At 74.1% G+C, this 54,927-nt stretch carries 54 protein-coding genes, 2 pseudogenes and 1 riboswitch (1 of these 57 only partly in view); of the genes and pseudogenes, 33 read left to right on the top strand and 23 right to left on the bottom strand.

The genetic code is table 11. The features are described from left to right. From ACIF8T_RS33920 to ACIF8T_RS33880, 9 genes are all read left to right on the top strand, one after another. Positions 1–592: the end of a sugar phosphate nucleotidyltransferase gene (locus tag ACIF8T_RS33920; RefSeq protein WP_400040469.1), read on the top strand. 1,904 nt of this gene lie to the left of the window's left edge; the window shows 592 of its 2,496 coding nt (coding positions 1,905–2,496); the start codon falls outside the window, past its left edge; the stop codon is at positions 590–592. 99 nt (positions 593–691) lie between these two features. Continuing rightward, positions 692–1,606 carry a DUF881 domain-containing protein gene (locus tag ACIF8T_RS33915; protein ID WP_400040468.1) on the top strand — a complete coding sequence of 305 codons (915 nt, stop codon included), beginning with the start codon at positions 692–694 and terminating at the stop codon, positions 1,604–1,606. Next, on the top strand, positions 1,603–1,935 hold the full coding sequence (locus ACIF8T_RS33910) for a small basic family protein (protein ID WP_003977440.1): 333 nt from the start codon (positions 1,603–1,605) through the stop codon (positions 1,933–1,935). Before ACIF8T_RS33915 ends, ACIF8T_RS33910 begins: the two co-directional genes overlap by 4 nt. A 5-nt stretch (positions 1,936–1,940) precedes the next feature. Next, positions 1,941–2,795, top strand: coding sequence for a DUF881 domain-containing protein (locus ACIF8T_RS33905; protein WP_400040466.1), 855 nt, complete (start codon positions 1,941–1,943; stop codon positions 2,793–2,795). 61 nt (positions 2,796–2,856) lie between these two features. Next, positions 2,857–3,816, top strand: coding sequence for an FHA domain-containing protein (locus ACIF8T_RS33900; protein ID WP_400040464.1), 960 nt, complete (start codon positions 2,857–2,859; stop codon positions 3,814–3,816). A gap of 41 nt (positions 3,817–3,857) precedes the next feature. Beyond that, the gene (locus tag ACIF8T_RS33895) at positions 3,858–4,595 is read left to right on the top strand and encodes a MerR family transcriptional regulator (RefSeq protein ID WP_400040462.1); all 738 of its coding nucleotides are present in this window, start codon (positions 3,858–3,860) and stop codon (positions 4,593–4,595) included. A gap of 84 nt (positions 4,596–4,679) precedes the next feature. Continuing rightward, a complete protein-coding gene (locus tag ACIF8T_RS33890; protein ID WP_003988851.1) occupies positions 4,680–5,153 on the top strand; it encodes a bifunctional nuclease family protein in 474 nt (157 codons plus the stop codon). Between the two features lie 296 nt (positions 5,154–5,449). Further along, positions 5,450–6,133, top strand: a complete 684-nt coding sequence (locus tag ACIF8T_RS33885; protein ID WP_400040460.1) for a MerR family transcriptional regulator — start codon at positions 5,450–5,452, stop codon at positions 6,131–6,133. Between the two features lie 131 nt (positions 6,134–6,264). After that, positions 6,265–7,659 (top strand): DNA polymerase IV, encoded by a 1,395-nt coding sequence (locus ACIF8T_RS33880; RefSeq protein WP_400040458.1) that lies wholly within the window; start codon positions 6,265–6,267, stop codon positions 7,657–7,659. A gap of 39 nt (positions 7,660–7,698) precedes the next feature. Here the strand turns inward: ACIF8T_RS33880 and ACIF8T_RS33875 are convergent, their stop codons facing one another. After that, on the bottom strand, positions 7,699–8,073 hold the full coding sequence (locus ACIF8T_RS33875) for a PRC-barrel domain-containing protein (protein WP_400040456.1): 375 nt from the start codon (positions 8,071–8,073) through the stop codon (positions 7,699–7,701). Positions 8,074–8,195: 122 nt separating this feature from the next. After that, a riboswitch (glycine riboswitch) is annotated at positions 8,196–8,291 on the top strand. A gap of 175 nt (positions 8,292–8,466) precedes the next feature. On the opposite strand from ACIF8T_RS33875, the gene gcvP reads away from it, so the two are divergent. Further along, complete coding sequence (gene gcvP, locus ACIF8T_RS33870) at positions 8,467–11,352, top strand: aminomethyl-transferring glycine dehydrogenase (protein WP_400040455.1); 2,886 nt, start codon at positions 8,467–8,469, stop codon at positions 11,350–11,352. Between the two features lie 69 nt (positions 11,353–11,421). Here the strand turns inward: gcvP and ACIF8T_RS33865 are convergent, their stop codons facing one another. From ACIF8T_RS33865 to ACIF8T_RS33830, 8 genes and pseudogenes are all read right to left on the bottom strand, one after another. Then, a complete protein-coding gene (locus ACIF8T_RS33865) occupies positions 11,422–12,507 on the bottom strand; it encodes an ABC transporter ATP-binding protein (protein ID WP_400040454.1) in 1,086 nt (361 codons plus the stop codon). Continuing rightward, positions 12,504–13,340, bottom strand: coding sequence for an ABC transporter permease (locus ACIF8T_RS33860; RefSeq protein WP_400040452.1), 837 nt, complete (start codon positions 13,338–13,340; stop codon positions 12,504–12,506). Before ACIF8T_RS33860 ends, ACIF8T_RS33865 begins: the two co-directional genes overlap by 4 nt. Beyond that, positions 13,337–14,164, bottom strand: coding sequence for a molybdate ABC transporter substrate-binding protein (modA, locus tag ACIF8T_RS33855; RefSeq protein WP_400040450.1), 828 nt, complete (start codon positions 14,162–14,164; stop codon positions 13,337–13,339). Before modA ends, ACIF8T_RS33860 begins: the two co-directional genes overlap by 4 nt. 231 nt (positions 14,165–14,395) lie before the next feature. Continuing rightward, entirely contained in the window at positions 14,396–14,791 is a 396-nt protein-coding gene (locus tag ACIF8T_RS33850; protein ID WP_400040449.1) for a molybdopterin-binding protein, read from the bottom strand. 5 nt (positions 14,792–14,796) lie between these two features. Continuing rightward, positions 14,797–15,390 (bottom strand): substrate-binding domain-containing protein, encoded by a 594-nt coding sequence (locus ACIF8T_RS33845; protein WP_400040481.1) that lies wholly within the window; start codon positions 15,388–15,390, stop codon positions 14,797–14,799. A gap of 11 nt (positions 15,391–15,401) precedes the next feature. Continuing rightward, positions 15,402–15,713, bottom strand: a pseudogene (locus ACIF8T_RS33840) (LacI family transcriptional regulator); the annotation flags it as partial. 554 nt (positions 15,714–16,267) lie between these two features. Further along, the gene (locus ACIF8T_RS33835) at positions 16,268–16,474 is read right to left on the bottom strand and encodes a DUF5999 family protein (RefSeq protein ID WP_400040447.1); all 207 of its coding nucleotides are present in this window, start codon (positions 16,472–16,474) and stop codon (positions 16,268–16,270) included. Between the two features lie 445 nt (positions 16,475–16,919). Then, a complete protein-coding gene (locus tag ACIF8T_RS33830; protein ID WP_400040445.1) occupies positions 16,920–17,507 on the bottom strand; it encodes a hypothetical protein in 588 nt (195 codons plus the stop codon). Between the two features lie 553 nt (positions 17,508–18,060). On the opposite strand from ACIF8T_RS33830, the gene ACIF8T_RS33825 reads away from it, so the two are divergent. Then, entirely contained in the window at positions 18,061–19,578 is a 1,518-nt protein-coding gene (locus tag ACIF8T_RS33825) for a glutamate-cysteine ligase family protein (protein ID WP_400040443.1), read from the top strand. An 84-nt stretch (positions 19,579–19,662) separates the two neighbouring features. Then, positions 19,663–20,463 (top strand): CPBP family intramembrane glutamic endopeptidase, encoded by an 801-nt coding sequence (locus tag ACIF8T_RS33820; RefSeq protein WP_400040441.1) that lies wholly within the window; start codon positions 19,663–19,665, stop codon positions 20,461–20,463. A 44-nt stretch (positions 20,464–20,507) separates the two neighbouring features. Here the strand turns inward: ACIF8T_RS33820 and ACIF8T_RS33815 are convergent, their stop codons facing one another. Next, entirely contained in the window at positions 20,508–21,317 is an 810-nt protein-coding gene (locus tag ACIF8T_RS33815) for a PhzF family phenazine biosynthesis protein (RefSeq protein ID WP_400040439.1), read from the bottom strand. Positions 21,318–21,429: 112 nt separating this feature from the next. Between ACIF8T_RS33815 and ACIF8T_RS33810 the strand changes: the two genes are divergently transcribed. Beyond that, positions 21,430–22,035, top strand: a complete 606-nt coding sequence (locus ACIF8T_RS33810; RefSeq protein WP_400040437.1) for a DinB family protein — start codon at positions 21,430–21,432, stop codon at positions 22,033–22,035. 83 nt (positions 22,036–22,118) lie between these two features. On the opposite strand, the gene argG is transcribed toward ACIF8T_RS33810, so the two are convergent. Continuing rightward, on the bottom strand, positions 22,119–23,564 hold the full coding sequence (gene argG / locus ACIF8T_RS33805) for an argininosuccinate synthase (RefSeq protein WP_400040435.1): 1,446 nt from the start codon (positions 23,562–23,564) through the stop codon (positions 22,119–22,121). Positions 23,565–23,713: 149 nt separating this feature from the next. Between argG and ACIF8T_RS33800 the strand changes: the two genes are divergently transcribed. The 4 genes from ACIF8T_RS33800 (at position 23,714) to ACIF8T_RS33785 (ending at position 27,789) form a co-directional block, all read left to right on the top strand. Continuing rightward, positions 23,714–24,349: a PadR family transcriptional regulator gene (locus tag ACIF8T_RS33800; RefSeq protein ID WP_400040433.1), complete on the top strand. Its 636-nt coding sequence runs from the start codon at positions 23,714–23,716 to the stop codon at positions 24,347–24,349. 588 nt (positions 24,350–24,937) lie between these two features. Next, complete coding sequence (locus ACIF8T_RS33795; RefSeq protein WP_400040431.1) at positions 24,938–25,543, top strand: Clp protease N-terminal domain-containing protein; 606 nt, start codon at positions 24,938–24,940, stop codon at positions 25,541–25,543. 90 nt (positions 25,544–25,633) lie between these two features. After that, on the top strand, positions 25,634–26,638 hold the full coding sequence (locus ACIF8T_RS33790) for an EamA family transporter (RefSeq protein ID WP_400040479.1): 1,005 nt from the start codon (positions 25,634–25,636) through the stop codon (positions 26,636–26,638). A gap of 191 nt (positions 26,639–26,829) precedes the next feature. Further along, complete coding sequence (locus tag ACIF8T_RS33785; protein WP_400040477.1) at positions 26,830–27,789, top strand: DMT family transporter; 960 nt, start codon at positions 26,830–26,832, stop codon at positions 27,787–27,789. Positions 27,790–27,969: 180 nt separating this feature from the next. Here ACIF8T_RS33785 and ACIF8T_RS33780 read toward each other — a convergent pair whose 3' ends face one another. Further along, positions 27,970–28,662: a pyridoxamine 5'-phosphate oxidase family protein gene (locus ACIF8T_RS33780; RefSeq protein WP_400040475.1), complete on the bottom strand. Its 693-nt coding sequence runs from the start codon at positions 28,660–28,662 to the stop codon at positions 27,970–27,972. A 35-nt stretch (positions 28,663–28,697) separates the two neighbouring features. Here ACIF8T_RS33780 and ACIF8T_RS33775 point away from each other — a divergent pair, with 35 nt between their 5' ends. Together ACIF8T_RS33775 and ACIF8T_RS33770 are read left to right on the top strand one after the other, a co-directional pair. Further along, positions 28,698–30,029, top strand: coding sequence for an aminotransferase class I/II-fold pyridoxal phosphate-dependent enzyme (locus tag ACIF8T_RS33775; protein WP_400040429.1), 1,332 nt, complete (start codon positions 28,698–28,700; stop codon positions 30,027–30,029). 138 nt (positions 30,030–30,167) lie between these two features. Next, positions 30,168–30,508, top strand: a pseudogene (locus ACIF8T_RS33770) (glyoxalase superfamily protein). A 27-nt stretch (positions 30,509–30,535) separates the two neighbouring features. Here ACIF8T_RS33770 and ACIF8T_RS33765 read toward each other — a convergent pair. After that, the gene (locus ACIF8T_RS33765; protein WP_400040427.1) at positions 30,536–31,486 is read right to left on the bottom strand and encodes a DMT family transporter; all 951 of its coding nucleotides are present in this window, start codon (positions 31,484–31,486) and stop codon (positions 30,536–30,538) included. Positions 31,487–31,560: 74 nt separating this feature from the next. Between ACIF8T_RS33765 and ACIF8T_RS33760 the strand changes: the two genes are divergently transcribed. Continuing rightward, a complete protein-coding gene (locus ACIF8T_RS33760) occupies positions 31,561–32,463 on the top strand; it encodes a LysR family transcriptional regulator (RefSeq protein WP_400040426.1) in 903 nt (300 codons plus the stop codon). 40 nt (positions 32,464–32,503) lie between these two features. Here ACIF8T_RS33760 and ACIF8T_RS33755 read toward each other — a convergent pair whose 3' ends face one another. Next, positions 32,504–32,971, bottom strand: a complete 468-nt coding sequence (locus ACIF8T_RS33755; RefSeq protein WP_400040424.1) for a pyridoxamine 5'-phosphate oxidase family protein — start codon at positions 32,969–32,971, stop codon at positions 32,504–32,506. A 217-nt stretch (positions 32,972–33,188) separates the two neighbouring features. Continuing rightward, positions 33,189–33,677, bottom strand: a complete 489-nt coding sequence (locus ACIF8T_RS33750; RefSeq protein ID WP_400040422.1) for a Rieske (2Fe-2S) protein — start codon at positions 33,675–33,677, stop codon at positions 33,189–33,191. 205 nt (positions 33,678–33,882) lie between these two features. Between ACIF8T_RS33750 and ACIF8T_RS33745 the strand changes: the two genes are divergently transcribed. Together ACIF8T_RS33745 and ACIF8T_RS33740 are read left to right on the top strand one after the other, a co-directional pair. Continuing rightward, positions 33,883–34,638 carry a HipA family kinase gene (locus ACIF8T_RS33745; protein ID WP_400040420.1) on the top strand — a complete coding sequence of 252 codons (756 nt, stop codon included), beginning with the start codon at positions 33,883–33,885 and terminating at the stop codon, positions 34,636–34,638. After that, positions 34,635–35,051: a DUF3037 domain-containing protein gene (locus tag ACIF8T_RS33740; protein ID WP_400040418.1), complete on the top strand. Its 417-nt coding sequence runs from the start codon at positions 34,635–34,637 to the stop codon at positions 35,049–35,051. Before ACIF8T_RS33745 ends, ACIF8T_RS33740 begins: the two co-directional genes overlap by 4 nt. Before the next feature lie 33 nt (positions 35,052–35,084). On the opposite strand, the gene ACIF8T_RS33735 is transcribed toward ACIF8T_RS33740, so the two are convergent. After that, the gene (locus ACIF8T_RS33735; RefSeq protein WP_400040416.1) at positions 35,085–35,690 is read right to left on the bottom strand and encodes an excalibur calcium-binding protein; all 606 of its coding nucleotides are present in this window, start codon (positions 35,688–35,690) and stop codon (positions 35,085–35,087) included. A gap of 999 nt (positions 35,691–36,689) precedes the next feature. Between ACIF8T_RS33735 and fabG the strand changes: the two genes are divergently transcribed. From fabG to ACIF8T_RS33710, 5 genes are all read left to right on the top strand, one after another. Further along, positions 36,690–37,451, top strand: a complete 762-nt coding sequence (gene fabG / locus ACIF8T_RS33730) for a 3-oxoacyl-ACP reductase FabG (RefSeq protein ID WP_400040415.1) — start codon at positions 36,690–36,692, stop codon at positions 37,449–37,451. A gap of 12 nt (positions 37,452–37,463) precedes the next feature. Beyond that, positions 37,464–38,222, top strand: coding sequence for an SDR family oxidoreductase (locus ACIF8T_RS33725; protein WP_400040413.1), 759 nt, complete (start codon positions 37,464–37,466; stop codon positions 38,220–38,222). A 276-nt stretch (positions 38,223–38,498) separates the two neighbouring features. Then, on the top strand, positions 38,499–40,085 hold the full coding sequence (locus ACIF8T_RS33720) for an ABC transporter substrate-binding protein (RefSeq protein ID WP_400040411.1): 1,587 nt from the start codon (positions 38,499–38,501) through the stop codon (positions 40,083–40,085). 91 nt (positions 40,086–40,176) lie between these two features. Further along, complete coding sequence (gene ung, locus ACIF8T_RS33715) at positions 40,177–40,860, top strand: uracil-DNA glycosylase (protein ID WP_400040410.1); 684 nt, start codon at positions 40,177–40,179, stop codon at positions 40,858–40,860. 110 nt (positions 40,861–40,970) lie between these two features. Next, on the top strand, positions 40,971–41,489 hold the full coding sequence (locus ACIF8T_RS33710; RefSeq protein WP_400040409.1) for a hypothetical protein: 519 nt from the start codon (positions 40,971–40,973) through the stop codon (positions 41,487–41,489). Positions 41,490–42,229: 740 nt separating this feature from the next. Here the strand turns inward: ACIF8T_RS33710 and ACIF8T_RS33705 are convergent. Both ACIF8T_RS33705 and ACIF8T_RS33700 read right to left on the bottom strand, forming a co-directional pair. Next, positions 42,230–42,742, bottom strand: coding sequence for a DinB family protein (locus ACIF8T_RS33705; protein ID WP_400040407.1), 513 nt, complete (start codon positions 42,740–42,742; stop codon positions 42,230–42,232). Positions 42,743–42,784: 42 nt separating this feature from the next. Further along, positions 42,785–43,426 (bottom strand): TetR/AcrR family transcriptional regulator, encoded by a 642-nt coding sequence (locus ACIF8T_RS33700; protein WP_400040405.1) that lies wholly within the window; start codon positions 43,424–43,426, stop codon positions 42,785–42,787. Between the two features lie 81 nt (positions 43,427–43,507). Between ACIF8T_RS33700 and ACIF8T_RS33695 the strand changes: the two genes are divergently transcribed. After that, complete coding sequence (locus ACIF8T_RS33695) at positions 43,508–44,746, top strand: FAD-dependent monooxygenase (RefSeq protein ID WP_400040403.1); 1,239 nt, start codon at positions 43,508–43,510, stop codon at positions 44,744–44,746. 13 nt (positions 44,747–44,759) lie between these two features. Beyond that, complete coding sequence (locus ACIF8T_RS33690) at positions 44,760–45,665, top strand: Gfo/Idh/MocA family protein (RefSeq protein ID WP_400040401.1); 906 nt, start codon at positions 44,760–44,762, stop codon at positions 45,663–45,665. Here ACIF8T_RS33690 and lnt read toward each other — a convergent pair. Next, positions 45,589–47,163, bottom strand: coding sequence for an apolipoprotein N-acyltransferase (lnt, locus tag ACIF8T_RS33685; RefSeq protein WP_400040399.1), 1,575 nt, complete (start codon positions 47,161–47,163; stop codon positions 45,589–45,591). The genes ACIF8T_RS33690 and lnt overlap by 77 nt on opposite strands. Positions 47,164–47,400: 237 nt before the next feature. On the opposite strand from lnt, the gene ACIF8T_RS33680 reads away from it, so the two are divergent. Continuing rightward, positions 47,401–48,516 (top strand): AI-2E family transporter, encoded by a 1,116-nt coding sequence (locus tag ACIF8T_RS33680; RefSeq protein WP_400040397.1) that lies wholly within the window; start codon positions 47,401–47,403, stop codon positions 48,514–48,516. 43 nt (positions 48,517–48,559) lie between these two features. Continuing rightward, positions 48,560–49,300: an SDR family NAD(P)-dependent oxidoreductase gene (locus tag ACIF8T_RS33675; RefSeq protein ID WP_400040395.1), complete on the top strand. Its 741-nt coding sequence runs from the start codon at positions 48,560–48,562 to the stop codon at positions 49,298–49,300. A 75-nt stretch (positions 49,301–49,375) separates the two neighbouring features. Here the strand turns inward: ACIF8T_RS33675 and ACIF8T_RS33670 are convergent, their stop codons facing one another. From ACIF8T_RS33670 to ACIF8T_RS33660, 3 genes are all read right to left on the bottom strand, one after another. Next, on the bottom strand, positions 49,376–49,555 hold the full coding sequence (locus tag ACIF8T_RS33670; protein WP_400040393.1) for a hypothetical protein: 180 nt from the start codon (positions 49,553–49,555) through the stop codon (positions 49,376–49,378). A 111-nt stretch (positions 49,556–49,666) separates the two neighbouring features. Beyond that, positions 49,667–50,542, bottom strand: a complete 876-nt coding sequence (locus ACIF8T_RS33665; protein WP_400040391.1) for an undecaprenyl-diphosphate phosphatase — start codon at positions 50,540–50,542, stop codon at positions 49,667–49,669. A gap of 160 nt (positions 50,543–50,702) precedes the next feature. After that, a complete protein-coding gene (locus ACIF8T_RS33660) occupies positions 50,703–51,173 on the bottom strand; it encodes a winged helix-turn-helix transcriptional regulator (protein ID WP_400040389.1) in 471 nt (156 codons plus the stop codon). Between the two features lie 137 nt (positions 51,174–51,310). Here ACIF8T_RS33660 and ACIF8T_RS33655 point away from each other — a divergent pair, with 137 nt between their 5' ends. Next, on the top strand, positions 51,311–52,483 hold the full coding sequence (locus tag ACIF8T_RS33655; RefSeq protein WP_400040387.1) for a thiolase family protein: 1,173 nt from the start codon (positions 51,311–51,313) through the stop codon (positions 52,481–52,483). 51 nt (positions 52,484–52,534) lie between these two features. Here ACIF8T_RS33655 and ACIF8T_RS33650 read toward each other — a convergent pair whose 3' ends face one another. After that, positions 52,535–53,317: a TVP38/TMEM64 family protein gene (locus ACIF8T_RS33650; protein WP_400040385.1), complete on the bottom strand. Its 783-nt coding sequence runs from the start codon at positions 53,315–53,317 to the stop codon at positions 52,535–52,537. A gap of 316 nt (positions 53,318–53,633) precedes the next feature. On the opposite strand from ACIF8T_RS33650, the gene tuf reads away from it, so the two are divergent. Continuing rightward, positions 53,634–54,806 carry an elongation factor Tu gene (gene tuf / locus ACIF8T_RS33645; RefSeq protein WP_400040384.1) on the top strand — a complete coding sequence of 391 codons (1,173 nt, stop codon included), beginning with the start codon at positions 53,634–53,636 and terminating at the stop codon, positions 54,804–54,806. Positions 54,807–54,927: the final 121 nt, after the last annotated feature.

The following is a 54,927-nucleotide window of genomic DNA, read 5'->3' as shown; positions in this document are numbered from 1 at the left end:
CGAGGACGACCGGGCGCTGCTCGTCATGCTCGACCTCGTCGCCGCCGAGCGGCGCAGCGGCCGGGTCGCGCTCCCGGTGACCACCACGAGGATCGCCGAACAGGTGGCGGCGTACCACGGGACGCAGGTCGAGTGGACGACCACCTCCCCCGACGACCTGACCCGGGTCGGCGGCGAGGAAGGGACGATCTTCGGAGGCGACGGCAAGGGCGGCTTCATCGTCCCCGAGTTCAGCAGCGTCTACGACGGCACCGCGGCCTTCGTGCGGCTCATCGGGCTCGTGGCGCGGACGCAGCTCACGCTCAGCCAGATCGACGCGCGGATCCCGCGGGCGCACGTCCTCAAGCGGGACCTGGCGACTCCGTGGGCCGTCAAGGGGCTCGTCATGCGGCGGGTCGTCGAGGAGGCCGGGGAGCGCTCCGTGGACACCACGGACGGCGTGCGCGTCGTGGAGGCCGACGGGCGCTGGGTGATGGTGCTGCCCGACCCGGCCGAGGCGGTCACCCACCTGTGGGCGGAAGGGCCCGACGACGCCTCCGCCCAGGCGCTGCTCGACGAGTGGTCCGCGGTCGTGGACAGCGCGGGTCGGTAAAAAGCACAGCACGCGTGCGTGCCGGACAAGTGTCCCCCAAGGGGGCCTGTCCGGCACGCCGGTGGGGCCGTTCGTGGGGGACGGCGGCGACGTGCGACGATGTGCGGCATGCCGCAGCAACCCCCCGTTCGGAGCACACCCAGGCGGCCGACGCGTCCGGACGCGTCCATGTCGTTGATCACCAACGTCATGGACCACAGCCTCGACGACGGGTACGCCGAGGCCGCCGCGCGGAAGAAGGCCACGGGTGAGGGCGGGCTGCCGAGGACCCTCAGGGCGAAGCTGGGCCTGGCCGCCGGCCTGGTGCTCGCGGCCCTCGTGGTGACCGTCGGGGCGGCACAGGCGCGGATCGCGGCCCCCGTGGTCGCCAAGGAGCGCGAGGAGCTCATCGACCGCATCGACCGGGAGACCGAGACGGCGGACGAGCTGGAGGACACCGTCGACGAGCTGCGCGCGGACGTCGGCGCGCGGCAGCGCGAGGCCCTGGAGCAGAGCGGGGACGGCGGCAGGCTGGAGCTGATGGGCGTCCTGGCGGGCGCCTCCGCCGTGCACGGTCCCGGTGTGAAGCTCGTCGTGGACGACGCGAAGGACGCCGGCACCGGCGCCGACGGCGACCCGCGCGGGAGTTCCGGGTTCTCCGACACCGGCCGGGTGCGCGACCGGGACCTGCAGCGCGTGGTCAACGGGCTGTGGGAGTCGGGCGCCGAGGCGATCTCCATCAACGGGCAGCGGCTGACGGCCCTGTCCGCGATCAGGGCCGCGGGGGACGCGATACTGGTCGACAACAGACCGCTGGTGCCGCCCTACACGGTGCTCGCGGTGGGGGACGGCGAGCGGCTGAGCACCCGGTTCCAGAACAGCGCCGACGGGCTGTACCTGCACGCCCTGCAGGAGAACTACGGCATCCGCACCGGCATCTCCGTGGAGGACGACCTCCGGCTGCCGGCCGCTCCGAGCGTGACCGTGCGTACCGCACAGCCGAAGACCGAGCAAACCGAGAAGGGCACATCGTGATCGCCGTACTGGGCCTCGTCGTGGGAGTCGTGGCCGGCCTGTTGGTCCGGCCCGAGGTTCCGGCGGCCGTCGAGCCGTATCTGCCGATCGCCGTGGTGGCGGCGCTCGACGCCGTCTTCGGCGGTCTGCGGGCCATGCTCGACGGCATCTTCGACGACAAGGTCTTTGTGGTGTCGTTCCTGTCGAACGTGGTCGTGGCCGCGCTGATCGTGTTCCTCGGCGACAAGCTGGGCGTCGGCGCCCAGTTGTCCACCGGTGTCGTGGTCGTCCTCGGCATCCGCATCTTCTCCAACGCCGCGGCGATCCGCCGGCACGTGTTCCGGGCGTGAGCGCGATGAGCGAGCACGACGAGAGGCACGAGGAGCAGCCCGCGTCCGGGAACCGGCTGCGCAAGGAACTGCCCGACGAGGTGCCCGCGGCGGACGTGCCGATGCCGCGGGGTCCGGAGCCGGACGCCGCGCCCGCGCTGACCGGCCGGCAGCGGCTGGTGAAGGGGCTGTGGCCGCCGCGCGTGACCCGGGCCCAACTCATCGTCTCGCTGCTGCTGTTCGGGCTCGGGTTCGGCCTCGCCGTCCAGGTGGCGTCGAACAGCGAGGGCGACAGCGCCCTGCGCGGCGCGCGCCAGGAGGATCTGGTCCGCATCCTCGATGAACTGGACGACCGTACCCAGCGTCTTGAGGACGAGAAGCGAGGACTGGAGAAGCAGCGTGTCGAGCTGGAGAACAGTTCGGACCAGGCCGAGGAGGCCCGTCGGCAGACGGTCGAGAAGGAGCGCCAACTCGGCATCCTGGCGGGGACCGTGGCCGCGCAGGGACCCGGCATCACGATGACCATCGAGGACACGAAGGGGACGGTCGAGGCCGACATGCTGCTCGACGCGATCCAGGAGCTGCGCGCGGCGGGTGCGGAGGCGATCCAGGTGGACGGCGTCCGGGTCGTCGCGGGCACGTACCTGGCGGACTCCGGCAAAGGGGTGAGCGTCGACGGGAACAAGATCAACGCGCCTTATCGTTTCAAGGTCATCGGCAAACCGCAGGACCTCGAGCCGGCGCTCAACATCCCCGGAGGCGTGGTGCAGACTCTCGAAAAAGAACAGGCCACCGTGACCGTCGAGCGATCGAGCAAGATCGTCGTGGACGCCTTGCGAGCGGCGAAGCGGCCTGACTACGCTCGGTCGTCCTCCCGGTGAACCGATGGTGCATGGGGGACGTCCGGCCAGGGCATGACGTTGCGGGGGGTCGGCGCACCGAATGGGTGGTGCGTGGTGGAAACTGTCTGGTGGAGACGGACGTTGTCAGGATGTCCGGGTCGGCCAGTGTGTTCAGTCAGGGTTCGTCCTGCCCCACGGGCGGGTCTGTTTCGGTCAAGGGGAATCGCCCGTGAAGTTGTTTGCGAAGTTGTTCGGCAAGAGTGCGCGCGAGGGCAACGACAACGCGACCGCTCGTCATCGCGCACAGCCTGAGGCGGAGGGCCAGCGGCCGCTGTTCCGGGACCAGGTGGCTGGTCCGGGCGGCGACCTCTCCGGGGCGCAGGGCGCGCCGTCGGTTGACCCTGCGCAGTCCGGCGGCATAGGTTTCGGCCAACCGTCAACCTCAGGTACGGGTGGAGGGTTCGTCGCCGGCCCGTACGCGTCCCACGGCCCGGCGGGGCAGCCGCCGCAGGAGGATCCGTCCATGTCGGCCCTGGTGTGTACGAGGTGCGGCAACCGCAACGCGGAGAACAGCCGCTTCTGCTCCAACTGCGGCGCGCCGCTGCGGGCCGGGATCCCCGCGGAGCGGTCGTCGGAGACGACCTCCACGATCTCCATCTCGGGCCTGGAGGCCTACGAAGCCGAGGCCACCGGCCAGACGCCGATGCCGACGCTCTCCCCCGAGGCGCAGGCCGCCGTCGACGCGCTGCCGCAGGGCTCCGCCCTCCTGGTCGTGCGCCGCGGGCCGAACGCGGGCAGCCGCTTCCTGCTGGACAGCGACCTGACCACGGCCGGGCGTCACCCGCAGAGCGACATCTTCCTGGACGACGTCACGGTCTCCCGTCGGCACGTGGAGTTCCGCCGGAGCCCGGACGGCGCGTTCACGGTGGCCGACGTCGGCAGCCTGAACGGCACGTACGTCAACCGGGAGCGGATCGACCAGGTCGCCCTGAACAACGGCGACGAGGTGCAGATCGGCAAGTACCGGCTGGTCTTCTACGCGAGCCAGCAAGGCTACTGACCCTCCCGTACTCCGTCCGGGGGGACACCCAGGGAAGGTCCATGCTGCGAACACCGAGCGGCGGTGCCGTGCCCGGCACCGCCGCCAGGGACAGTGGGCTGATGAGCATCGGCACGGTGCTGAACGTGCTGCGCGACGAGTTCCCCGACATCACCATCTCCAAGATCCGTTTCCTGGAGTCGGAGGGGCTCGTCGAGCCGCAGCGCACCCCCTCGGGGTACCGCAAGTTCAGCGCGCAGGACGTCGAGCGCCTCGGCCACGTCCTGAGGATGCAGCGGGACCACTATCTGCCGCTCAGGGTGATCCGTGAGCACCTGGCGGCCATGGAGCGCGGTGAGGCCCTCCCGCTCCCGGCGCTGGGCCGCCAGCGGGACGGCGAGGCCGTGCCCGAGCTCTCCGAGGCGCCCACGGCGGCCCGGATCGGGCGGGCCGAGCTGCTGGCCGCCGCCGGCATCGAGGAGCAGGAACTGCAGGAGTGGGAGTCGTACGGGCTCATCGCTCCCGTGGGGGACGGGGTCTACGACGCGGAGGCGGCGACCGTGGCCTCGCTCATCGCCGAGCTGGGGCGGTTCGGGATCGGGCCGCGGCACCTGCGGGTGATGAAGGCCGCCGCGGACCGCGAGGCCGGTCTGGTGGACCAGGTGGTGGCTCCGCTCAAGCGGCACCGCAATCCGCAGACCCGGGCGCACGCCGAGGCCCGTACCAAGGAGCTGGCGGCGCTCACGGTCAAACTGCACGCGGCTCTGGTGCAGACCGCCCTCGGGGTGCGGCTGCCCTGACGGGAAGCGGAATCCGGTCCCGGATCGGCCGCCCGTTCCCGGCCCGACTACCCAAACATCCCGAGCACGGCCTAGGGTTGCTGTGTGAACGAGCTCGATGTCGTAGGTGTCCGGGTGGAAATGCCCTCCAACCAACCGATCGTGCTGCTGCGTGAAGTGGGAGGCGACCGTTACCTCCCCATCTGGATCGGACCGGGGGAGGCGACGGCGATCGCCTTCGCCCAGCAGGGCATGGCGCCCGCGCGGCCGCTGACCCACGACCTGTTCAAGGACGTGCTGGAGGCCGTCGGCCAGGAGCTCACGGAAGTGCGCATCACGGACCTGCGTGAGGGCGTCTTCTACGCGGAGCTGGTGTTCGCCAGCGGGGTCGAGGTGAGTGCCCGCCCGTCCGACGCGATAGCGCTGGCGCTGCGCACCGGGACGCCGATCTACGGCAGCGACACGGTGCTGGACGACGCCGGTATCGCGATCCCGGACGAGCAGGAGGACGAGGTGGAGAAGTTCCGCGAGTTCCTCGACCAGATCTCGCCGGAGGACTTCGGCAGCAGCAGCCAGTGAGGTCCGTGGCGACGAGCACGACCGGTCGGTGAGGTGTCCGGGCGGCCCGGCGGACAAAGTGGTCCGCCTCGGGTCGCCCGCGTGCTGTGGGGGCCGGAAAATGCCCGCATGTGCCACCGTCCCGTGAGAGCGTCCTACGGCCCGTGCCGAGCGCATTCGGCTAGCCTTTCCCCGCGGTGGGGCACGAGAAACCACTCTTAGGGTGATTATCACTCGGCGTGCCGAGTGTGGCGATCGTTGACGCACCCCTGGTGACTGCCTACCGTCGAGAAGGCAGGTCAAGGACGGAGGTCGGCGTGAGAAGCAGCGGCGACGGTACGGCTGGGGGTGCCCCCGGACGCAGTCTCGGGGCAAGCGGTCCGTACCCTCCCTCAAGCTCTCAGCTCCGCGTGAGCAGGGGGTACCCCCAGCACGGCAGCGCGGCCGGTCCCGCTCCGCAGCGACCGACGGCCGTGCCGAGCAGCGGAGGGACGACGTCCATGGCGTCCGAGCAGATCGGCTATCGCGGTCCCACGGCCTGCGCCGCCGCCGGCATCACCTACCGGCAGCTGGACTACTGGGCCCGCACCGGGCTCGTCGAGCCGAGCGTGCGGCCCGCCCACGGGTCGGGGACGCAGCGTCTGTACAGCTTCCGGGACGTCGTCGTCCTGAAGATCGTGAAGCGCTTCCTCGACACCGGTGTGTCGCTGCAGAACATCCGGAGCGCGGTGCAGCACCTCAGGGAACGCGGTTTCCGCGACCTGGAGCGGATGACGCTGATGAGCGACGGCGCCACGGTGTACGAGTGCACCTCGCCGGACGAGGTCCACGCCCTGCTCCAGGGTGGGCAGGGCATCTTCGGGATCGCCGTCGGGGTGGTGTGGCGGGACGTGGAGAACGCGCTTTCGCAGCTGCACGGGGAGCGGATCGACACCGGGGAGACCCTGGTCGGGCACAATCCGGCGGACGAGCTGGCGCGGCGGCGGAACCGGGCCGTCTGAACGGGGTCCGGCCGCGGGAGCCGGATGAACGGCTGTCCGCCGCCGTCGGCCGGGAGCCGGTCGCCGCGGGGCCGCGGCGGTGCCGTGACCGCGGCGCCGTGTTGTCAGTGGTGTAGGGCAGCATCGGAGCTGTGAGAACCGCGCCCACGATCCTGCACCTCGACATGGACGCCTTCTTCGCCTCGGTGGAGCAGGCGTCCAAGCCGAGCCTGCGCGGGAAGGCCGTCATCGTGGGCGGACTCGGGCCCCGCGGCGTGGTCGCCACGTGCTCGTACGAGGCGCGGGTCTTCGGGGTGCACTCGGCGATGCCCATGGCGCAGGCGCGGCGGCTCGCGCCGCACGCCGCGTACCTGGTGCCCCGCTTCCCGTTCTACCGGTCGATCAGCGAGCAGGTGATGGGGCTGCTGCGGGCCTTGTCGCCGCTGGTGGAGCCGCTGAGCCTGGACGAGGCGTTCGTCGACCTGGAGGCCGGCGGAGCGGCCTGGGACGAGGGGTCGGCGCGCCTGGCGGGGGCGAAGCTGCGGGCGGACATCCGGGCCGTCACGGGGCTCACCGGGTCGGTGGGGCTCGCGGCCTCCAAGATGCTGGCGAAGATCGCCTCGGAGCAGGCCAAGCCCGACGGACTGGTGGTGATCGAGCCGGGGACCGAGCGCGCCCTGCTCGGGCCGATGCCGGTGCGGACGCTGCCGGGGGTGGGACCGGCGACCGGCGACCATCTGCGGCGCGCCGGGATCCACACGGTCGAGGAGCTCGCCGAGGCGGGCGAGGACGAGCTCGTCCGGCTGCTGGGCAAGGCCCAGGGACACGCGCTGTACGCCATGGCGCTGGCCTGGGACGAGCGGCCCGTGGTGGCCGAGCGGGAGGCCAAGTCGGTGTCCGTGGAGGACACGTACGACGTGGACATCCACGACCGGACGCGTGTCGGGGTGGAGGTGCGGCGGCTGGCCGACCGGTGCGTGCGCCGGCTGCGGGGGGCCGGGCTGTCGGGGCGGACCATCGTGCTGAAGGTGCGGCGGTACGACTTCTCCACGCTGACCCGGTCCGAGACCCTGCGCGGGCCCACGGACGATCCGGCGGTCGTCCGGGAGGCGGCGGCCCGGCTGCTGGACGCGGTGGACACCACCGGCGGCGTGCGGCTGCTCGGGGTGGGGGTCAGCGGACTCGCCGACTACACGCAGGAGGACCTGTTCGCCCAGGCGGCGGGGGAGCGGGCGGACGCGCCCGCCGAGGAGTACGAGGACGCGCCCGTCGAGGAGGAGCGGCCGCCCGCCGAGCGGCGGTGGCCCGCGGGGCACGACGTGCGGCACGCGGAGTACGGGCACGGCTGGGTGCAGGGCAGCGGTCTGGGCCGGGTCACCGTGCGGTTCGAGACGCCGCTGTCCGCGCGGGGGCGGGTGAAGACGTTCCGGGTCGACGATCCGCTGCTGGAGCCGGCCGATCCGCTGCCGTTGGTGCCGCAGGGACCGCAGGAGGGGGGCGGTCCGGACGCGGGGCCGGGGGAGCCGCGGGCCGCGGGGCGCGAGTGAGGGAGGCGCGCGTGGGCCGGGCCGGCGGGCGGGGGCGGCTCAGGCCGGTTCGTCGGTGCCCGCGAGCCGGCCGAAGTCGCGGTCCGGGAGCGGGGGAGGGGCGGCCACGTCGAGGCCGTAGTGGTGGTAGAGCTGGAGTTCCTGCTCGGGCGAGAGGTGGCGGCCGACGCCGAAGTCGGGGGCGTCCTTGATGAGGGACCGGTCGAAGGGGACGTGGAGGGCGCCGTCGACCAACTCGCTGGGCTCCAGCGGCACGAAGGCGTCCCGGCTGAACAGACCGGTCCGTATGGCCGCCCATTCCGGCAGGCCGGTGGCGTCGTCGAGGTAGACCTCGTCGATCGTGCCGATCTTGGTTCCGTTGCGGTCGAACGCCTTGCGGCCGATCAGGTTCCGCGGATCGATGTCGGTTCGCACGGGTCCTCCACTGGGTAGCACCTCACCGTAAGCGCCGTATGCACTACAAAACTGCACAATCCGGGTAGCGGCCACTCGAAGGTCCGGGTGTTGACCTCGCTGGTAGGCTGGCAGGCGGCTGCTGACCCCGTGCGGGAGAGTCCTCCAGACGTCATCGGAGGCGCCGAAGGAGCAAATCCTCCCCGGAATCTCTCAGGCCCCTGTACCGCACGGACGAGGTCACTCTGGAAAGCAGAGCGGGTGTCGACGGTGTCCGCTCTCACCGACGGTGAAAGCCGGGCGCTCTCGGGCGTTCCGGTGAAGCTCTCAGGTCGAGATGACAGAGGGGGAGGCCGTCCGGGCACCCGTGCCGTGGTGCCCTCGAAGGTCGCGTCAGACCAGGAGGCCTCCGCCATGACCGCCCACCGCACTCCGCTCTCCGAGCTCGAACAGGGCATACCGTTCGAGCAGCGCCACATCGGGCCCGACCCGGAGGCGCAGGCCAAGATGCTCGCGCAGGTCGGCTACGGCTCGCTCGACGAGCTCACCGCCGCCGCGGTGCCGGACGTCATCAAGAACGCCGGCGCCCTCGACCTGCCGGGGGCGCGCAGCGAGGCCGAGGTGCTGGCCGAGCTGCGGTCGCTGGCCGACCGCAACCAGGTCCTCGGCTCCATGATCGGACTCGGGTACTACGGCACCTTCACGCCGCCCGTCATCCTGCGCAACGTCATGGAGAACCCGGCCTGGTACACGGCCTACACGCCGTACCAGCCGGAGATCTCGCAGGGGCGGCTGGAGGCGCTGCTCAACTTCCAGACCGTGGTCGCCGACCTCACCGGCCTGCCGACCTCCGGCGCCTCCCTGCTCGACGAGGGCACCGCGGCCGCCGAGGCGATGGCGCTGTCGCGGCGCATGGGCAAGAACAAGAAGGGCCTGTTCCTGGTCGACGCGGACGCCCTGCCGCAGACCGTCGCGGTGATCCGGACCCGTGCCGAGCCGACCGGCGTCGAGGTCGTCGTCGCCGACCTCAGCGAGGGCATTCCGGCCGAGGTCGCCGAGCGGGAAATCAACGGCGTCCTCATCCAGTACCCGGGTGCCTCCGGCGCCGTACGGGACATCAAGCCCGTCATCGACCAGGCGCACGAGCTGGGCGCGCTCGTCACCGTCGCCGCCGACCTGCTCGCGCTGACGCTGCTGAAGTCGCCGGGCGAGCTCGGCGCGGACATCGCCGTCGGCACGACGCAGCGGTTCGGCGTGCCGATGGGCTTCGGCGGTCCGCACGCCGGCTACATGGCGGTCCAGGAGAAGATGGCGCGCAGCCTGCCCGGGCGGCTCGTGGGCGTCTCCGTCGACGCCGACGGCAACAAGGCCTACCGGCTCGCCCTGCAGACCCGCGAGCAGCACATCCGCCGCGAGAAGGCCACCAGCAACATCTGCACCGCGCAGGTGCTGCTCGCCGTCATGGCCGGCATGTACGCCGTCTACCACGGGCCCGAGGGGCTGCGGGGCATCGCGCGGCGCACCCACCGGTACGCCACGCTCCTCGCCGCCGGGCTCGCGGACGCCGGCGTCGAGGTCGTGCACGGCTCCTACTTCGACACCCTGACCGTGCGCGTCGAGGGCCGCGCCGCCGAGGTCGTCGCCGCCGCACGGCAGAACGGCGTCAACCTGTACCCGGTCGACGCCGACCACGTGTCGATCGCCTGCGACGAGACCACCACCCGGGCGCAGCTGCGCGCCGTGTGGGCGGCGTTCGGCGCCGAGGCCGACGTCGACGCGCTCGACGCCGGCACCGGGGACGCGCTGCCGGACGCGCTGCTGCGCACCGACGACTTCCTGACGCACCCCGTCTTCCACCAGCACCGCTCCGAGACCGCGATGCTGCGCTACCTGCGCCGGCTCGCCGACCGCGACTACGCGCTGGACCGCGGCATGATCCCGCTGGGCTCCTGCACCATGAAGCTCAACGCGACCACCGAGATGGAGCCGGTCACCTGGCCCGAGTTCGGCCAGCTGCACCCCTTCGCGCCCGCCGAGCAGGCGCAGGGCTACCTCTCGCTCATCCACGAGCTGGAGGAACGCCTCGCCGAGGTCACCGGCTACGACAAGGTCTCGCTCCAGCCGAACGCCGGTTCGCAGGGCGAGCTGGCCGGTCTGCTGGCCGTCCGCGGGTACCACCGGGCCAACGGCGACGAGCAGCGCACCGTGTGCCTGATCCCGTCCTCCGCGCACGGCACGAACGCCGCGAGCGCCGTGATGGCCGGCATGAAGGTCGTCGTCGTCAAGACCTCCGAGGACGGCGAGATCGACGTCGAGGACCTGCGGGCGAAGATCGAGCAGTACCGCGACGAGCTGGCGGTGCTGATGATCACGTACCCGTCGACGCACGGCGTGTTCGAGGAGCACGTCGCCGACATCTGCGCGCAGGTGCACGACGCCGGCGGCCAGGTGTACGTGGACGGCGCCAACCTCAACGCGCTCGTCGGGCTGGCCAAGCCGGGGCACTTCGGCGGGGACGTCTCCCACCTGAACCTGCACAAGACCTTCTGCATCCCGCACGGCGGCGGCGGACCGGGCGTCGGCCCGGTGGCGGTGCGCGAGCACCTGGCGCCGTACCTGCCGAACCACCCGCTCCAGCCCGAGGCCGGACCGGAGACGGGCGTCGGCCCGATCTCGGCCGCGCCCTGGGGCTCCGCGGGCATCCTGCCGATCTCGTGGGCGTACGTCCGGCTCATGGGCGGCGAGGGCCTCAAGCGCGCCACGCAGGTGGCGGTGCTCAGCGCCAACTACGTCGCCAAGCGGCTGGAGCCGCACTACCCAGTCCTCTACACCGGTCCGGGCGGGCTCGTCGCCCACGAGTGCATCATCGACCTGCGGCCGCTGACCAAGGCGACCGGCGTCACCGTGGACGACGTCGCCAAGCGGCTCATCGACTACGGCTTCCACGCGCCGACCATGTCGTTCCCGGTGGCCGGCACGCTGATGATCGAGCCCACCGAGTCCGAGGACCTGACCGAACTCGACCGGTTCTGCGAGGCGATGATCGCCATCCGTGCCGAGATCGAGAAGGTCGGCACGGGCGAGTGGTCCGCGGACGACAACCCGCTGCGCAACGCCCCGCACACCGCGGCCGCGCTCGGCGGGGCGTGGGAGCACGCCTACAGCCGCGAGGAGGCCGTCTTCCCGGGCGGTGTCTCCGCCGCCGACAAGTACTGGCCGCCGGTGCGCCGCATCGACCAGGCCTTCGGCGACCGCAACCTGGTGTGCTCGTGCCCGCCGCTGGACGCGTACGAGGACTGATGCGCGTACGGGTCTGACACGGACGTCCGGTGAGGGCTCCGCCCGGTGGGCGGGGCCCTCACCGGCGTCTCAGGCCGGGTAGGCGTGGGTCTGCGCGGCCTTGACCGTGGCCCAGACGGGCGCGCCCGGGTGCAGGTCGAGTTCGGCCGCGGCCACCGTGGTGAGGTCGGCGGCCAGGCGCAGTTCGCCGGTGAGGTCCGCGCGGACCTGGTCGCCGTGGGGCTCCAGGCCGGCGACCTCGCAGCGCCAGAGGTTGCGGGCGCTGGAGCCGGTGGGGCGTTCCCGGAACAGGGTCACGGCGCCCGGCGGGAACGCCACGAAGACCGGGCCGGAGAGGTCCTCGGTGGTGGTGATCGCCGGACCCGTGTCCAGCCGGACCGTGTGCCCGTCGGCCCGGCCCCGGTACAGGTTGAGGCCGACCAGCCGGGCGATGTAGTCCGTACGGGGGCGGCGGGCGATGCCGGCGGGCGTGCCCTCCTGGACGACGCCGCCGTCCTCGACGACGACCAGCCGGTCGGCGAGCACCATGGCGTCCAGCGGGTCGTGCGTGACCAGGACGGCGACGGCCTCGAACCCGGCGAGGTGGCGGCGGAGCCGGGCGCGTACCTCCAGGCGGGTGCGGGCGTCCAGGGCCGCGAGCGGTTCGTCGAGGAGGAGCAGCCGGGGGCGGATGGCCAGGGCGCGGGCGAGGGCCACGCGCTGTGCCTGACCGCCGGACAGGCGGCGGGGCTTGGCGGCGGCGTGCTCGGCCAGGCCCATGCGCTCCAGCCACGCGGCGGCCAGGGCCCGGGCCTCGGCCTTGGAGGCGCCCCGGCAGCGCGGGCCGAACGCCACGTTGTCCAGGGCGGACAGGTGCGGGAAGAGCAGGTAGTCCTGGAAGACGACGCCGACCGGGCGGGCCTCGGGCGGCGTGCGGGTCAGCTCGGCGCCGTCCAGCCGCAGGTGGCCGTCCGTGAGCGGGACCAGGCCGGCGAGGGCGCGCAGGGCGGTGGTCTTGCCCGCGCCGTTCGGGCCGAGCAGCGCGACGACGTCACCGGGGGCGGCGGTCAGCGTCACGTCCAGGCGGAAGGGGCCGCGGTCGACGACGAGACGGGCGTCGAGACCGGTGGCGGGGGCGGGACCGAGAGCGGCCGTGCCGGTGTCGTGGCCGGTCATGAGGCCGTCATCCAGCGGTCGCGCAGGGCGGCGAGGACGGCGATGGAGACGGCCAGCAGGACCAGGCTCAGGGCGATCGCCGCCGCGGGGTCGTTCTGGAGGGCCAGGTACACCGCGAGCGGCATGGTCTGCGTACGGCCGGGGAAGTTGCCCGCGAAGGTGATGGTCGCGCCGAACTCGCCGAGGGCGCGGGCCCAGGCCAGCACGGAGCCGGCCGCGATGCCCGGTGCGATCAGCGGCAGGGTGACCCGGCGGAACGCGGTGAAGCGGGAGGCGCCGAGGGTGGCGGCGGCCTCCTCGTAGCGGGGGTCGGCGGCCCGCAGGGTGCCCTCCACGCTGATGACGAGGAACGGCATCGCCACGAACGTCTCGGCCAGGACGACGCCCCACGTGGTGAACGGCAGGGTGATGCCGAACCAGGAGTCCAGCCACTGCCCGATCACCCCGTTGCGGCCGAGGGCCAGCAGCAGGGCCACACCGCCCACCACGGGGGGCAGGACCAGGGGCAGCGTGACCAGGGCGCGGACCAGGCCCCGGCCGGGGAAGTCCGTACGGGCCAGCAGCCAGGCCAGCGGGACGCCGACGAGCAGGCTCAGGGCGGTGGCCGCCGTCGCGCACACGAGCGACAGGCGCAGCGCCTGCCACACGTCCGTGCTGGTCAACTGCTCGGGGAGGCTGCTCCACGGCGTCCTCACGAGCAGGGCGACCAGGGGCAGCAGGAGGAACGCCAGGCCGGCCAGCGCGGGCAGGAGCAGGGGGAGCGGGGCGGCGCGCCCGGCCGGGCGGACGCGTCCGCGCCGCGACCCGTCCGCCGGGGTGTCGGTCCGGCTCACGGCTGCAGGAACCCGGCCCGGCTCAGGACCCGCCGGCCTTCGGAGGACCGCACCAGGTCGACGAACGCCCGGGCGGCCGCGGGGTTGGGCGCGTCCTTCAGCAGGGCGATCGGGTAGTCGTTGAGGGCGTCGGCCGACTCGGGGAACTCCACGCCCTGCACCTTGTCACCCGCCGCCTCGACGTCGGTGCGGTACACGACGGCGGCGTCGGCCTCCTTCAACTCGACCTTGGTCAGGGCGCTCTTGACGTCCTGCTCGTAGGAGACCGGGGTCAGCCGCACCCCGCCCGCGTCCAGGGCCTTCTGGGCGGCGGCGCCGCACGGCACCTCCTTGTCGCACAGCACGACCTTCAGTCCGGCCCCGGCCAGGTCCTTCAGGGAGGAGATCCGGTCGGGGTTGCCCGGCAGGGTGGCGATCTGGAGCCGGTTGCGGGCGAAGGTCGTGGGGGCGCCCGCGGCGGCGTCCCGGTCGGTCACGAGCTTCATCGTGGTCGCGCTCGCGGCGGCGAAGACGTCGGCCGGTGCCCCGCCGGTGATGCCGGCGGCGAGGCTGTCGCTGCCGCCGAAGCTGAACGCCACCTCCGTGCCCGGGTGCTCCTTCTCGAAGCGCTCGCCCAGGGCGGTGAAGCTCTCCTCCAGCGAGGCGGCGGCGAAGACGGTGACCGTGCCGGACAGCTCCGCGGACGAGCCGGACGGGCGGGAGGCCGCGCCCGCGTCCGGCCCGGACGAGGAGCAGGCGTTCAGGGCCAGCAGCGCGGCGGCCGCGACGGCGGAGACCCGAAGGGTCCGGCGGGTCCGACGGGTCCCGTGCGCTGAACGGATCATCTCTGGGGCACTCCCTGCGTCGCCCGGCGGAGGAGCCCGCCGGAACCATCCGATACGCCGATCATAGTGGCGCAGGTGCGAGGCGGAAGTCTGTTGTGGGTTCTCATGAGCGAGGGGACGGTGTGGTGGAGTTGGGCATGTGCGTTTCTGCGGACGTGCCGCTCCGGAGCAGCTCGGGCCGGAGACGCCTGCGCCGGAGATGCCTGTGCCGGAGATGCCTGCGCCGGCCCCTCAGGAACGGTCGATGTGCACGTTCGTCGACTTCACCCGGGCCGTGGCCTCCATGCCGACCTCCAGCCCGAGTTCCTCGACCGCCTCGCGGGTCAGCAGGGACACCAGCCGGTGCGGGCCCGCCTGGATCTCCACCTGGGCGGCGACGTCGCCGAGCTTGACGGCGGTGACGATGCCGGGGAAGGCGTTGCGGGCCGAGGTGTACGGGGGGTCGGCCTCGGCGGCGTCGCTCCGGGCGAGTTCCACGGAGAAGGCGGCCAGGTCCCGTCCGTCGACGAGCCGCCGTCCGCTCGCGTCGCGGTGAGTGGTGAGCCGGCCCGCGTCGGCCCAGCGGCGGGCGGTGTCCGGGCTGACGCCGAGCAGCCGCGCTGCCTGGCCGATCGTGTAGGACTGCATGCCGGTCACGATAGGGCGGTGCGGCGGGCGCGCGGGTGACGGGTCGGCCGGCCGGCTGCCCGCGGGGGCGCTCGGCTCCGGGAGGCGGCGGGTTGCGGGGAGGCCGGCGGCTCCGGAGAGGTCGTAGGGCGCGGGGTGCGGGACGTGGCGAGGGCCCGGCGGGGCGGCGGTGCCGTGCTCGCCCGCACCACCAGTTCCGTGCCCGGCTCCACCTGGGGCAGGCCTGGCCGCCCGCCCCGGGCCGGGCGCAGCACCGTACGGACGGCGAGCCTGCCCGTGTCGGCGAGGGGCCGGCGGACGGTGGTCAGGGGCGGGGCCGACCAGCGGACTTCCGGGAGGTCGTCGAAACCGACCACGCTCACGTCCTCCGGCACCCACGGTCCGCGCCGGCGCAGCGCCTCGATCGAGCCGAGGGCCGTCCGGCCGCCGGCCGCGAACACGGCGGCGGGCGGCTCGGACAAGTCCAGCGGGGCGATGCAGCCGGTGAAGCCGGACTCGGGGCGGAAGTCGCCGGGGACGACGAGGGACCCGTCGAGCGCGAGGCCAGCGCCCTCCGGCGCCGCCCGGTGGCCGTCGAGGCGGGCCCGGGCGCACGGCAGGCGCGGCGGTCCGCGATCGGGCCGATCCTGCGGTGCCCCAGGGCGAGCAGGTGCTCGGTGGCGGCGAGGCCGCCCGGCCGGTCGGCGGCGTCGATCGTGGGCACCTGCGGGGCCGGGGAGCCCGTCGGGTCCACGGCCACCAGGGGCACCCCGAGGAGCCGCGGCTCCTCGTGCGGCCGGGGCTCCGGTGCCGAGGCGACGAGGACGACGCCGTCAGAGGGGCGGGCCCGCGGGGTGCGCAGCCACTCCCGGGCGTCGCCGGTACGGCCGTGTAGGGCGGACACCACGGTGCCGACGCCGGACGCGTGGGCGGCCTCCTCCACCCCGCGGACGATCTCCGCCGCCCAGGGGCTGTCGAGGTCGTCGAAGACCAGGTCGAGCAGGGCGGCGCGGGTGCCGGGGGCCGGGGAGCGCCTGCGGTAGCCGTGCCGGACCAGCAGGTCCTCGACCCGGGCCCGGGTGGCGGGCGCACGTCGGAGCGGCCGTTGACGACCCGGGAGACGGCCGGTACCGAGACACCGGCCCGCCGGGCGATCTCGGGGATCGTGACCTTGCCCCGCCCCCCGGACGCCCCCTCGGCGCCGGTCGCGCGTGCTGCCGCTTCCCCCGCCTCCGTCGACGGGCACCGCGGAACGTCCGGGAGTCTTCCGGAGGGCGAGCGGTCCGGGAAGGCACGGGAGCGCGTACGGGACTCGTACGGGCCGTCACGGCGCGTGAGCGGCCCCGGGTACGCGTCGGGGCCGGTGCGCAGGGTGTCCTGCGGGCCGGCCCCTCGGGTCCCCGGACGGGCGCTCGGCCCGCCCGGTGCCGCTCGGGCGGCGGTCGCGCCCCAGCGGTCGTTCCGCTCGGACGGCGGTGCCGCCGGGCGGCGGTGTCGTCAAGCGGCGGTCATCACCTTGTCGGCGCCCAGCGGACGGTGCGGCGCGATGATCCGGCCGTCCGGCAGGAGCTCACCGGTGTCCTCGAAGAGGACCACCCCGTTGCACAGCAGGCTCCAACCCTGCTCCGGGTGGTGCGCCACGAGTCGGGCGGATTCCCGGTCGGCGGAGTCGGCTGAGGGGCACGGTGGCTGGTGCTGGCACATGGGAGGGATCTTTCGCTGTGTCGTGTGTGAGATGGCTGGCGTGTCTGTTCCGCGGCTCGAAACGTCGTTCATGGCCGCCCCCCGTCGGGTAAGTCGGTCGGACCCAGTGTTGCCCCACGGGCGCCAATCCGCAGGGATTTGGCAGCACCGCTTCTCACAGGTTGATGACGCGTCACCCGCGCGGACGGTTCAGCCCAACTGCACTGTCCCTTCGGGTGGTTCGGGGTGGCCGAATGGGGCTAGTCCGGTCGGGACGGCGGGTCCGCCGCACGGTTCTCGGCCGCGCGTTCGCGCTCCGTTCGGCTCGTGCGAGCGCGCAATTGCTCGTACGAGCGAAAAAATTCCCGGAACGACGTGGTACCCCGCCGCAGTAAATCCCTGCGGCGGGGTACGCGAGTCTTTCCGGAGCGGCGGGCGCGTCGCGCGAGCGACACGCCGGCACGTGTCAGGCCGGCGAACCGAGCAGTGGGGTGGGAGGTGTCACCCGGTGGGTCAGCACGGGGAGCAGGTCCGCGACGCGGTGCGGCCGGTGGGCCGCGATGCCGGGCGGGGCGGGGGCCAGCGGGACGAGGACGTCGTCGGCGGCGGGATGGCCGGCCGCGGCGTCCGCCGCGCAGTCGCCGTGCAGCCAGAGCGTCAGCATGTAGAGGCCGGGCATCGACAGCAGGCGGGGCTGGTACGGCTGGGTCACCGACTCGGCCTGGCGCAGCGCCCGCTCGGTGGAGGCGACGTAGGGGCCCTCGAAGAAGTGCGAGAAGGCCCAGCCGTCCGGCGTGAGCATGGTCTCGGCGGCGGCCACCGCGCGGTCGCCGGAGCGGATGAGGAAGCGCCAGCCGGTCAGCCGGGTGGCGGAGACGCCCTCGGGGGTGATCCGGTCCAGGACGTGGACGGGCAGCGGCAGCTCGGGCGTGACGGGACCCTGGGCGCGGAGCAGGGCGGGAGTTCGGGCCTCGCGGACCGCGGTGGGGGAGGAGAGCGCGGTCAGGACGGAACGGAGTGCGGGCGCGGGAGCCGGAGGTACATGCAGCGGCATGGTGGGTCGCCTCTCATTCGAAGGCACTGGGGCGCGAGGGCGTGGCGGACGGCGCTGTCTGCTCGCGAAAGGTCAGAGAGGCAGGGGCCGGGTCTGAGAACGAGAGGTGAGGGTGAGGTCTGCCGCGCGACACCTCGACGGCAGGGTGATCCGTGACCGTGGGCGCCAACCTTCTGCCTTGTTCGCGAAGTTTATACGACGCCTGTTGACGCTGTGTTTCGACTAGCCGTTTCCGGCGAGTAGAACAAGGGTACATTCAGTCGACGATATGCGGGAATCATCCCGATTCTCAGCGGGGCACAGGGCGGTGACCTCGTGAAATACCTGCCGAGCGGTCGGCCAATTGCCATCGGCGTTTTTCACGAGTTCGCACAGCCCGAATCTGTGCCGTGCCGCATGCCCGGTGAATGTGCCACTGGTCACTATCGATCAGCCTAGCGTGCGGCGGCCCGGTCCGGAGGCGTTATCGATCGCTTCGGCTGGGCATCATCCACCGTGACCGTGACACCGCCGGCCGGATTGCCGGCCCGCCCATCCGAGGAAGGAAACAGCGATGGGGGAGAAGGTCGTGGCAGGTCCGTTCGACCTGTCCGATCGCCAGCGCTACCGTGACAAGCTCCGTCAGTGTCTGACGGGTCTGGAGCGACTCCTGGCGGAACAGCGGTTCGACCGCCCCAAGAACCTCATGGGGCTGGAGATCGAGCTGAATCTCACGGGCTCCGACGGCATGCCGAAAATGTTGAACGCGCAAGTCCTCGAACGCATCGCCAGCCGGGACTTCCAAACGGAACTCGCCATGTTCAACCTGGAAGTCAACATTGCCCCACACCGGCTCGGCGGCCGGGTATTCGACCAGCTGTCCGAGGAGTTGCGCACTTCGCTGGCCTATGCCGACCGCAAGGCGGGCGAGGTCGACGCGGGAATCGTGATGATCGGCATTCTGCCGACGCTGGACCGGGACGACGTCGTCTCGTCCAACCTCTCCGACGTCGATCGCTACACCCTGCTCAACGACCAGATCGTGGCCGCCCGCGGCGAGGACTTCAAACTCGACATCGACGGGGTGGAGCGACTGACCTGTACGTCGAAGTCGATCGCGCCGGAGGCCGCCTGCACCTCCGTGCAGCTGCACCTGCAGGTGACCCCGAGCCGCTTCGCCGACGTGTGGAACGCGGCGCAGGCGGTCGCGGCCGCCCAGATCGCGATCGGCGCCAACTCCCCGTTCCTGTTCGGACGCGAGCTGTGGCGCGAGTCGCGGCCCCCGCTGTTCCAGCAGTCCACGGACACGCGCCCGCCCGAACTCCAGGCGCAGGGCGTACGGCCGCGCACCTGGTTCGGCGAGCGGTGGGTGACCTCGGCGTACGACCTGTTCGAGGAGAACCTGCGCTACTACCCGGCACTGCTGCCGATCTGCGACGACGAGGACCCGCTGGAGGTGCTGGACCGGGGCGGCGTTCCCAAGCTCGCGGAGCTCGTCCTGCACAACGGCACGGTCTACCGCTGGAACCGCCCGGTCTACGACGTCGCCGACGGCGTCCCGCACCTGCGCGTCGAGAACCGCGTCCTGCCGGCCGGGCCGACCGTCACCGACGTGATCGCCAACGCGGCGTTCTACTACGGCGTGGTCCGCGCTCTGGCCGAGGACGCCCGGCCGGTGTGGACCCGGCTGCCCTTCGAGGCCGCCGCCGCCAACTTCGACGAGGCCTGCAAGCACGGCATCGACGCCCGCTTCACCTGGCCGCGCCGGGGCCGGCTCGGCGGCACGACCGAGGTCGACGCGGTCAGCCTGGTGCGCGACGAGCTGCTGCCGCTCGCCGAGGCGGGACTGGACGCCTGGGGCATCGAGCCCGCCGACCGGGACCTGTACCTCGGCGTGATCGAGGAGCGGTGCCGGCGCCGGATGAACGGCGCGACCTGGCAGGCGGCCACCTTCCACCAGGCACAGGAGAAGGGCCTGTCGCGGGAGGCCGCGCTGGCCGCCACGACCCGGCGCTACTGCGAGCTGATGCACAAGGGCGACCCGGTGCACACCTGGCCGGTCGGACTGCCGGACCCGGTCACGCTGGGCTGAGGCGCCGCCGGGGCGGCCCGCCGCTGCCCGCATACTGATCCGACAGGTCGGCGCGTCCGACAGGCCGGTGAAGTGGAGGCAGGGGTGCAGGCGGAGGCGGGTCCGGTGGCCGGATCGTTCCCCGAGCAGCGGCTGACGCGGCGGATGCTCCGCGACGAGACGCTGCTCGTGCTCGGTGTGTCGCTCGGCGCGAGCGGCGTGTCCGCGCTGATCAGCTTCGTCGGGTCGGTCACCGAGCCAGGTGGCCTCAAGGACCAGGCCGCCACCCTCAACGCGTCCGCGGCGCCGGGCCGCCCCTGGCTCGACCTGGCCTGGCAGCTCTTCGGCATCGCCACGGCGCTGGTGCCGGTCGCGCTGGTCGCGCACTTCCTGCTGCGCGAGCGCGCGAGCCTGCGCACGCTGGGCTTCGACCGCACCCGGCCCTGGCCGGACCTGGGACGCGGGGCCGCGGTCGCCGCGGTCATCGGCAGCACCGGCATCGCCTTCTACCTGGCCGCCCGCGGCCTCGGCTTCAACCTCACCGTGGTGCCCGAGGCGCTGCCCGACGTGTGGTGGAAGTACCCGGTGCTGGTGATATCGGCGATCCAGAACGCGGTCGTGGAGGAGGTCATCGTCGTCGGCTACCTGCTGCGCCGGCTCGGCCAGCTGGGGTGGACGCCGGGGGCCGCGCTGGCGGCCGGCTCCGTGCTGCGCGGCTCGTACCACCTCTACCAGGGCATCGGCGGCTTCGTCGGCAACCTGGTGATGGGTGTGGTGTTCGTCCTCCTGTACCGCCGCTGGGGCCGCGTCGGCCCCCTGGTCGTGGCGCACTCGCTGCTCGACATCGGGGCGTTCGTCGGATACGCGCTGCTGGCGGGCAGGGTCGGCTGGCTGCCGACGGCGTGAGGCCGGGGGCGTACGCGGTGTCCGCACGCCCCCGGGCCGTGGTGTCAGGTGAGCAGCTCGCCGTCGATGACCGTCATGGCGCGTCCGGTCAGCAGGGTCCGGTCGCCGCGCAGGCGGGTGCGGACGCGGCCGGAGCGGCGCGAGGCCTGCAGACCGGTGAGGTCGGGGCTGCCGAGGCGCTCGGACCAGTAGGGGGCGAGGGCGGTGTGGGCGCTGCCGGTGACCGGGTCCTCGTCGATGCCGAGGTTCGGGAAGAAGCAGCGGGAGACGTAGTCGTAGCCCTGGCCGGGGTCCTCGGCGCGGGCGGTGGCGATGACGCCGCGCGTGGAGTGGACGGCGAGGGCGGGCAGGTCGGGGGAGAGGCCGCGCAGGGTCTTCTCGTCGGCGACCTCCAGCAGCAGGTCGCCGACGTTCGGGCCGGTGTCGAAGGCGGCGCGCGGTGCGGTGCCGAGCGCCTCGGTGACGCCGTCGGGGAGGTCGACGCGGGTGAGCGGGGCCGTCGGGAAGTCCAGGGTGATCGAACCGTCCTCCGCGGGGGTCGCGATGAGCACGCCGCTGCGGGTGGCGAACCGCACCGGGCCGTCGTGAGCTCCGGTGGTCCGCAGGACGTGGGCGGTGGCCAGGGTGGCGTGGCCGCACATCGCGACCTCCGCCACCGGGGTGAACCAGCGCAGCGCCCAGTCCGCCTCACCGCCCTCGGGGAGGGGGTGGGCGAAGGCCGTCTCGGCGTGGTTGACCTCCAGGGCGACGTTCTGGAGCCAGGCGTCGTCCGGGAAGGCGTCCAGGAGCAGGACTCCGGCCGGGTTGCCGCTGAAGGGACGGTCGGTGAAGGCGTCGACGATTCGAATCCGCATAGCCCGACGCTAGAGGTTCGGCGCCGCGGTTGACCAAGGCCAATCCATGGTGATTGGCCTTCTTTTCGGTCCAGTGGCTCCGGCGGACCGCAGGAGCGGCACACTGGCGTCCATGATCTCTTCCGATCCCGCATCCGCTCCCAAAGCCGACCTGCTCCGCTACCTGCAGTCCGCCCGCGACGCCCTGCTGTGGAAGCTCGACGGGCTCTCGGAGTACGACGTGCGCCGCCCGCACACGCCGACCGGCACCAACCTGCTGGGTCTGGTGAAGCACGCCGCGACGGTGGAGCTCGGCTACCTCGGGGACACCTTCGGCCGGCCGTCCGGCGAACCGCTGCCCTGGGTGGCGGAGAGGGCCGAGCCCAACGCGGACATGTGGGCCACCGCCGACCAGTCGCGCGAGTTCGTCGTGGAGCTCTACCGCAGGGCCTGGGCGCACGCGGACGCGACCCTCGACGCGCTGCCGCTGGACACGGTCGGCACGGTGCCGTGGTGGCCCGAGGGCAGGAACGAGGTGACGCTGCACCACGCCGTGGTCCGGGTGATCGCCGACACGCAGCGCCACGCCGGGCACGCGGACATCATCCGGGAGCTCGTGGACGGCGCCGTGGGCATGAGCGCGGACAACACCAGCGTCCCGCCGGGCGACCAGGAGTGGTGGGCGGCGTACCGGAGCCGTCTGGAGCGGGTGGCACGGGAGGCGGGCGGGGAGGCCTAGCCGCCCGCCACGGCGGACGGAAGGGGCCGGCCCGGCGCCGTGGGCGCCGGGCCGGCCCCCGTGCGGTGCGGGCGCCGGGCCGGTCAGTCCGTGCCGGACTCCATCGCGGCGCGGTCCAGCAGCTCGTCGTCACCGGAGACCTCGCCGCGGGAGGCGATGGCCTCGGCGCCGCCCTCCTGCAGCGTGCCGATCAGTCCGGTCGAGGCCGCCTGGGCGGCACCGATGGCGGGGTTGGCGGTGCCGATCAGGCCCAGCCCGGCGTACTGCTCCAGCTTGGCGCGCGAGTCCGCGATGTCGAGGTTGCGCATGGTGAGCTGGCCGATCCGGTCCACCGGGCCGAACGCCGAGTCCTCGGTGCGCTCCATGGACAGCTTGTCCGGGTGGTAGCTGAACGCCGGGCCCGTGGTGTCGAGGATCGAGTAGTCCTCGCCGCGCCGCAGCCGCAGGGTGACCTCGCCGGTGACGGCCGCGCCGACCCAGCGCTGCAGGGACTCGCGGACCATCAGCGCCTGCGGGTCCAGCCAGCGGCCCTCGTACATCAGCCGGCCCAGGCGCCGTCCCTCGTTGTGGTACTGGGCGAGGGTGTCCTCGTTGTGGATCGCGTTGACCAGGCGCTCGTAGGCCGCGTGCAGCAGGGCCATGCCGGGCGCCTCGTAGATGCCGCGGCTCTTGGCCTCGATGATGCGGTTCTCGATCTGGTCGGACATGCCCAGGCCGTGCCGGCCGCCGATGGCGTTCGCCTCCATCACCAGGTCGACCGGTGAGGCGAACTCCTTGCCGTTGATCGTCACCGGGCGGCCCTGGTCGAAGCCGATCGTCACGTCCTCGGTGGCGATCTCGACCTCGGGGTCCCAGAACCGCACGCCCATGATGGGCTCCACGGTCTCGACACCGGTGTCCAGGTGCTCCAGGGTCTTGGCCTCGTGGGTGGCGCCCCAGATGTTGGCGTCGGTGGAGTACGCCTTCTCCGTGCTGTCGCGGTAGGGCAGGCCGTGGGCGAGGAGCCACTCGGACATCTCCTTGCGGCCGCCCAGCTCGGTGACGAAGTCCGCGTCCAGCCAGGGCTTGTAGATCCGCAGGTGCGGGTTGGCGAGCAGGCCGTAGCGGTAGAACCGCTCGATGTCGTTGCCCTTGAAGGTCGAGCCGTCGCCCCAGATCTGGACGTCGTCCTCGAGCATCGCCCGGACCAGGAGCGTGCCCGTGACGGCGCGGCCGAGCGGGGTGGTGTTGAAGTAGGCGCGCCCGCCCGAGCGGATGTGGAAGGCACCGCAGGCGAGCGCGGCCAGGCCCTCCTCGACCAGCGCCGCACGGCAGTCGACCAGGCGCGCGATCTCCGCGCCGTAGGTCTTCGCGCGGCCGGGGACCGAGGCGATGTCGGGTTCGTCGTACTGGCCGATGTCGGCGGTGTAGGTGCACGGGACGGCGCCCTTGTCGCGCATCCACGCGACCGCGACCGAGGTGTCGAGGCCGCCCGAGAAGGCGATGCCGACGCGTTCGCCGACGGGGAGGGAGGTGAGGACCTTGGACATAGGAAGAGTATGCAGGATCTCGCATGATCATGCAAAGCCGGGGGTGAGGGAAGGGGTGGTTTCTCCGGCGGGGCTTGTCGGCGAAACGTTTCCGATATATCGTTGAGGCATCGCGACAGATCAACGATTGACGGAATGGAGTGGTTGCGATGCGTACCCATGGATTCGAGCGTGGACATCGGCAGGACGGCCCGCGGCGCGGTCGCGGCGGTTTCGACGGACGGCGGGCGGCCTTCGGGCCCTTCGGGCCGGGCGGCCCCGGCTTCGGACCGGGCGGTCCGGGCTTCGGGCCGGGTTTCGGCCCCGGGCCCTGGGGCGGCCGAGGGCGCGGCGGACCGAGGGGAAGGGCACGGCGCGGTGACGTCCGGGCCTCGATCCTGGCCCTGCTCAAGGACCGGCCGATGCACGGCTACGAGATGATCCAGGAGATCGCCGAGCGCAGCGGCGGGGCGTGGAAGCCCAGCCCCGGCTCGGTGTACCCCACGCTCCAGCTGCTGGAGGACGAGGGGCTGATCGCCAGTGAGTCGGAGGGCGGCAAGAAGCTGTTCTCGCTCACCGAGGCGGGCCGGGCCGCGGCGGGCGAAGGCCCGGAGGCGCCCTGGGAGGAGGCCTCGCGCGGGGTCGACTGGGAGGCCCTCGGCGAGATCCGCCAGGCCGGCTTCGGCCTGATGGAGGCCTTCGGGCAGGTCTGGAAGACCGGCAGCAAGGAGCAGCGGGAGAAGGCGCTCGGCGTCGTCAACGAGGCCCGCAAGAAGCTGTACCTGATCCTCGCCGACGAGGACTGACGGCCCCCGGCGGCCGTGCGACGGGCGCCCCGCGGAATCCTCCGCGGGGTGCCCGGGCGTGTGGGACGCCGGGGGTGGCGGGGTGGCGGGTGTCGCCGGTCGGGGTGTGCGCTTGGTGCCCGTACGGCTTGCTGTGGCGTGCGGCCGGTGATCCGCACGGTCTGCCGGGCGTGCGGCCGCCGTCGACCGTCGCGGCACCCGCCCGCTTGGGCCTGCGGGGGCCTCCGGCGCGGGGGCGCGAGGCGGCGTGCGGGGTGCCCGGGCGTGTGCGGCGCCAGGGGTGCTGGGGGTGGTGGGTGCCGCCGACCGGGGTGTGCGCTCGGTGCCCGCACGGCTTGCTGGGCGCATGCCCGCCCGTGCCGCCCGCCGCCGACCGTCGCGGCACCCGCTGCCCGGCCGGCGAAGCCCTCCGGTGCGGGGCGCAAAGCGGTGTGCGGGGCGCAAGGCGGCGCGCGCGGCCCGGGGGAGAACGGCGCAATCTCCTCCGCAGGGAGGAGGGCCGACCCGGCCGGGTCCACTTCTCGCGGGACGCGAAGATGGTTCCCGCCGGGGATGACCTCCGCGCGCCGGGCTGATGGGGTGGGGGACGTGCAATCCCCCATTCCCCGGCAGTCGACCCACGACCAGGGCGTCCACCGTGCGGACCGCGAGGCCGGGCTCGACGCCGGGCTCGCGGCGATGGTCGCCGGTGCCCGGCGCCGGGCGGTCCGGGACGGCGACCGGCAGGTCGACACGGCCCACCTGCTGCACTCGCTGCTGGAGTCCGACCCCGAGGTGCGCGCCGCCTTCCCTGATCCGGCCCAGCTCGCCCGCCTGCTCGCCTACCTGGTGCAGCGCAGCATCGGCTACGGCCTGCGCTGGCAGAGCGGCGCCGAGGAGTCCGGGGCCGGGGCCGCGGTGCCCGGCGTGGCGGGCCTCTCGCCGCTGGCGGCATCCGCCATGGAGGACGCCCGCGCGCGGGCCGGACGCCGCGGCGGAGGGCCGGCCCGCGGCGTCGATCTGCTCGCGGCGATCGTCGCGGACCCGCAGGCACGGGCCGTCGAAGTGCTGCGGTGCGCCGGCGCCGACGCCCGTGAAGTGCTGGCGCGGCTGGCGGACCGGCCGGAGGAACGCGTGACGGGCGGCGATCCGTCCCGCCGGCGAGGAGATCCGGCCTCCGGCGGCCGGGGCGGCCCGGAAGCCGGCATCCGCTGAAAGCGGCGGGGCGCCGCGCGCCGGTTCCGCCGTTCACTGGGTGAGACAGGTGCCATGAGGGATGACGCTCCTGTCGTCCCCTGTCATCATGTGCCGGTGCACATGACTGACAGCAGCGGGAGCGGCCGCGGGCGAGGCGTCGGGCTCGGCCTCGCGCTCGTGTCCGCGGTGGCCTTCGGCGGATCCGGTGTCGCGGCGAAGCCGCTGATCGAGGCGGGTCTGGACCCGCTCCACGTGGTGTGGCTGCGCGTGGCGGGCGCGGCCCTGGTGATGCTGCCGCTCGCCGTGCGCCGTCGCGCGCTGCTGCGCCGCCGCCCCGGGCTGCTCGTGGGCTTCGGCCTGCTGGCGGTCGCCGGGGTGCAGGCCTGCTACTTCGCCGCGATCTCCCGGATCCCGGTCGGCGTCGCCCTGCTCGTGGAGTACCTGGCGCCCGCCCTGGTCCTCGGCTGGGTGCGGTTCGTGCAGCGGCGGCCGGTGACGCGGGCCGCCGCGCTCGGCGTCGTCCTCGCGGCCGGCGGACTCGCGTGCGTCGTCGAGGTCTGGGCCGGGCTCGGCTTCGACGCCCTGGGGCTGCTCCTCGCGCTCGGCGCCGCCTGCTGCCAGGTCGGCTACTTCGTGCTGTCCGACCAGGGCGGCGACGCCGGGGACGAGGCACCCGACCCGCTGGGCGTCATCGCGTACGGCCTGCTCGTCGGCGCCGTCGTGCTGACCGCCGTCGCCCGGCCCTGGTCCATGGAGTGGTCCGTGCTCGCGGACACCGCCGACCTGAACGGCACGCCGGTCGCCGCCGCGCTGCTGCTGGGCTGGATCGTCCTGGTGGCCACGGTCGTCGCCTACGTCACCGGGGTGCTGTCGGTGCGGCGGCTCTCGCCGCAGGTCGCGGGCGTCGTGGCCTGTCTGGAGGCGGTCATCGCGACCGTGCTGGCCTGGGTGCTGCTCGGCGAGCACCTCTCGGCGCCGCAGATCGCGGGCGGTGTGATCGTCCTGGCGGGAGCCTTCATCGCGCAGTCGTCGGCGCCGGCGAAGGGCTCCGGCGAGCCGGTGGCCGGCGGCGCCCCGGAAAGGGAGTTGTCCACGCCCGGCGCGGCGACCTAAGGTGCCGGTCATGCCTTCGCACGCACGCGTTCTTCCGCCTCCGGCCGCCTGAGGCGGGCCCCGGACACCCGCGCCCGGCACGCGCCGGGCCGGGCGGTGCTGCCCGCAGACGAGGTCCACGGACCCCGCCGCGTCGGGGTCCTCCCGAACTTCCGCGCCTCTCGCGCGTCCGCGGAGAAGAAAACGTGTCGATGTCGAACGCCGTCTCCGGCCTGCCCGTCGGGCGGGGCCTCCTCTACCTGATCGTCGCCGGTGCCGCCTGGGGCACCGCCGGCGCGGCCGCCTCCCTGGTCTACCGGGCCAGCGACATGGGGCCCGTCGCCCTGTCGTTCTGGCGCTGCGCGGCCGGCTGCGCGCTGCTCCTCGGCGTCCGGCTGTGCCGGTCGCGTCCCGCCCGAGGCGCGCGCTCCGTCCGGGAGCCGCTGCGCCGCTCGGCGGTCCGGGTCGGTGCCACCGGTCTCGGTCTGGCCGTGTTCCAGACCGCCTACTTCGCCGCGGTGGAGTCCACCGGGCTCGCCGTGGCCACCGTCGTCACCCTGGGCGCGGGGCCCGTGCTCATCGCGCTCGGCGCGCGGCTGACCCTCGGCGAGCGGCTCGGCGCCGGCGGAACCGCCGCCGTCGCGGGGGCGCTCGCCGGTCTGGCCGTCCTGGCCCTCGGCGGCGGGGAGACGGCCGTGAGGCCGTGGGGTGTCGTCCTCGCGCTGCTGTCGGCGGCCGGGTACAGCGTGATGACCCTGCTCACGCGCCGCTGGGGCCGCGACGGCGAGGTGGACGCCGCCGGGACGTCCGTCGGGGCGTTCGCCGTCACCAGCCTGTGCCTGCTGCCGTTCGCCCTGGCCGAGGGGCTGCTGCCGCACACCGCCGACCCGGCCCGGCTGCTGGGGCTGCTGGCGTACGTCGCCGTGATCCCGACGGCGCTGGCGTACGGCCTGTACTTCGCGGGCGCCGCCGTCGTACGGTCCGCCACCGTGTCCGTGATCATGCTGCTGGAGCCGGTGAGCGCGGCCGTGCTCGCCGTCGTCCTGCTCGGCGAGCACCTGACCTCGGCCACCGTGACCGGCACCCTGCTGATGCTCGGCTCGGTGACGGGGCTGGCGGTGGGGGAGGCGCGGGGCGCGCGGCCCCGGGAGGAGCGGCCCGCGCCGGCGTGACCTCGCTCCGACAAGGTGCCGGGCGGGCGGTCCGACGGGGTGCCGGGCCGGGCCTCCCGCCCTCGCGCCGCGTTCACGCGCCTTCGTGCCGTACGGGCGGTGGCCCGTACCGCCCGGTCGGCCCGCCGTGATCCGGTCCTGGACGAGGAGGCCGGCCGGCGGGCGCGGACGGGACCGGCGTCACAGGGCCGCGAGGTAGTCGGGCAGTGCGGTGCCCGGGGCCAGGTCGGGCTCCGGGACCGGCGCGTCGTAGCCCTTGCGCAAGGGGAGGACGCCCGCCCAGTGGGGGAGGGCGAGGTCCTCGGGCTCCTCGTTCACGCCGCCGGTGCGGACCTTGGCGGAGACCTCGTCCAGGTCGAGGCGGATGACCGCGGTGGCCGCCAGCTCCTTCTTGTTGGCGGGCCGGGAGTCGCGGGAGCGGCCCGGGACGACGTGGTCGACCAGCGCGTCCAGGGCCTCCCGCTTCTCCCCGGGGTCGGTGACCTGGTGGGCGAGGCCGTGCACCACCACCGAGCGGTAGTTGACCGAGTGGTGGAACGCCGAGCGCGCCAGGACCAGGCCGTCGACGTGCGTGACCGTCAGGCAGACCGGGAGGCCGGGGGCGGCCCGGCCCGCCGCGTGCAGCGGGCGCGAGCCGGTCGAGCCGTGCACGTAGAGCCGCTCGCCGACCCGGCCGTACAGCGTGGGCAGCACCACCGGCGCGCCGTCCCGGACGAAGCCCAGATGGCAGACGTAGCCCTCGTCGAGTATCGCGTGCACCAGGTCCTTGTCGTACGACGCCTTGTGCGCGGCACGGGTGGGGACGGTGCGGTCGGTCGGCGTGTAGGCGGCGGGCTGCGGCGGCGTCGGGTCGGTCGGCGCGGTCCCCTGCATGGCGGTCTCCATTGCACTAGTGCATAATTGGTTTTGTGATAGGAGAGTATCGGATCAGTGGGCGGCGCGCAGCGGAGATCTCCGCGGACATCGAGCACGCGGTGGGGACCGGCGCGTTGCGGCCGGGGCAGCCGCTGCCGCCCATGCGGGAGCTGGCGGAGCGCCTCGGGGTCAATCCGAACACCGTCGCGGCCGCGTACCGGACGCTGCGCGAGCGCGGGGTGATCGAGACCGCGGGGCGGCGGGGCAGCCGGGTGCGGCCCGCGCCGGCCACGACCGGGCGGGACCACATCCGGGTGGACGTGCCCGCCGGGGTGCGTGACGTGTCGGACGGCAACCCGGACCCGGCGCTGCTGCCGCCGCTCGCGCACGCCTTCGCGGCGGCGGCCGGGGCGGGCGACCGTACCCCGGTGCTGTACGGCGACGACCCCGTCGAGCCGGAGCTGGCCCGGATCGCCCGGGCCGAGCTCGACGCCGACGGGGTGCCCGGGGGGCCGCTCGCCGTGGTCTCCGGCTCGCTGGACGCCGTCGAGCGGGTGCTCGCGGCCCACCTCAGACCCGGCGACACCGTGGCCGTCGAGGACCCCGGCTGGGGCAGCGTGCTCGACCTCGTCCCGGCGCTGGGACTGCGGACGGTGCCCGTGGGCGTCGACGACGAGGGGCCGCGTGCCGGCGACGTGCGCGACGCCCTGGCCGGGGGCGCGCGGGCGCTGATCGTCACGGACCGGGCGCAGAACCCCACGGGGGCCGTGGTGAGCGCACCGCGCGCACGCGACCTGAAGTCGGTGCTCCGGGAGTACCCGGACACCCTCCTCGTCGAGGACGACCACGGGCACCGGATCGTCGACCTCCCCCTGCACCCCCTCGCCGGCACCACCCGGCACTGGGCGTTCGTGCGCTCGGTCGCCAAGGCCTACGGCCCCGACCTGCGGCTCGCCGTGCTCACCGGGGACGCCGTCACCGTCGACCGGGTCCGCGGCCGGCAACGGCTAGGGCCCGGCTGGGTGAGCCGGCTGACGCAGCGCGCGGTGGTGCGGCTGTGGGCGGACGGGGCCGTCGACGGAGCGGCGGTGGCGGCGGAGTACGGGCGCCGCCGCCGGGCGCTGATCGACGCGCTCGCCCGGCACGGCGTCGCGGCGCACGGGCGCAGCGGCATGAACGTGTGGGTGCCCGTGCCGGACGAGACGGGAGCCGTCGCCCGGCTGCTGCACGCGGGCTGGGCCGTCGCGCCTGGCGCCCGGTTCCGGATGAGCGCCCCGCCCGGCGTCCGCATCACCGTCTCGACGCTGACCGACGACGAGACCGGCCCCCTGGCGGCGGCCGTCGCCGCGGCCGTGGGACCGGCGCCGGTGCGGGCGTATGCCTGACAGGGGCGTGAGCGGGGGAGGGGCGGGCGTGCGCGGGGGACCGCAGGGGCAGGTACCGGAACCCTGTGCGCGAGGAGAGGTGCGGGCGGATGCCGGGAACCCGTGCGCACGGGGAGGGGCGTTCGGGATCATGGCGGCATGGCGGAGCGAGCGATTCCGGTGCCGCGCGTGACCGACGCCTCGCGGGCCGTCCGCCGGTACGGGCGCCCGGGCTTCACCCAGCGGTGGGAGCGCCGCTTCGAGCCCGGCCTGCCGGCCTTCGGGGAGGTCGCGCGCGGGCGGGTCCGGCTGTTCCTGTCCGAACACGCGGGGGACGCCCGGCCGGACACGCCGGTGTACCCGCGGGTGGCCGACGCCGACGCGGTCGCCGCCGGGTTCGGGGTGCCGGTCGAGGAGACACCTGGGCCCGCGAGGTCGAACTGTGCGATCCCGACGGCAACCGCCTGCGGGCGGGCACGCCGACGGAGCCCCGGGAGTGAGGCCGGGGGCTCCCGGTGCCGGCCGGGTCAGCCCTCCCGCCGGGGCCGTGCCTGCGTGAGGGCCGCGCCCGCCAGGACGATCACCGCACCGACCGGTGTCGACCAGGTCAGCGACTCGCCGAGGAGGGCGACGCCCGCGGCGGTGGCGATGACCGGGATGAAGTACGTGACCATCTGGCCCGTGGTCGGGCCGACTTCGGCGACCAGGCCGTACTGGATGAGCACGGCGAGTCCGGTGCCCAGCGCCCCCAGGGCCGCGATCGCGAGCAGCGAGGGCAGGGCCAGATCGGTCGGCGCCGTCGTGAACAGCGGAGTGACGACGGCCAGCTGGACGGTGGCGAGCAGGAGCTGGGCACCGGTCATGGACAGGTGGGAGTGGCCGGTGCCCGCCAGGGTGCGGCGGACGTAGATCCAGCCGATCGGATAGCTGAGCGAGGCCAGCAGGGCCATCGCCGTGCCCGTCGCGTCCAGGCCGTGGAAGCCCTGCCAGGCGCCGAGCACGGTCAGCACGCCGAGGAAGCCCAGGCCCAGTCCCGCGACCCGCATCCGGGTCGGGCGGTCCTCGGACAGGGCGACCAGCGACAGCGCCATGCCCCACAGCGGCGAGGTCGCGTTGCAGATGCCCGCCAGGGTCGAGGGGATGGTCAGCTCGGCGTACGCGAACAGGGAGAACGGCAGGGCGTTGAGCAGGAACGCGGCGACCGTCAGGTGCCCCCAGGTCCGCGCACCGCGCGGCAGCCGCTCCCGCTTCACCGCCATCGCGGCCGCCAGCACCGCCGTCCCGAACACCAGCCGGCCGAGCGTGACCTGGAACGGGGCGTACCCGTGCGTGCCGACCTTGATCAGGAGGAAGCTGAAGCCCCAGATCAGGGACAGGGCGGCGAAACGCAGACGCCAGTCGAGGCGGGGCCGGGCGGCGGTGCGGGCGGCCGGGGCGCCGGCGGTGGCGGCCGGGGCGGACGGGACGTGGGTGGTCATGGGACAACGATGCGGGACGACAACCTCGTAGCACAATCGAGAATTCGCGCCGGGTATCTCGTAGCATCGCTTACATGTTGAACCTGGAGCGCCTGCGGACCCTCGACGCCCTCGCCCGGCACGGCTCGGTCAGCGGGGCGGCCGAGGCGCTGCACATCACCACGTCCGCGGTCTCGCAGCAGATGGCCAAGCTGGAGCGGGAGGCGGGCCAGCAGCTCCTGGCCAGGAACGGCCGGGGCGTGCGGCTCACGGACGCGGGGCGGCTGCTCTCGGAGCACGCGGCGCGCATCCTCTCCCAGGTCGAGCTCGCCCAGTCGGACCTGGAGGCGCACCGGGGGCAGGTGGTCGGCGAGCTGCGGCTGTCGGCGTTCCCGACGGCGGCGCGCGGGCTGTTCCCGGTCGCCCTCGCCGCCCTGCGCGAGCAGCACCCCGCGCTGCGCGTGCGCTCCTGCGAGCTGGAACCGGAGCAGGGCATCGCCGGGGTGGTGCGCGGCGACCTCGACCTCGCCGTGGTGCTCGACTGGTACAACAAGCCGATGCCGCTGCCCGACGGCCTGGTCAAGGCCTCGCTCCTCGACGACCCCGCCGAGGTGGCGCTGCCCGTCGGCCACCGGCTCGCCGGGCGCGCGGAGGCGGACCTCGCCGAGTTCGCCGAGGACGAGTGGATCACCTGGGGCAAGGGCGAGTTCTGCCACGAGTGGCTGATGTTCACCCTGCGCTCCAAGGGCATCGAACCGATCGTTGGGCACCGCGCGGCCGAGACCCACACCCAGCTCAACCTGGTCGCCGCCGGGCTCGGCGTCTGCATCGCCCCGCTGCTCGGCCGCCACCCGGTGCCCGCCGGGGTGGTGACCGTCCCGCTCAGGCAGCGGGTGCGGCGGCACGTGTACGTCGTCTGGCGCGCGGACGCCGACCGCCGCCCCTCGATCCGGGCGGCGGTGGAGGCGCTGCGCGCGGCGGGGGAGCGGCTCGGCTGAGACCGCCCGGCACCGGGTCCTGGGGAATTGTCGGACAGCCCTAGAGGGCCGCCAGCTTGCGGAAGTCCCACGAGACGGTCTTCTCCGGCGTCAGCCGCAGCCAGGCGTGCCGGCCGTCGTGCGGCAGCTCCTCCAGGCCGAAGTTCTTGCGGGCGAACAGCGTCTCGGGGAGGTCGAGTTCGGCGCAGAGCTCGCCGGTGCGGGGGATCTCGCCGACGAACTCGACCCGTCCGGACAACTCGGCGCCGCGCAGTTCGCCGTACTCCTCGCCGGTGTCGACCACGATCGCCACCCGCGGATCACGGCGCAGGTCGGCCCACCGCCTGCTGCGCACCACCGAGTACAGCCAGATCGACGTGCCGTCCCAGGCGAACCAGAGCGTGCTCACGTGCGGGGCGCCGTCCGCGGACACCGTGGCGACCCGGCAGGTGCGCTGTGCGGTGAGGAACTCGTCCAGCTCCCCCGGCGTCATCATGATCTTGCGGCCCCGGCGTTGCGTGGCGGTCATCCGGCTCCTCCGTGGTGGTCGTGCGGCCGCCTCCGTGGTGGTCCCGCGGCCCTTCCTCTTCCCGCCGTGCCGCCGCAGACCGGCCGGCGGCACGTCAGGACAGGATGGGTGGCGCGGCCCCCGCCCGCAACGGCGGCCGGCCTCCGGGCCGGGGCGGGCGGCGGCGCCGTACGGTCCGGCGCCGGCGCCGGTGTCGACACCGGTGTCGGTGTCGGTGTCACGCGAGGGTGATCGAGTCCCCGCTGACGGTGATCCGCACGGCGGGCAGCGGTTCGGTCGCCGGGCCGCTCTGCACGCTGCCGTCGGTGATCGAGAAGTTGCTGTTGTGGCAGGGACAGTTGATGACGCCGTCCGCGATGCTCTTCACCGCGCAGCCGCGATGGGTGCAGGTGGCCGAGAAGGCCTTGAACTCACCCGCCGTCGGCTGGGTGACGACCACCTTCCGGTCGGCGAACACCTTCCCGCCGCCCTCGGGGATGTCGGCGGTCGAGGCCAGCGCGGTCCCGGCCGCCCCGCCGCTCGGGCCGCCCCCGTCCCGGGCGCCGCCCGACGCGTCGGAGGCGCCCGCGGAGGCGGACGACCCCGAGGTATCGCCGTCCGAGCCGCCGCACGCGGTCAGCGCGGCGGCGAGCCCCGCCGCTCCGGTCGCCGCCACGACGGTACGACGGGCCGGTCCTGCGGTGGGCCTGAACGATGCGCTGGTCATGCCGGCGTTCCCTTCGGGAGGTTGCGTTGCGTGATCTGCCGAGAGGTACGGTCCCGGCCGGGCGCCCGTTCAGACGCCGCCGGAACCGGGGCCCGTCCGGCACGGGGGACGGGCGGAACACGGATGTCTCCTCACTGTCGGTTGCGGCGCCGCACGCGGCAAGGGCGACGGCCGGCGCGTCCGCGGGCGCCAGTAACCTGGGGCGATGCTCAAGGAAGTCATCGCGACCCGCTACATCGCGCCCCTGCGCGAGGGCGGCTCGCTGCCGGGACTCGTCGAGGCCGACGACTTCGGGACGTACGTCGTGAAGTTCACCGGCGCGGGACAGGGCCGCAAGACGCTCGTCGCGGAGGTCGTCTGCGGGGAACTCGCCCGCCGGCTGGGCCTGCGCGTGCCGCGGCTGGTGACCGTCGAGCTCGACGCGGTGCTCGGGCTCGGCGAGCCCGACCAGGAGGTGCAGGAGCTGCTGCGCTCCAGCGGCGGCACCAACCTCGGCATGGACTTCCTCTCCGGCGCGCTCGGCTTCGACCCCCTGGCCTTCGAGGTGAGCCCCGAGGAGGCCGGGCGGATCGTCTGGTTCGACGCCCTGGTCAACAACGTCGACCGCTCCTGGCGCAACCCCAACCTGCTGGTGCGGCGGGGCGAGCTGTGGCTCATCGACCACGGCGCGACCATGATCTGGCACCACAACTGGCCCGGCGCCGCGACCTCCGCCGCCCGGCCGTACGACGCCTCCGACCACGCGCTGGCCCGCTTCGCGCCGGACGTCGCGGCGGCCGCCGCCGCCCTCGCCCCGCTGGTCACCGAGGAACTCCTCGCCGAGGTCACCGCCGAGATCCCGGACACCTGGCTGGCCGGCGAACCCGGCTTCGACACGCCGGACGACCTCCGGCGGGCCTACGCGCGGCCGCTGCTGGCCCGCGCCGCCGTCATCCACGAACGCGTCCAGGGGGTCAAGTGACCGAGCGCCACATCACCAGGGCCGGCCAGGGCGGCGGCCGGGACGTCTTCGAGTACGCCCTCCTGCGGGTCGTCCCGCGCGTGGAGCGCGGGGAGTGCGTCAACGCCGGGGTGCTGGTGTACTGCCGCGCCCGGGCCTACCTGGGCGCGCGCACCCACCTCGATGAGGCGCGGCTGCTCGCCCTCGACCCGGACGCGGACGTGGCCGGCGTGCGGGCCGCGCTGCGCGCGGTCGAGGGCGTGTGCTCCGGCGGCGAGGCGGCCGGACAGGCGGGCGGCGACGACGCCGGGCGGCGCTTCCGCTGGCTGATCGCGCCGCGCTCCACCGTCGTCCAGCCGGGGCCCGTGCACACCGGCCTCACCGCCGACCCGGACGCCGAGACCGAACGGCTGCTGGACCTGCTGGTGCGGTGACCGGCGCCCGGCCGGGCAGCGCCCCGCCGCGTCTCAGCCCTTCCGTTTCCTCACCAGGTAGAAGGTGGTCAGCGCGGCACCCGTGACGAAGACCGTGCCGACGCCGATGTCCCACCCGCTCGGCCCGGAGGTCGACGTGCCTCCCATCCCGCCCCGCACACCGCGGGGCGGGGCGGCGGTCGGGGTGGCCGCGGCGGTGGCGCCGCGCCGGACGGTGGGGGTGGGCGACGGCGTGGGGGTGACGCTGGGCGGGGGCGGCAGCATAGGGGTGACGCTGGGCGTAGGCGTAGGCGTAGGGGTAGGGGTAGAGGTAGGGGTGGCGCTGGGCGTGGGTGTGGGTGTGGGGGGAGCCGACGTTCGCGCGGGGCGGGAGGTGGAGGAGGTCAGGCCGTCGGTGCGACGGGGCAGCGCCTCGCAGGCGATGCCGTCCTTTGGGCCCTGCTCCTCGTCGAGCCGGCCGGCATCGCCCGGATCGGCGTCGAAGGCGGCCTGCGCGTCCTCCTGGTAGGCGAAGTCACGGCAGTCCGGGTCCTGTGCGTGAGCGGGATCGGCCCACGGCACGAGCACGGCGAACGCGGCGATCGGAGTGATCGCGGCGATCACCGGCAGCGTGCCGCCGGCACCGGTGCGACGGCGCATGGAGCGCCTCCTTTCCGGCCACGAATGGCCCGCCCTCCGACGCTAGGGGCGCCGCGGCGCGGAGGCGCGCAGCCGTAGGCCGATCGGGTGCGGGGCGTATCCGGCGGCGGTCGCCCGGACGGGTGGGCGCGGCACGGGCGCGCCTGCCGGGCGCGGGGCGGCGCAGACAGACCCGGCAGGGGCGGGTACGGCCTGCGCGGGGGCGTACCGACGGGCCCGTTTTGACGGCGCTCGGCCGCGTGCGGTGGCGGCGGCCGGGCCTGGTCGGAGGGGCCGGGCCCGGCGGGGGCGGCAGGGCTGCTAGGAGGGCCGTGCCGGAGGCATGCGGGAGGGCGGTGAGCGGTCGTGTGCGGTGGCGGCGGCCGGGCCTGGTCGGAGGGGCCGGGTCCGGCAGGGGCGGCAGGGCTGCTAGGAGGGCCGTGCCGGAGGCATGCGGGAGGGCGGTGACCGGTCGTGTGCGGTAGCGGCGGCCGGGCCTGCCTGGAGGGGCCGGGTCCGGCAGGGGTGGCGGGGCTGCTCGGGGAGGCCGCGGGGCCGGCAGGGTCGGTAGGGCTGTTCGGGGGCCGTACCGAGGGCACGACTGGTGACGGTGGCCGGTCGTGTGCGGAGGCGGCTGCCGGATTCCGCCGGCGGTCGGTCACCTCGGGCGAGGGCCCACGGCACGCACGCCTTGCCCAGGGGGCCGGCCGCGGCAGGCGGCCCGGCGGTCGTGCCTGCCGAGTCCCGATGGCCCTGCCCGCCGGGCCCCGGCATCCGTGCCCGTCCCCCTCCGCAGCCGTACCGCCCACCCCCGGCCGCCGCCGTGCCCGCCCGGCCGGTTTCACCCCCGGCCCGCACCGCTCCGGCCACCCTCACCCCAGGTAATGGATCACACACACCCGATCGGCCGTTGACACCGGGTGCCAGGGCTTCTAGCGTCACGTCTGCTGAAGGTACTAAGCGGTCGCTCACCGATGAGCGGGCCGTGGAGCCGCATCCCAAGGGCGAGGAGAAGCAGCAATGTCCACCACTGAGCAGCGGGTCGCCGTCGTCACCGGTGCCGCGCGCGGCATCGGCGCCGCCACCGCCGTACGGCTGGCCGAGGAGGGCCGCGCGGTCGCCGTGATCGACCTCGACGAGGCCGCCTGCAAGGACACCGTCGAGAAGATCACCGCCGCCGGTGGCAAGGCCATCGCGGTCGGCTGCGACGTCTCCGACGAGGCGCAGGTCGAGGCGGCCGTCGCGCGCATCGCCGAGGAGCTCGGCGCGCCGACCATCCTCGTCAACAACGCGGGCGTGCTGCGCGACAACCTGCTGTTCAAGATGAGCGTCTCCGACTGGGACACCGTCATGAACGTGCACCTGCGCGGCGCCTTCCTGATGTCCAAGGCCTGCCAGAAGCACATGGTCGACGCGGGCTTCGGCCGGATCGTCAACCTGTCCTCGTCCTCCGCGCTCGGCAACCGCGGCCAGGTGAACTACTCGGCGGCCAAGGCCGGTCTGCAGGGCTTCACCAAGACCCTCGCCAAGGAGCTCGGCAAGTTCGGCGTCACCGCCAACGCCGTCGCCCCCGGCTTCATCGTCACCGAGATGACCAAGGCGACCGCCGAGCGCGTCGGCATGGGCTTCGAGGAGTTCCAGGCCGCCGCCGCCACCCAGATCCCGGTGCAGCGCGTCGGCCGGCCGGAGGACATCGCCAACGCCATCGCCTTCTTCACGGGCGACGCGGCCGGCTTCGTCTCCGGCCAGGTGCTGTACGTCGCCGGCGGACCGCTCAACTAAGGGAACACGCACATGACTTCCGTGGAACTCTCCGGCAAGGTCGCCCTCGTCACCGGCGCCAGCCGCGGCATCGGCTACGGCGTCGCCGAGGCGCTGATCGCGCGCGGCGACCGGGTCTGCATCACCGGCCGCAACGAGGACGCCCTGAAGGAGGCCGTCGAGAAGCTCGGCGCCGACCGGGTCATCGGCGTGGCGGGCAAGGCCCACGACGAGGCCCACCAGGCGACCGCCGTCGAACGCACGATGGAGGCCTTCGGCCGGGTCGACTACCTGGTCAACAACGCCGGTACCAACCCGGTGTTCGGGCCGATCGCCGACCTCGACCTGAACGTGGCCCGCAAGGTCTTCGAGACCAACGTGATCTCCGCCCTCGGCTTCGCCCAGCGCACCTGGCACGCCTGGCAGAAGGACAACGGCGGCGCGATCGTGAACATCGCCTCCGTCGCGGGCCTCGCGCCCTCGCCCTTCATCGGCGCGTACGGGGTCAGCAAGGCCGCGATGATCAACCTGACCGCGCAGCTGGCGCACGAGTTCGCGCCGAAGGTGCGGGTCAACGCGATCGCCCCGGCCGTGGTGAAGACCAAGTTCGCCCAGGCCCTGTACGAGGGGCGGGAGGCGGAGGCCGCCGCGGCCTACCCGCTGGGCCGCCTCGGCGTGCCCTCCGACATCGGGGGCGCCGCCGCGTTCCTCACCTCCGAGCAGTCCGACTGGGTCACCGGCCAGACGCTGGTGGTCGACGGCGGCATCTTCCTGAACGCCGGCGTGGCCTGACCCCCGCGCACACCGGCGGGGCCCGGCCCCGCCCGTGCCCGCGCGGCCCGGCCCGCGCGGGCCGGACACCCCCGCCCCGGGCCCCCGGGCGCGGGGTCCCGCACGGGCGTCCGTCGACCGGGACGGCGCCCGTGCCGGCGTACAGGAGCCGCACAGGCAGATGACAACGTCGTCATCGGACGGCCGGATCTCAGTACCCGTACGGGGCGGTCCGACCGGCGTGGCGCTGCGGTATGGTCTGCCGACCCTTGGTACGGCAGATCGAGGAGCGTGCGCGTGTTCAAGCGGAACCGGTGCCTGCGGCGGGTGGCGGCCATCGCGTCCCTGGCGTCCCTGGTGTCGGGGTGCGGCGTCCTGTCGTCCGACACCCCCGACGACGAGGGACCGATCATCGTGGGCACGACCAGTGCCCCCAGCACGCTGGATCCGGCCGCCTCCTGGGACAGTTCCTGGGAGCTGTTCCGCAACATCTACCAGACGCTGCTCAGCTACCCGGTCGGGGCGACCACGCCCCAGCCCGACGCCGCCGAGGCGTGCGGCTTCTCCGACAGCTCCAACCAGGTCTACCGCTGCGAGCTGCGCGAGGGCCTGACGTTCTCCAACGGCGATCCGCTCGACGCGCAGGCGGTCAAGCACTCCATCGACCGCATCCGCAAGATCAACGTCAACGGCGGCCCCGCCGGCCTGCTGGGCAGCCTGGAGCGGGTCCAGGCGCCGAACGACCGCGAGGTCGTCTTCCGCCTGAACAAGCCCGACGCGACCTTCCCGTTCGTGCTGGCCACGCCCGCCATGTCGATCGTCGCCCCGGACGACTACCCCGAGGACGCGCTGCGCGAGGGCGGCGACGTCGTCGGCTCGGGTCCGTACGTCCTGGAGTCCTACCAGGACGGCAAGCAGGCCGAACTCCGGCGCAACGACCGCTACAAGGGCTTCGCCGAGCGCCGGAACGAGGCGGTGACGATCCGGTACTTCCGGGAGTCCGCCCCCATGGTGAAGGCGCTGCGCGACCAGCAGATCGACCTGACCTACCGCGGCCTGGCCGCCGGCGACGTGATCAGCCTGCAGACCCGGACCGCCGAGGAGCAGGAGCTCCAGCTGGTCGAGGGCACGGGCACCGACATCAGCTACCTGGTGTTCAACCCCAAGGACCCGTGGGCGGGCAAGAAGCCCGTGCGCCAGGCCGTCGCCCAGATCGTCGACCGGGCCGCGATCGCGCACAAGATCTACAAGGACACCGTCGACCCGCTGTACTCCATGGTCCCCAAGGGCCTGACCGGACACACCACGGGCTTCTTCGACGACTACGGCGACCCGAGCGTCACCAAGGCCCGCGCGATCCTCACCGGCGCGGGCATCACCCAGCCCGTCCCCCTGACCCTCTGGTACACCACCGACCGCTACGGCTCGGAGACCGCCGCGGAGTTCGAGGAGCTGAAGCGCCAGCTGGAGGACTCCGGCCTGTTCACGGTGACCCTCAAGAGCCGCCCCTGGAAGACCTACGTCGAGGGCTACCAGAAGGGCGAGTACCCGGTGTTCGGACGCGGCTGGTTCCCCGACTTCCCCGACGCCGACAACTTCATCGCCCCGTTCGTCGGCGAGCAGAACGCCCTGGGCACGCCCTACCCGGCGCCCCGGATCACCGGCGACCTGCTGCCCCGGTCCCGCCGCGAGAGCGACCGGGCCAACGTGGTGAAGGAGTTCGAGCAGGCCCAGCGGATCCTGGTGGACGACGTGCGCCTGCTGCCGCTGTGGCAGGGCCGGCAGTACGTGGCCGCCAGCCGGGACATCTCCGGCGCGGAGCGGGCCCTGGACCCGTCGACGATCATGATGCTGTGGGAGCTGTCCCGGAAGACCAGCTGGTAGGACCGGGAACGGCCGGACGCCGGCCCGGTTGTCAGTGGCCGCCTGTAGGTTCTGTGGCCGGGAAGTGACCGCACACCGTGAGGACGTTGACGTGACCGACATCGCCATGCTGCCCGAGTCCTGGCGCGGGGTTCTGGGCGACGAGCTGCAGCAGCCCTACTTCAAGGAGCTGACCGAGTTCGTCGAGGAGGAGCGGGCGAAGGGTCCCGTCTACCCGCCGCGCGAGGAGGTCTTCGCGGCCCTGGACGCCACGCCGTACGACCGGGTGAAGGTCCTGGTGCTCGGCCAGGACCCCTACCACGGCGAGGGCCAGGGCCACGGGCTGTGCTTCTCGGTCCGGCCGGGGGTCCGCATCCCGCCGTCCCTGCGCAACATCTACAAGGAGATGCACCAGGAGCTCGGCCTGCCGATCCCCGACAACGGCTACCTGATGCCGTGGGCCCAGCAGGGCGTCCTGCTGCTCAACGCGGTGCTGACGGTCCGCGGCGGCGAGGCGAACTCGCACAAGGGCCGCGGCTGGGAGCGGTTCACCGACGCCGTGATCCGCGCGGTCGCCGACCGGCCCGACCCGGCGGTCTTCGTGCTGTGGGGGAACTACGCGCAGAAGAAGCTCCCGCTGATCGACGAGACCCGGCACGCCGTGGTCAAGGGCGCGCACCCCTCGCCGCTGTCGGCGAAGAAGTTCTTCGGCTCCCGGCCGTTCACGCAGATCAACGAGGCGGTGGCCCGGCAGGGGCACGAGCCGATCGACTGGACGATCCCGAACCTCGGCTGAGCGCCGCCGGGCCGGTCCCCGCCGGGCCGGCCCGGTGCCGCCTGACGGGGATCGCCCGCGCCTGCGGCTAGCGTCGGGTCGGACAGCCGGCGAGCGGTGCGGAGGGCGCGGTGGCGGAGCGACGGGAACAGGCGGCGCCGGACGCCGTGCTGACACGGATCGGGCAGGTCGTCATGCTGCACCACGCGGGCGACCGCGAGGAGGCCCGGCACCGCTTCCTGGACCTGTGGACGGAGATCGGCGAGCACGGGGACCCGCTGCACCGGTGCACGCTCGCCCACTACCTGGCCGACACGCAGGACGACCCGGCCGACGAACTGGCCTGGGACCTGCGGGCGCTGACGGCCGCGGAGGAGGCCGCCGGACCCGGCGGCGCGGCGGCCGCCGGGTACGACGCGGTGCCCGCCGTGCGGGCGCTGTACCCCTCGCTCCACCTGAACCTGGCCGCGGACTACGTCAAGCTCGGCCGCCGCGAGGCCGCGCGGACCCACCTGCGACGGGCCCGGGGAGCCGCCCACGCGCTGGCCGACGACCCGTACGGCGACGGGGTGCGGGCGGCCATCCGCAGCCTGGAGTCACGGCTGGGGGAGGGCGGCGGGACCTGGGGGCCGCCCCGGCAGCGGCTCTAGGGGCTGTCCGACCATTCCCGTCGGGACGGCCCGGACACCGCCCCGCCCGCCCCGCCCGCCCCGGGCGGTTGACGGGGCGCGCCGCCGGACCGGCTCCGGGACGGACGGCGCCTCAAGGCCCGTACGCCTGACGGCAGATCCGCGCCTCCGGGCTGTCGGCCCGCCAGCCCCCGTACGTCCGGCCCAGCGCGCACACGTCCGTGTCGCCGGGGGCGGCGCCGCGGACGTCGCGCGGGACCCCCGGGAGGCGGGGGACCGCGGCGGGCGGGTGCTGCGGGTGCTGCGGGCGCGGGGCCTCCGGCCGTCGGGGCCGCGGGTGCGCGGGCCCGTCCTGGAGTCCGGGGGCCCGCTGCCCGCGCTCCGGTGCGGGCGCTGCCGGGGCGGGGACGCGGCGCGACGGGGGCGCGGCCGGTTCCGGGGACCGGGCGGGGCCGGTGAGCTCCAGCGCCTCGCGGGCCGGGGCCTGCACGATCCGCGTCCGCCCGCCGCCGTCCGGGTGTGCCGCCGACGGCGGGGAGGGCGGCGTCGCCGGGCCCGGGACGGAAGGACGCTGGACCGTCACGCAGCCGGAGAGGGCCGAAACCGCCACGGTCGCGAGGAGCGCTGCTGTGGTCGTCGTTCGATGCACCCGCGCCACTCTGCTGGGTCCGGTCCCGGCGGGGACGGCGGACGGGCGGGCATTGCCCCGGGCGGGTGATCCGGTGCCCCGTACGAGGGGCGCGGGCGCGCCGGGGCTGACGTCAGTCGCCGGTGGCGCCGTCGAGGCGCTCGCGGATCAGGTCGGCGTGCCCGTTGTGGCGGGCGTACTCCTCGATCATGTGGGTGTAGATCCAGCGCAGGCTGTACCGCTCGCCGGTGCGCCGGCTGCGGCCCGCGGAGAGGTCGTCCAGCGCGAAGCGGGCCGCGTTGCGCCGCGCGACGTCGATCTCGGCCTGCCAGGTGGCGTGGGCCTCCTTCCAGGTGTCCTCCTCGGTGAGGTGGAACTCGCCGTCCGGGTCCGCGTCGCTGTAGTAGATCGGGCCCGGGTCGTCGTCGAGGAGCGTCTTGCGGAACCAGCCCCGTTCCACCTCCGCCATGTGCCGCACCAGTCCCATCAGGGACAGTTCGGACGGCGCCACGGAGGCGGTCCGCAGCTGGGCGTCGGTCAGGCCCTCGCACTTCCAGGCCAGGGTCTGCCGGTGGTAGTCCAGCCAGCCCTCCAGCAGGGTGCGTTCGTCGGCGGTGGTGGCGGGTTCGAGGCGCTCGGTCGTCATGTCCGCATCCTGTCCCGGCCCGCCGGTCACCACCAGGGGTTTTCAGTCGCCGCCGGGCCTGCCGAGCATGCCGTCCAGCAGCTCCCGCAGGCTCGCCCGGACCTCGTCGAGGTCCGGCACCCGCGCGTTGAACGACCCGGCCACGCAGGAGAACATCAGCCCGTCCGCCCAGGCGACCAGCGACAGCACGTGCCGGTCCGGGTCCGCGGAGCCCATCGCCGTGACCAGGGCGGCGAGCTGGTCGCGGAAACGGGCGCCCGTGGCGTCGAAGTAGGCCCGCAGCTCGGGCCGGCGGGTGGCCTCCAGGGCCAGTTCGTAGCGGGCGAGGGTCAGGTCGCGGTGGCGGGTCAGGGCGCGGTGCGCGGCCAAGGCCAGTCCGTCCGCCAGGGAGCCGAGCCCGGCCCGCGGGTCCGGCAGCTCGTGCAGGGCCAGCACCCGTGCCTCCCGCTCGGCGAGGCGCCGCACCGCCAGTTCCAGCAGCGCCTGCCGGGTCCGCGCCAGGTTCGACGTGGAGCCCTGGGGGAGCCCCGCCGCCTCGTCGACCGCCCGGTGGGTGAGGCCGCGCATGCCGCGCTCGGCGAGGAGGGCGAGGGCGGTGTCGGCGACGAGCCCGGTCCGTGAGGCGGTCGTGGCGGGGACCGGGGCGGCGGCCGTGGCGGGGGCGGGCGGGGTGCGTTCGGACATGACGCCCAACCTATCGCTCGCACTACAGGTGTAGTAACGTCAATGCGTACTACACCTGTAGTTCCGCATCTAGGAGGAGCCATGGCGCATGCGAGGCGGGCCGTCGTGATCGGCGGCGGGATCGGGGGGCTGACCGCGGCGGCCGCGCTGCACCTGCGCGGCGACGAGGTCACCGTGCTGGAACGGGCCCCCTCCCTGGAGCCGGTCGGCGCCGCGATCTCGCTGGCGCCCAACGCCCTGCGCGCACTGGACGTCATCGGGCTCGGCGACCCGATCCGGGACCTCGCCGCCTGGCAGGGCGACGGCGGCCTGCGCACCCCGCGCGGACACTGGCTCTCCCGCGGCAACGCCACCGCGGCGGCCGAGCGCTTCGGCGGCCCGCTGGTGCTGCTGCACCGCGCCACCCTCGTCTCGGCACTGGCCGGGCTGCTCCCGCCGGGCACCGTCCGCACGGGCGTCCCCGCGGCCGTCGCCGACCCCGGCGCCGACGGCCGGCCGGCCCGGGTGAGCACGCCCGACGGCGAGCTGGAGGCCGACCTCGTGGTGGCCGCCGACGGCCTCCGCTCCGCCGCGCGCCGCACCCTGTTCCCTGACCACCCCGGGCCCGTCTACTCGGGCTTCACCACCTGGCGAATCGTGATCCCGCTGCCCGGCGTGGAGTTCGCCCCGCACGAGACCTGGGGCCGGGGCGGCATCTGGGGCACCCACCCCCTCAAGGACGGCCGCGTCTACGCGTACGCCGCCGCCGTCGTGCCCGCCGGGGAGCGGGCGGCCGACGAGAGGGCCGAGCTGGTCCGCCGCTTCGGCGACTGGCACGCGCCCGTCCCGGCCGTGCTCGCCGCCGCCCGCCCCGGCGACGTCCTGCGCCACGACGTCCACCACATCGCCGAGCCGCTGCCGGCCTACCACCGCGGCCGGGTCGCCCTCCTCGGCGACGCCGCGCATGCCATGCCGCCCACCCTCGGCCAGGGCGGCAACCTGGCCGTCGAGGACGCGATCGTCCTCGCCCACCACCGTGACGACCTCGCCGCCTACAGCGCGGCACGGCTGCCCCGCACCACCGCCGTCGCCCGCCGGGCCGTGCGCGTCGCCCGCGTCAACCTGATGACCGGCCGGGTGGGGACCGTCGTGCGCGACACCGCGATGACCGTGCTGTCCAAGGCCGGACCCGCCCTGTTCCTGCGGAGCTTCGACGGGATCGCCGGCTGGCGGCCCCCGCAGCGGCCGTATGCTTCGGAGCAGGTCGAACACATCGAACACGACGCCCGCGCCGACCGGGACCGGCAGGCCGGACAGGCGTCGGCGGACACCCACCGTTAGAGGAGACGCCCCCGTGAAGGTCGGCTGCATCGGACTCGGCGACATCGCGCAGAAGGCCTACCTCCCGGTGCTCGCCCACCGGCCCGGCGTCGAACTGCACCTGCAGACCCGCACGCCCGCCACGCTCACCCGGGTCGCCGACGGCCTGCACCTGCCGCAGCGGCAGCGGCACGCCACCCTCGACGACCTGCTCGCCCAGGACCTCGACGCGGCCTTCGTGCACGCGCCGACGACCGCCCACCCCGAGATCGTCACCCGGCTCCTCGACGCGGGCGTACCGACCTACGTCGACAAGCCGCTCGCCTACGAACTCGCCGACTCCGAACGCCTGGTGCGGCTCGCCGAGGAGCGGAACACGAGCCTGGCCGTCGGCTTCAACCGGCGCTACGCCCCCGGGTACGCGCAGTGCGCCGACCACCCGCGCGAACTGATCCTCCTGCAGAAGAACCGGATCGGACTCCCGGAGGAGCCGCGCACGATGATCCTCGACGACTTCATCCACGTCGTCGACACCCTGCGCTTCCTGGTGCCCGGCCCCGTCGACGACGTCACCGTGCGCGCCCGCGTCGAAGACGGCCTGCTGCACCACGTGGTGCTCCAGCTCGCCGGGGACGGCTTCACCGCGCTCGGCGTGATGAACCGGCTCAGCGGCTCGGCGGAGGAGGTCCTGGAGGTCTCCGGGCAGGACACCAAGCGCCAGGTGGTCAACCTCGCCGAGGTCATCGACCACAAGGGGCAGCCGACCGTGCGGCGGCGCGGCGACTGGGTGCCGGTGGCCCGGCAGCGCGGCATCGAGCAGGCCGTGCTGGCGTTCCTCGACGCGGTCCGGGCCGGGCGGGTGCTCAGCGCCCGGGACGCGCTGGAGACCCACGAACTGTGCGAGCGGGTGGTACGCGCGGTGCAGGAGCGGGCCGCCTGAGCCGCAGCGCCCGCAGGCCTTCCGTGCCGCAGAAGGCGGCGAGGACCAGCAGCGCCGCGTACACCGGCCAGGCGCCGAGGCGGACGTACGGCGTGGTGCCGTGCGCGAGCGGCACCTCGTACACCCGCGAGGTGCTCGCGCCGGTGCCGAGCCAGGGGCCGACGCGCTCTCCGGCCGGGCCGTAGACCGCCGAGACGCCCGTCAGCGTCGCGTGCACCATCGGGCGGCCGGTCTCGGCGGCGCGCAGCGCGGCGAGCGAGGCGTGCTGCTCCGGCGCCCAGCTCTGCTGGAACGTCGACGTCGCCGACTGGCCGACCAGGAGGTCGGCGCCCTCCTCGGTCAGATGGCGGGTCATGTCGGGGAACGCCGTCTCGAAGCACACCATCGGGCCGATCCGCAGCCCCTCGCCGAGGTCCATCACCACCTGCCGCGTGCCGCGCCGGCGGTCCTCGCCCGCCGCCTCGCCGACCGAGGTCGCCCAGCCGAGCAGGGAGCGGGCCGGGACGTACTCGCCGAAGGGCACGAGCCGCATCTTGTCGTAGCGGTCGCCGGTCGGCCCGCCGGGACCGACCAGGACCGAGCTCTTGTAGATGCCGGGCCGGTCCGAGCGCCGGGCGTCCACGTTGACCAGGATCTCGGCGCCCGTCGCGCGGGAGAGCGCCGCGAGCCGCCGCGCGAGGTCGGGCCGGCGCCCGAGGTCGAAACCGACGCTGCTCTCGCCCCAGACGACCAGGTCGACGTCCTGCCCGGCCAGCCGCCGGGTGAGCCGCTCCTCCCGGTCGAAGCGGCGGTCCCCGCTGTCGCGGCCCTGGATCACGCCGGGCTGCACGACGGCGACCCGGACACGGTCGTCGGTCTGGGGCCGCGGCGACCACACCCAGGCCGCCGAGGCGACGGCGGCCACGGCGAGCAGCCCGGCCACCGCCGTGACCCGGGCCCGCCGGACCGCGACGAGCACGGCGACGGCCACGTTCACGGCCACCACCAGGAAGCTGAGCAGCCACACCCCGCCCACCGACGCCAGCCGCAGCGCCCCCTCCACCTGCCACTGGCCCGCCCCGAGCATGCCCCAGGGGCCGCCGAGCCCCTGCCAGGAACGGACCAGCTCCGCCGCCAGCCAGCCCGACGGCAGCACCACGAGCGCGGCGGCGGTCCGCCCCCGCCCGGGCCGCCCGGCCAGCAGGCGGCGCACCAGCAGGCCCCACGGCGCCCACAGCGCGCCGAGCAGCGCGGCGATGACGAACGTGAACACGTGCAGGTTCGGCAGCAGCCAGTGGTGCATCGCCAGCATGAAGCCGAACCCGCCCCACCAGCCGTCGTACACCGCCCGCCGGCCGGTCGGCGCGGTGCGCGCCAGCAGGAGCCAGGGGACCAGGGCGACGTACGCGCACCACCACAGGGACGGCGCGGGGAAGGACAGGACGGGCAGGGCACCCGCGACCGCCGCGGCGGCCGAGCGCCGCCACGGGGAGACGAGCCAGTGGCCGAGCGTCTTCATAGGCGCCTCTCTACCCCGTGGGGCCTCCAGTGTGCGCCCCGCGGGTGATCCGGAACAGAACGGCTCGATCACGAGGCGGACGGGTCCGCCCAGTTGATCACACGTGCCGCGCGGCGCCCGGGAAGGCGCCGCCGACCGGCGCTCCCGCCCCCCGGCGGCGCCGGGACCCGCTGCTTCCGGAGGCTTTCACCGGCCGCGACGGCGGGGGCCGCGGGGGCTGCCCCTAAGGTGAACCCCATGTCTGCCACGTTGAGTTCCGAGAAATCCCGCGCCGCGCTGCGCACATCGGCGCGTGTCTCCGTCGAGTTGCTGCTGGTACTCGTGATGCTCGCGGTGGTGCTCTGGCTGCTCGGCCGGATGTGGTCGGTGGTCTGGCCGCTCGTGGTCGGCCTGCTCCTCACCACGCTGACCTGGCCCCCGACGCGTTTCCTGCGGGCCCGCGGGTGGCGCCCCGCCCTGGCCGCGTCGCTGGTGACCGTCCTGTTCCTGCTCGTCGGCACGGGGGTCGTGGCGCTGATCGCGGTTCCGGTGGCCTCCCAGTCCGGCGATCTCACCGACGGTGTGGTCGAGGGCATCCAGCGGCTGCGGGAGTGGGCCGCCGGGCCGCCGCTGAACATCGGGGACGCCCAGATCGACAAGGCCTTCGACAGCGCGGTCGACCGCGCCCAGGCGGGCCTCGGCAGCGCGGTCTCCGCCGTCGTCACGGGAGTGAGCACCGTGGTGAACGGTGTGATCACCGCCGTCCTGGCGCTCTTCCTGATGTTCTTCTTCCTCAAGGACGGGCCGCGCTTCCTGCCGTGGCTCGCCCGTCAGCTGCCCGGCCGGCTCGCCACCGACGTCCCCGCCGTGACCGCGCGCGCCTGGGACACCCTGGGCTCCTTCGTCCGCTCCCAGGCCGCCGTCGGCCTGCTCGACGCCGTGCTGATCGGCCTGGGCCTGTGGATCCTGGGGGTGCCGCTGGTGCTGCCGCTGGCGGTGCTGACGTTCGTCTCCGCGTTCGTGCCGATCGTGGGCGCGCTGTTCGCCGGTTTCGTCGCGGTCCTGATCGCGCTGGTCTCCAACGGCCTGACCGACGCGCTGATCGTGCTGGCCATCATCGTCGGGGTGCAGCAGCTGGAGGGGAACGTGTTCCAGCCCATCATCCAGAGCCGCGGACTCGGCCTGCACGCGGCGGTGGTCCTGCTGGCGGTGACGCTGGGCGGCAACCTGGCCGGCATCGTGGGCAGTCTGCTCGCCGTCCCGGTGGCCGCCCTGATCGCGGTGGTGTGGAACTACGTGCGCGAGCAGCTCAGCGTCCCCCCGGCGGAGCCGGGGAGCGGCGATCCCGGCGCCGGCGCCGCCGTCGCCTCGTAGCGCCGCGGCGCGCCGTGTCCGGCTTCTCGGTCAGGAGGTTCACGTGGAACGACCGGTGACGGTGGTGACCGGCGGCAGCCGGGGCATCGGCGCCGCGACCTGTCTGCGGCTCGCGGCGGACGGCCACGACGTGGTGGTGGGCCACGTACGGGACGCGACGGCCGCGCGGGCCGTCGTGGACGGGGTGCGCGCGGCCGGGGCGCGCGCGGTGGCGGTCCGGGCCGACACCTCGGACGAGGCGGACGTGGAACGGCTCTTCGCGACGGCGGAGCGCGAACCGGGGCCGGTGACGGGCCTGGTGAACAACGCCGGGGTGACCGGCCCCCTGGGCCGCCTCGCCGACACCGCCACCGCGGACCTGCGCCGCGTCGTGGACGTCAACCTGCTGGGCACGCTGCTGTGTTCGCGGCGCGCGGCCCAGCTCATGACGCCCCGGCGCGGGGGTGTCATCGTCAACGTGTCGTCGGCCGCCGCCACGCTGGGCAGCCCCGGCGACTACGTCCACTACGCGGCGACCAAGGCCGCCGTCGACGCCCTGTCGCTGGGCCTGGCCAAGGAGCTCGGCCCGGACGGCGTCCGCGTCGACGCGGTCGCGCCCGGGATGATCGACACGGAGATGCACGCCGCGACGGGCGACCCGGACCGCGCCCGGCGCGCGGCGGCGACGATCCCGCTGCGCCGGCCCGGCCAGGCCGAGGAGATCGCGGCGGCCGTCGCGTGGCTGATGTCACCGGAGGCCTCGTACACGACGGGGGCGGTGCTGCGGGTGTCGGGCGGCCGGTGAGGAACCCGGCGCCGCGCCACGCGGCCGGACGGCGCCCGGCGGGCGGGCACGCCCGGTCCCGCGCCCGCGGCCCTCTCAGGCCGCCTCGACGACCTCACTGCGGATCGCGGCCGCCCATTCGACCACCAGCAGCTCGTACTCCGCGCGCTCCTGGGCCGACAGGGATCCGCTCGCGCGCCGCCACAGGGCACGGATCTGCTCGTTGACTTCGGCAGCAGACCGCACGGAACCAGAGGTCAGGGAATCGGGGGACATGCGGACAAGCCTAGGCGCAAGCGCTGACAGCGCGCTACCGGACGGCTACGCGACCCGTATGGGTTCGGTCACGCCCGCCGGGCGCGGGCCCCGCGGCCGTCCGTTCCCGGGTCAGTGCGCCGGCTCGCCCGCGTGCGGGCTGATCACACCCGTGCCGACCAGCACGATGATGAGGACGCCGAGGGCCAGCCGGTACCAGACGAACGGCATGAAGCTCTTGGTCGAGATGAACTTCATGAACCAGGCGATGACCGCGTACCCGACCGCGAAGGCGATGACCGTCGCGAAGATCGTCGGACCCCAGGACACGTGGCCGCCCTCGGTCGCGTCCTTGAGCTCGAACAGGCCCGAGGCGAGCACCGCCGGGATGGCGAGCAGGAACGAGTAACGGGCCGCGGCCTCGCGCCGGTAGCCCATGAACAGGCCGCCGCTGATGGTGGCGCCGGAACGGGAGACGCCCGGGACGAGGGCCATCGCCTGGCAGATGCCGTAGATCAGGCCGTCCCGCACGCCCAGGTTGTCCAGGGTCTTGCGCTGCTTGGGCGCGCGGTGCCGGCCGCCGTTCTCGTCGCGCGCCGCCAGCCGGTCGGCGACGCCCAGGACGATGCCCATGCCGATCAGCATGGCCGCGGTGATGCGCAGGTCGCGGAACGGCCCCTCGATCTGGTCCTTCAGCGTCACGCCGAGCACGCCGATCGGGATCGAGCCGACGATGACCAGCCAGCCCATCCGCGCGTCGGGGTCGCTGCGCATCGACTTGTCGGTGAGCGAGCGCGTCCACGCCGCGATGATCCGGCCGATGTCCTTGCGGAAGTAGATCAGCACGGCGGCCTCGGTGCCGATCTGGGTGATCGCGGTGAAGGCCGCGCCCGGGTCCTCCCAGCCCGAGAAGGCCGCGGTCAGCCGCAGATGCGCGCTGGAGGAAACGGGGAGGAACTCGGTCAGTCCCTGGACGAGTCCGAGGATGAGGGATTCAAACCACGACATGAAGGTACCGAGTCCAAGTGCCGATCGAGGGACGGGCGATGGGCACACCGGGCCGCCGTCTGCGGTGATCAGGGATCATGCGTGCCGAGGTGGAAGCGTAGCGTCCCGCGGTGACAGCCCCGACACAGGGGGCCGCGATCCGGGCGGCCGGGCGGCCGTGTCAGGCGGCCGCCGGGCCCGAGACCGTCCAGCCGGGCGCCTGCGGACGGGCCTTCAGGTCCTCGTGGCGCACCGGGTCGCCACAGGTCCGGCAGGTGACCACCGGCACGAGGTCGTGGCCGCAGGAGTGCTCGATCACCATCGGGCGGTCGCCGTCCCCGCGCAGGTGGCGGTCGCCCCACGCCATGAGCGTCATGAGCACCGGCTCCAGCTCCAGTCCGGCCCGGGTCGGCCGGTACTCGAAGCGCTGCGGGCGTTCGCTGTAGGGCCGCTTGGTCAGGATCCCCGCCTCCACGAGCCGCCGCAGCCGGGTGGCCAGAATGTCGCGCGGGGCGCCGATGTTGCGCACGAGCTGGTCGAAACGGCCGTTGCCGAGGCACACCTCCCGCAGCACGAGCAGGGAGTACTTCTCGCCGACGAGCGCCAGGGTGTCGGCGATCGAGCAGGGGCGGGGGTCCTTGGTGGCGGCCATACGGCAAGTCTAGAGGAGGGTTGGTTTTTCAAACTTACGGCGTTATGGTGAGTCCAGATTTCCTACTCACCGGTAACGGCGCCGGTCGCGGCGCCGGACACCGGACCGGTCCGCCCGCGCCGCCCAGGAGGCCGCACATGCGTGACGCAGTGATCGTCGAAGCCGTACGCACCCCCATCGGCAGGGGCAAGCCGAACGGCGCCCTCGCGCACGTCCATCCCGTCGCACTCCTCGCCCACACCCTGCGCACCCTCGTCGAGCGCTCCGGCGTCGACCCGGCGCTGATCGACGACGTCATCGGCGGCGCCGTCGACCAGGTCGGCGAGCAGGCCATGAACACCACCCGCTACGCCGCGCTGTCGGCCGGCTTCCCCGAGTCGGTGCCCGCGACCACCGTGGACCGGCAGTGCGGCTCCTCCCAGCAGGCCGTGCACTTCGCCGCGCAGGGCGTCCTCGCCGGCGCCTACGACCTCGTCGTCGCCTGCGGCGTCGAGTCGATGAGCCGCGTGCCGATGTGGTCGAACGTCCCCGAGGGCAAGGACCCCTTCGGGCCGGGCATCGCCGGGCGCTACCCGGACGGGCTGGTCCCGCAGGGCATCAGCGCCGAGCTCATCGCCGCGAAGTACTCCCTCACCCGCGAGCAGATGGACGCCTTCGCGGTGTCCTCGCACCACAAGGCCGCGGCGGCCTGGGAGGCCGGGCTGTTCGACGCCGAGGTGGCGCCGCTGGACGGCGTCGCGCGCGACGAGTGCGTACGGCCCGGCAGCAGCGTCGAGACCCTGGCCGGCCTCCGGCCCGCCTACCACGACCCGGTCTTCGCCGAACGCTTCCCGCAGATCGAGTGGAACGTCACGGCGGGCAACGCCAGCCCCGTCAACGACGGCGCGTCCGCGGTGCTCGTCGCCTCCGGCGAGACGGCGGCGCGCCTCGGACTGCGCCCGCTCGCCCGGCTGCACAGCTTCGCCGTGACCGGCTCCGACCCGCTGCTGATGCTCACCGGCGTCGTCCCGGCCACCGAGAAGGTGCTCCGCAGGGCCGGTCTCGCCCTGGACGACATCGACCTCTTCGAGGTCAACGAGGCGTTCTCCAGCGTCGTCCTGGCCTGGCGGCAGGAGACCGGCGCCGACCTCGCCAAGGTGAACGTGCACGGCGGCGCGATCGCCCTCGGCCACCCGCTCGGCGCGAGCGGCACCCGCCTGACGACGACCCTCGTCCACGCGATGCGGGAGCGCGGCGCGCGGTACGCGCTGCAGACGATGTGCGAGGCGGGCGGGCTGGCGAACGCGATGATCCTGGAAGCCGTCCGGTGACCCGCGGGCGCGGATGACGGGGCCGGGGGCGCGGCGCCGGCCGACGGGGTGTCAGCCGGCCCGCAGGTGGTGGCGCTTGCGCCAGGCCACGACCACGCCCGCCAGCGCGGGCAGCGCGATGCAGGCCAGGGCGATCAGGAAGGCCGGGGACGTGGGCGCCGAGGCCCGGGCGCCGGCGACGGCGTAGGCGGCGGTGTTGGGGACCGAGCCGAGCGCCGTCGCCAGCAGGAACGGCAGCAGGCGCATGCGGGAGACGGCGGCGCAGTAGTTCGAGGCCCAGAACGGCACCCCGGGGAACAGCCGCAGCGCCAGCATCGAGCGGAACCCGTGCCGGCTGAGCTGGCCGTCGGCCGCCTTCAGCCAGCGGCCCCGCAGCAGCGGGCGCAGCGCGTCCTGGCCCAGCGCCCGCCCGAGGCAGAACGCGGTCCCGGCGCCGAGCACCGTGCCCGCGAGGGCGGCGCCGAGGCCGAGCTGCGAGCCGAACAGCGCGCCCGCCGCCAGGTTGAGCAGCGGGCGCGGCACGAACGCCACCGTGCACACGCCGTACGCCACCGCGAACACCAGCGCGGCCGCGGCTCCGCCGAGCTGCGGCGGCCAGCCGTGCACCAGCAGTCTCTGGGGCTCGAACAGCAGCACCGTGGTCGCGGCCGCGGCGAGCAGCACGACGAGCAGGGACAGGCGGGACCAGGGCGAGAGCAGCACTCTCGTGCAGCGGGCGGCGAAGCCGGCCGGGGCGGCGGGACGGACGGCCGCCGCGGCGACGGCGAGTTCCGTGGCGGTGGCCCGGGGAGAGGCCGTGGCGGTGCCCCCAGAGCGGGTGGTGGCATCGAGCATCCGGTGACACTAACCGACATATGCGTGTGATCGCCGTATGGTCCGTCTCACCGGCGTCCGCCGCCCCCCGCGCCGGGCGGGAAAACCGTTCGACTCCGCGGGGCGCGTCGGGGATGCTCGACGCCATGTTCCGGTACGCCTTCCTCCTCGCAGCATCCGCGGTCGCGGATGCCCCGAAGGCTGCCGTCCCCGTTCTCCCGGCCGCTGCCGACGGCGCCCGAAGCTGACCCTCCCCGGAACGTCCGGCGGACCCCGCAGGGGGAGGGTCGGCCGGTCCCCGGGGTCCCGCACCGCTTTCGAGCTCCGAGGGAGCGCCATGTCCAAGACGGCGTACGTCCGCACCAAACCGCACCTCAACATCGGCACGATGGGCCACGTCGACCACGGCAAGACCACCCTGACCGCCGCCATCACCAAGGTCCTCGCCGAGCGCGGCGCCGGGACGCGGTACGTCCCGTTCGACCGCATCGACCGGGCGCCGGAGGAGGCCGCGCGCGGCATCACCATCAACATCGCGCACGTCGAGTACGAGACCGACACCCGGCACTACGCGCACGTCGACATGCCGGGCCACGCCGACTACGTCAAGAACATGGTCACCGGCGCGGCGCAGCTCGACGGGGCGATCCTCGTCGTCTCCGCGCTCGACGGGATCATGCCGCAGACCGCCGAACACGTGCTGCTCGCCCGCCAGGTGGGCGTGAACCACATCGTGGTCGCCCTCACCAAGGCCGACGCGGGCGACGAGGAGCTCACCGACCTGGTGGAGCTGGAGGTCCGCGACCTGCTCACCGCGCACGGCTACGGCGGCGACTCGGTCCCCGTCGTGCGGGTCTCCGGGCGCGGGGCGCTGGAGGGCGACCCGCGCTGGACGGCGTCCGTCGAGGCGCTGCTCGACGCGGTGGACACCTACGTGCCGACGCCCGAGCGGTACCTGGACGCGCCGTTCCTGCTGCCCGTGGAGAACGTGCTGACGATCACCGGGCGCGGCACCGTCGTCACCGGGGCCGTGGAGCGCGGCCGGGTCCGGGTCGGCGACCGGGTCGAGGTGCCCGGGGCCGGGGTGGAGACCGTGGTCACCGGGCTGGAGACCTTCGGCAAGCCGATGGAGGAGGCCCAGGCCGGGGACAACGTGGCGCTGCTGCTGCGCGGGGTGCCGCGCGACGCGGTGCGGCGCGGGCACGTGGTGGCCGCGCCCGGGAGCGTGGTGCCCGGCCGCCGCTTCACCGCGCGGGTGTACGTGCTGTCGGCGCGCGAGGGCGGCCGCACGACACCGGTCGCCACCGGGTACCGGCCGCAGTTCTACCTCCGGACGGCCGACGTGGTCGGCTCGGTCGACCTCGGCGGGACGGCCGTGGCGCGGCCCGGTGACACGGTGGCCATGACCGTGGAGCTGGGGCGTGCCGTGCCGCTGGAGCCCGGGCTCGGCTTCGCCGTCCGCGAGGGCGGGCGGACCGTCGGGGCCGGGACGGTGACGTCCGTCGGCTGAGCGGCGGGCGGGGGGGGGGGGGGGGGGGGGGGGGGGGGGGGGGCGGCGGCGGCGCGGGGGGCGGGCGGGCCCCCCCGCCCCCCCCCGCCAGCGCGCCGACGCCACGCCCCCCCGCCCCCGC

Origin of the sequence: Streptomyces sp. NPDC085946 (genome assembly GCF_044540485.1) — a bacterium.
Classification (GTDB): domain Bacteria; phylum Actinomycetota; class Actinomycetes; order Streptomycetales; family Streptomycetaceae; genus Streptomyces.
Note: the sequence above shows the minus strand (reverse complement) of the source record. Positions and strands in the feature narration are given on the sequence as shown.

What these genes read in the sequence shown, in the direction of transcription:
- ACIF8T_RS33915 (WP_400040468.1), top strand. Translation starts at nt 692, where the DNA reads ATGTGCGGCATGCCGCAGCAACCCCCCGTTCGGAGCACACCCAGGCGG.
- ACIF8T_RS33905 (WP_400040466.1), top strand. Translation starts at nt 1,941, where the DNA reads ATGAGCGAGCACGACGAGAGGCACGAGGAGCAGCCCGCGTCCGGGAAC.
- ACIF8T_RS33900 (WP_400040464.1), top strand. Translation starts at nt 2,857, where the DNA reads ATGGGTGGTGCGTGGTGGAAACTGTCTGGTGGAGACGGACGTTGTCAG.
- ACIF8T_RS33895 (WP_400040462.1), top strand. Translation starts at nt 3,858, where the DNA reads ATGCTGCGAACACCGAGCGGCGGTGCCGTGCCCGGCACCGCCGCCAGG.
- gcvP (WP_400040455.1), top strand. Translation starts at nt 8,467, where the DNA reads ATGACCGCCCACCGCACTCCGCTCTCCGAGCTCGAACAGGGCATACCG.
- ACIF8T_RS33865 (WP_400040454.1), bottom strand. Translation starts at nt 12,507, where the DNA reads ATGACCGGCCACGACACCGGCACGGCCGCTCTCGGTCCCGCCCCCGCC.
- modA (WP_400040450.1), bottom strand. Translation starts at nt 14,164, where the DNA reads ATGATCCGTTCAGCGCACGGGACCCGTCGGACCCGCCGGACCCTTCGG.
- ACIF8T_RS33850 (WP_400040449.1), bottom strand. Translation starts at nt 14,791, where the DNA reads ATGCAGTCCTACACGATCGGCCAGGCAGCGCGGCTGCTCGGCGTCAGC.
- ACIF8T_RS33835 (WP_400040447.1), bottom strand. Translation starts at nt 16,474, where the DNA reads ATGTGCCAGCACCAGCCACCGTGCCCCTCAGCCGACTCCGCCGACCGG.
- ACIF8T_RS33830 (WP_400040445.1), bottom strand. Translation starts at nt 17,507, where the DNA reads ATGCCGCTGCATGTACCTCCGGCTCCCGCGCCCGCACTCCGTTCCGTC.
- ACIF8T_RS33825 (WP_400040443.1), top strand. Translation starts at nt 18,061, where the DNA reads ATGGGGGAGAAGGTCGTGGCAGGTCCGTTCGACCTGTCCGATCGCCAG.
- ACIF8T_RS33815 (WP_400040439.1), bottom strand. Translation starts at nt 21,317, where the DNA reads ATGCGGATTCGAATCGTCGACGCCTTCACCGACCGTCCCTTCAGCGGC.
- ACIF8T_RS33810 (WP_400040437.1), top strand. Translation starts at nt 21,430, where the DNA reads ATGATCTCTTCCGATCCCGCATCCGCTCCCAAAGCCGACCTGCTCCGC.
- argG (WP_400040435.1), bottom strand. Translation starts at nt 23,564, where the DNA reads ATGTCCAAGGTCCTCACCTCCCTCCCCGTCGGCGAACGCGTCGGCATC.
- ACIF8T_RS33800 (WP_400040433.1), top strand. Translation starts at nt 23,714, where the DNA reads ATGCGTACCCATGGATTCGAGCGTGGACATCGGCAGGACGGCCCGCGG.
- ACIF8T_RS33785 (WP_400040477.1), top strand. Translation starts at nt 26,830, where the DNA reads ATGTCGAACGCCGTCTCCGGCCTGCCCGTCGGGCGGGGCCTCCTCTAC.
- ACIF8T_RS33780 (WP_400040475.1), bottom strand. Translation starts at nt 28,662, where the DNA reads ATGCAGGGGACCGCGCCGACCGACCCGACGCCGCCGCAGCCCGCCGCC.
- ACIF8T_RS33765 (WP_400040427.1), bottom strand. Translation starts at nt 31,486, where the DNA reads ATGACCACCCACGTCCCGTCCGCCCCGGCCGCCACCGCCGGCGCCCCG.
- ACIF8T_RS33760 (WP_400040426.1), top strand. Translation starts at nt 31,561, where the DNA reads ATGTTGAACCTGGAGCGCCTGCGGACCCTCGACGCCCTCGCCCGGCAC.
- ACIF8T_RS33755 (WP_400040424.1), bottom strand. Translation starts at nt 32,971, where the DNA reads ATGACCGCCACGCAACGCCGGGGCCGCAAGATCATGATGACGCCGGGG.
- ACIF8T_RS33750 (WP_400040422.1), bottom strand. Translation starts at nt 33,677, where the DNA reads ATGACCAGCGCATCGTTCAGGCCCACCGCAGGACCGGCCCGTCGTACC.
- ACIF8T_RS33745 (WP_400040420.1), top strand. Translation starts at nt 33,883, where the DNA reads ATGCTCAAGGAAGTCATCGCGACCCGCTACATCGCGCCCCTGCGCGAG.
- ACIF8T_RS33735 (WP_400040416.1), bottom strand. Translation starts at nt 35,690, where the DNA reads ATGCGCCGTCGCACCGGTGCCGGCGGCACGCTGCCGGTGATCGCCGCG.
- fabG (WP_400040415.1), top strand. Translation starts at nt 36,690, where the DNA reads ATGTCCACCACTGAGCAGCGGGTCGCCGTCGTCACCGGTGCCGCGCGC.
- ACIF8T_RS33725 (WP_400040413.1), top strand. Translation starts at nt 37,464, where the DNA reads ATGACTTCCGTGGAACTCTCCGGCAAGGTCGCCCTCGTCACCGGCGCC.
- ACIF8T_RS33705 (WP_400040407.1), bottom strand. Translation starts at nt 42,742, where the DNA reads ATGACGACCGAGCGCCTCGAACCCGCCACCACCGCCGACGAACGCACC.
- ACIF8T_RS33700 (WP_400040405.1), bottom strand. Translation starts at nt 43,426, where the DNA reads ATGTCCGAACGCACCCCGCCCGCCCCCGCCACGGCCGCCGCCCCGGTC.
- ACIF8T_RS33695 (WP_400040403.1), top strand. Translation starts at nt 43,508, where the DNA reads ATGGCGCATGCGAGGCGGGCCGTCGTGATCGGCGGCGGGATCGGGGGG.
- lnt (WP_400040399.1), bottom strand. Translation starts at nt 47,163, where the DNA reads ATGAAGACGCTCGGCCACTGGCTCGTCTCCCCGTGGCGGCGCTCGGCC.
- ACIF8T_RS33680 (WP_400040397.1), top strand. Translation starts at nt 47,401, where the DNA reads ATGTCTGCCACGTTGAGTTCCGAGAAATCCCGCGCCGCGCTGCGCACA.
- ACIF8T_RS33670 (WP_400040393.1), bottom strand. Translation starts at nt 49,555, where the DNA reads ATGTCCCCCGATTCCCTGACCTCTGGTTCCGTGCGGTCTGCTGCCGAA.
- ACIF8T_RS33665 (WP_400040391.1), bottom strand. Translation starts at nt 50,542, where the DNA reads ATGTCGTGGTTTGAATCCCTCATCCTCGGACTCGTCCAGGGACTGACC.
- ACIF8T_RS33660 (WP_400040389.1), bottom strand. Translation starts at nt 51,173, where the DNA reads ATGGCCGCCACCAAGGACCCCCGCCCCTGCTCGATCGCCGACACCCTG.
- ACIF8T_RS33655 (WP_400040387.1), top strand. Translation starts at nt 51,311, where the DNA reads ATGCGTGACGCAGTGATCGTCGAAGCCGTACGCACCCCCATCGGCAGG.
- ACIF8T_RS33650 (WP_400040385.1), bottom strand. Translation starts at nt 53,317, where the DNA reads ATGCTCGATGCCACCACCCGCTCTGGGGGCACCGCCACGGCCTCTCCC.
- tuf (WP_400040384.1), top strand. Translation starts at nt 53,634, where the DNA reads ATGTCCAAGACGGCGTACGTCCGCACCAAACCGCACCTCAACATCGGC.